Genomic DNA, 57671 nt, shown 5'->3' with positions numbered 1-57671 from the left:
GATTTCAAGTGGGTTATTTGCCCTTGGCAACCATGACCAGAGCCGGACGCAGGACGCGGTCGGCGATCATGTAGCCCTTCTGCAGGACGGTGACCACGGTGTTGGCTTCCTGCTCGGAATCAACCATGCCGATAGCCTGGTGCTTGTGCGGGTCGAATTTTTCGCCGACCGGGTTGACCTCGTTCAGGGCGTTCTTCTCGAAGGCGGAGACCAGTTGCTTGAGTGTCAGCTCGACGCCGGACTTGAAACTCTCGACGGTCTGTTCCTGCACGGCCAGCGCGGCCTCCAGGCTGTCCTTGACGGCCAGCAGCTCGCCGGCAAACTTTTCGACGGCAAACTTGTGGGCCTTGGAAATGTCTTCCTGGGCGCGGCGGCGGATGTTTTCGCCTTCGGCCTTGGCGCGCAGCCAGGCGTCGTAGTGTTCGGCGGCCTTCAGTTCGAGTGCCTTGAACTGTTCCTCGATACTCGGAATGACATCGATGTTGTCAGCCGGGGCGGCTTCAGCGGCAGCTGCCGGTGCGGAGGCTGGCTCGTTGCCCAGCATGGTTTCCTGGGTGTTTTCGGGGTTGGACATACGGGGTTCTCCAAAAAATCTTTTCGCTATCTGGAGACGTTTTCCCTGCTTTCAAGTCCCCGGCGCTAAATTTCTTTACAGTTGAAACTGCTTCTGGGCCGATGCGACCGTGCTACGATGATTCCCTGTGTTTTTCGCAGATATCGAGAATGGAAACAATCGGCAAGTACCGCGTGATACGGGAGTTGGGCAAGGGGGCGACCGCAACGGTTTATCTCTGCGACGATCCCGATCTCGGTCGCCAGGTTGCCGTCAAGGTGATTCAGTTCGGGAAGGATGCCGGCGCCATGTCGCGCCGGATGCGCAAGCTCTTCCAGAACGAGGGCATGGTTTCGAAGCGTCTGAACCATCCCAATATCGTTCAGGTCCACGAGGCGGTGGTCCAGTCGGACTACGCCTACCTGGCGATGGAGTACGTCGACGGCTTTTCGCTCGAAGAGCACACCCGGATCGACAAACTGCTGCCCATGCACCGGGTCATCGGCATCATTTTCAAATGCTGCATGGCGCTCGATGCCGCCTACCGCCAGGGCATTATCCATCGCGACATCAAGCCGGCCAATATCATGGTTGCCGCTGGCGACGAGGCCAAGATTGCCGACTTCGGCCTAGCGCTCAACATGAACAAGGATCTCGACCGGGATTCGACCTTCATCATGGGGGTGGGGTCGCCGGCCTATATGTCGCCAGAGCAGATCAAGAGTTATCCGCTAAACCAGAAGACCGACCTGTACTCGCTTGGCGTCCTGCTCTTCCAGTTGCTGACCGGGCGTCTGCCCTTTCGTGCCAATAACCAGGCGACGTTGATCTATCGCATCATCAACACCGAGGCGCCATCCGTGACTTCCTTGCGCCCTGACCTGCCGGAGGGGCTGAACGCCATTCTAAAGCGGGCGCTGGAAAAGGATCTCTACAATCGCTACCGGAACGGCGCCGAAATGGCCAAGGATCTGTCGGCGGTTCGCTACCAGTTGGTGGACGAGGATTCGACGGTCGAAGACACCCGACACTTCGAAACGCTCCGCAAGCTGGAGTTCTTCACGGAATTCGAGAACATCGAAATCTGGGAGGTGTTGCGCGTCGGTGTCTGGCGCGAAGTCTCGCCGAACGTTGCGTTGATTCGCGAAGGGGATCGCAGCAAATTTTTCGGCGTCATCGTGTCGGGGTCGGTCGAGATATCGATCGAAGGCAAGGCGCTGTGTCGCCTGGGGACGAGCGAGCCAATCGGCGAGGTGGCTTTCCTGCACCCGTCCAGCGATTTGCGCTGCGCCACGGCGGTTACCCTGGAGCCGACACTGTTCCTGGAAATCAATGCCGCCGCGCTGGCGCTCTCTTCAGAGGAGTTGCTGGAGCGCGTACGCAATGCCCTGCTCGGCCGGATGATCAAGCGCATGCGCGAAGTCAACCGGATCGCAGCGGCCAAGGGGCTGCCGGCGGTGCAGAGTCTATCGGCATCGCAGACCGGTGGGGCGTCAAAGTCGGGGGGCGGGCTCGATCTCGAGCTGGCGCCGATGTAGGGCGGCTTGCTGGTCGGTGGCCAGCCGTTGCGCTTAAGCAAGGACTGGCCAGCGGTGGCAAATCAGACCTTGAAGCGTCCGACCAGCGCGGCCAGGCTGTCGGCCAGCCGCTTGAGGTCGTGGGCCGCTCCGGCTGTCTGTTCAACCGTTCCCGAATTTTCGCGCGCCATTTCGGCGATCGATTCGATGCTGTTTTCAACGTCTCCGGAGAAGCGGCGTTGCTGCTCGGTAGCCGACGCAATGGTGTCCAGGCCGTGACCGACTTCGGCAACCGATCCGTTGGTTGCCTGCAGCACGTTCGAAACCGAGGCCACGGCTGACTGGCTTGTTTCGAGGTGATCAAGCCCTTCTTCGATGCTGCGGCGGACCGAGACCGACTGGGCGCTCAGATTGGCGGTGATGGCATCGATTTCGCTGGCCGAGCGGGAGGATTTTTCGGCCAGCTTGCGGACTTCGTCGGCGACCACGGCAAATCCACGCCCCTGCTCGCCGGCACGTGCCGCTTCGATGGCGGCATTGAGGGCCAGCAGATTGGTCTGTTCGGCAATATCCTTGACTTCGCGGGTCATCATCGTGATCGATTCGGTGTTACGGACGAAGTCGTTGACCGATTCGGCCATTTCCTTGACCGCACGCTCGACGACGTTCATTTCGCCGAGCAGGGTCTGCAGGTTGCGGCTGCCTTCGTTGGCACGTGCCAGGCTTTCCTGCGACTGGTGCTGGACGTGCTCGGCACTCTGCGCGATCGAGGAAATGCTCGAAACCAGTTGCTCCACGGCGGTGGCTGCCAGATCGGATTTTTGATTCTGCTGGTGGGAGCTCTGGGTCACGCGGTCGGCACTTTCAGAGAGCGCGGTAACGCGGGCCGAAACCTGGCTGGCGGCATCGCGGACCTGGCGGACGAGCTGGTTGAAGTTGTCCATCATTTCGTTGAAAACCTGGGCCGACTGGCCGACTTCATCCTTGCCCTTGACGGGTAGCCGGCGGGTCAGGTCGCCTTCGCCACGGGCAATGTCACTGAGCCCCTTGCGCAGTTCGTCAAGCGGTGCGGTCACGAAGTGGTGGGTGATCAAGTAGATGAGAACGAGCAGCACACCCAAGGCTGCCAGTGCAACGCCGGCAATTTTTAGCCGAAACGCGGCAACCTCGGATTCCACGGAATCCAGCGAAACTTTCATGCTGACGATGCCGAGTACCGTGCCTTCTGCAGTTTGATGGCAGACGAGGCAGTCCTTGCCGAGATAGCTCTTGGATGCCTTGGTGGGATTGATCACGTGGAGATAGGAGCTTCCGCTTTCCTTCTCGACCGAGATGTAGGGCGTGCCCGAGGACATCACCTGCTGTTCCTTGGCATCCAGCTGGCGGCTGCTCTTGGTGTCGGGGCCGTACAGCTTGGCCACCGCTTCGCTGCGGGCGACGTGTAAATCCTTGATGATCGATAGCTGTTTGATCTGGTCCAGAAAGACTTCTCGTTGTCCAACCGTTCCAGTGATCATCATGCCGGTCAGGCCGGCCATTGTCATTTCGTGGATGCTCTGCGAGAAATCCTGTGCCTGACGGATGGCGGTTTCGCGGTTGACCTGAGTGGTCCACACGATGGCCCCTGCCCAGATAATGGCCAGAACGACCCATATCGCGGCGGTGAGCCGTATCCAGATTTTCAAGTCGGCGATGCGCGGCATTGTTGTTCTCCCCTGTGACGCTCAAGGGATGTCGGAGCGTCAGATCAATGTCCCGGATTGTGCCAGTTGCGCCGCTTTCCGGCAAAACTATTCCGGAATTGCAAACTTCGTGGCGTTCAAGTAAGGCGACGATTCATGACGGGGGAGAGATGGCGCGACGTGCAGTACCGATTCACGTGGTAGCCGTCGATAACAATGTCAATGCAGCGTTATCGACGGCTGAATCGGGTGGTCAGGGCTTGCGTAGATGCGGTTGCAGCCAGCGCTTCAGGTTGGAGAGGTCGAGCGCCCCGCTCTGCCGAGCGACTTCGCGACCTTGAATGAAAACCGCTAGCGTCGGAATGCTGCGAATGTTGAAGCGGGCAGCAAGCTGTTGTTCGATTTCGGTATTGACCTTGACCAGCCGGGCGTGGGGTTCGAGATCAATGGCGGCTTGGTGGAAGGTCGGGGCCATCATCCGGCAAGGGCCGCACCATGGTGCCCAGAAGTCGACCACCACGGGCAGGTCGCTGCGTGAAATATGCCGGTCGAAATCGGCCTGCCCCAGTTCCAGTGGTTCGCCCGTGAATAAGGCCTGTTTGCACTGGCCGCAGTTGGGGGCATCGTCCAGCCGGATGTGGGGAATACGATTCACTGCTGCGCAGTGCGGGCAGACGACGTGCAGGCTTTCGGACATCTCGAGCTCCATGGATCAGATTATTCTGATGTATGGGCAAGTGCCGGCAATTCAAGTCAGGCGGGTTGTTCAGCTACGGGCACCGCACCGGATGGCCCGGCTGGCGCTGTTTTCCAGTTGTCGGGGATCGATGGCTGACGTGCTGGGCCAGCCGGCAAGATGTTGCTCGGTGAGATCGGCCAGTGCCTTGATCCAGGCATCATCTTCGTTGAGAGCCGGGATGTAGTGGTAGACCTTGCCGCCAGCCTTGAGAAAGTCGTCGCGCCCTTCCTGGGCGATCTCCTCGAGCGTTTCGAGGCAGTCGGCGACAAAGCCGGGGCAGATCACATCCACCCGATGTATGCCCTGGGCGCCCCATTCGTGCAACGTGGGAGCGGTGTAGGGCTGCAGCCATTCCGCCTTGCCGAAACGCGACTGGAAGCAGATTTGAAATTGCTCGGGCTTCAGGTTCAGGCGTTCGGCGAGTAGACGCCCGGTCTTCTGGCATTCGCAATAGTAGGGGTCGCCAAGGTTGAGGCTGCGTTTGGGCAGGCCGTGGAAGCTGATGAGCAGGCGGTCGTTGGCGCCGAGTGAGCCATTGGCCTGCCAGTGCTTACGAACCGTTTGTTCCAGTGCGGCGAGGTAGCCTTCCTGGTCATGGAAATTGCGAACGAAGCGCATTTCGGGCTGGTTGCGTGTCCGCAGCAGCCACGCCGAGCAGGCGTCGACAACGGTCGCAGTGGTACTGGCGGCGTATTGCGGATACAGCGGAACGATCAGGATGCGGCTGGCGCCCTCGGCTTTCAGACGGGTGAGCGTCTCGGGTATCGATGGCGAGCCGTAGCGCATCGCCCAGGTCACGGTGACGCGGTGGCCGCGCTGGCCGAGCAGTCCGTTGAGCAGCTTGGCCTGGCGCTCGGTATGCACGCGCAGCGGCGACCCCTCGGGCATCCAGACGGTGGCGTACTTGGCGGCCGATTTATTTGGGCGCACATTGAGGATAATCCCGTTCAGGATCAGCCACCACAGCGGCTTGGGAATCTCCACGACGCGCGGGTCGGAAAGGAATTGCTTGAGGTAGCGGCGCAGCGCCGGTGCGGTCGGTGCATCGGGCGTGCCGAGATTGACAAGGACGACGGCGGTACTTGCCGGCGTGCCGTGGCGGTGCGGCGGCTCGGGAAGAAAACGGGGCATCAATGATCCGATTTGGTGGAGAGGGCGCTGGAGAGCAGGCGGGCGGTGATGTCGACGATGGGGATGACGCGTTCGTAAGCCATCCGCGTCGGGCCGATGACGCCAACCGAACCGACCACCTGGCCGTCTACGGCGTAAGGGGCGGTAACGACGCTGCATTCGTCGAGCGGAGCGATCCCCGATTCACCGCCAATGAAGATCTGCACGCCCTCGGCGCGGTTCGAGACGTCGAGCAGACGCATCAGGCTGGAGCGCTGCTCGAACAGGTCGAACAGTTCGCGCAGCCGTTTCATGTTCGACGACAGTTCCTCGACGTCGAGCAGGTTCTTTTCGCCGGAGATGACGTAGGGCGTGGCACTTTCGGTCATTGCCGCGTCGCCGGCTTCGAGGGCGAGTGTCATCAGCGGTTTGATGTCGTCGCGCAGCTGGCGGATCTCGGCCGACAGGCGCAGGCGCATCTGCTCGAAATCGAGCCCGGCGAAATTCTGCGTCAGGTAGTTGGCGGCGCTGACCAGTTCGGCAGGCGTATAAGCCTTGTCGGTCGAGATAATCCGGTTCTGCACGTCGCCGTCGGCGGTGACTATGATCAGCAGGATGCGGCGTTCGGACAGGCTGAGGAATTCGATCTGCCGGATACGGCTGGTTGGCCGGCGCGGTGCGATAACGACGCCGGCGAAGTGCGTCAGGCCCGACAGCAGCTGAGAGGCGCTGGCGATGATCTGGCTGGACGGGCGGCCGTGCAGTGCTTCCTCCATCCGGCCCAACTGGCTTGCTTCCAGAGTCTGAACGGTGAGCAGGCTGTCGACGAACAGGCGATAGCCGCGCGCCGTCGGGATGCGGCCGGCCGAGGTGTGCGGGCTGGCGACGAAGCCTGCCTCTTCGAGATCGGCCATCACGTTGCGGATGGTCGCCGGCGACAGGTCGAGGCCGGAAAACTTCGATAGCGCGCGCGAACCGACCGGCTGCCCGTCGGCGATGTAGTGTTCGACCAGCGTCTTCAGCAGGGTACGGGCGCGTTCATCAAGCATGTCCGGATTGTACAAAAAACCGGAGGCCGCGCTACAGGGCATTTTTATGCAAGAATTCAGCCCCATGAACCGAGGCTTTACATCCTACCGCTCCCCCCGGACCATTGCGCTGGTCGGCAAATACCATAGCCAGGAAATTGCCGAATCACTGCGCCGGCTGGCCGAGTATCTCTACGAGCGCGGCGCCTCGGTCTTCATTGAGCGGGAAACCGCCGAGAATATCGGCAAGAAGGTCGATCTGTCGCGCTGGGTGACCTGCGGCTTCAACGACATCGGCGCCCACGCCGATCTGGCCATCGTGCTCGGTGGCGACGGCACCATGCTCAACGCGGCACGCCGCCTGGCCCGCTACTGCGTGCCGCTGGTCGGCGTCAATCAGGGCCGCCTCGGCTTCATGACCGACATTGCCCGCGACGACATGCTGACCTGCATGGACGATCTGCTCGACGGTCGTTTCGCCCCGGAAAACCGCATGCTGCTGGCGGCCGAAGTGACGCGCGAGGGCAAGGAAATCGCATCGAACATGGCGCTCAACGATGTCGTGATCGACAAGGGTGCCATCGGCCGGATGATCGAATTCGAGTTGTTCATCGACGGCGAATTCATCTACAACCTGCGTTCGGATGGCCTGATCGTGTCCACGCCGACCGGGTCCACGGCGTATTCGCTATCGGCTGGCGGCCCCATCCTGAATCCGACGCTGACCGGCATCGCGCTGGTGCCGCTCTGTCCCCATGCGCTGACCAATCGCCCGATTATCGTCAACGACAACACCGATATCGAACTGCGCATTGCCAATGCCGACGATCCGCGCGTGCACTTCGATGGCCAGGTCACGCTCGACCTGCTGCCGGGCGACAGCGTTCGCCTGCGCCGCTCCGAACACACTATCTGCTTCCTGCATCCGCCGGGCTACAGCTATTTCGCCATGCTGCGCCAGAAACTGCAGTGGAGCGAACGGCCGAAAGGGCCCTGATGCTGCACCAACTGACTATCAAGGATTTCGTCATTGTCGACCGCCTGGAGCTCGAATTCGCCAGCGGTTTCGGCGCACTGACCGGCGAAACCGGTGCCGGCAAGTCGATCCTGATCGATGCCTTGGCGCTTGCTCTGGGCGAACGGGCCGATGCGGGCGTTGTGCGTTCCGGTTGCGACAAGGCCGAGGTGGCAGCGTCCTTCGATGTCGCCGCCTTGCCCGATGTCGCCGCCTGGCTGGCGGCCAACGATCTCGACGCCGACAGCGAGCTGATGCTGCGCCGCGTCGTCGATGCCGGCGGTCGGTCGCGGGCCTACATCAACGGCTCGCCGGCCACGGTCCAGCAATTGCGCGAAGTCGGCGAATGGCTGGTCGATATCCACGGCCAGCATGCACACCAGTCGTTGTTGCGGGCCGATGCCCAGCGCACTTTGCTCGATGCCCATGCCGGGCTGGGTGCGACGGCGCGTGAGGTGGCTGCGGCCTGGAAAGCCTGGCGGGACGCCGAGCAGGCTCTGCGTAGCGCCTGCGATGGCGTCGAAGCCCTGCAGCGCGAACGCGAGCAATTGCAGTGGCAGATCGGTGAGTTGGATGCGTTGGATTTTGGTGATGATGAATGGGCAGGGCTGGATATCGAACACCGTCGCCTAGGCCATGCCGCCAGTCTGATCGAAGGGGCGCAGTACGCGCTGGCCGTGCTGGCCGAGGACGATGCGGCGTGCGAGCGGCAGATCGACGGTGTCGCCGACCGCCTGGCAGGCCTCGCCGAGTACGATCCGGCGCTGGCCGAAGTGGCCGAGCTGCTCGGTTCGGTGCAGGCCGAGCTATCCGAAGCAGTCTCCACCTTGCGTCGCTATGCCGACCGTGTCGATCTCGATCCGGCCCGGCTGGCCGAGGTCGAGCGACGCATGGATGCCGTGATGGCCAATGCCCGCAAATTCCGCGTCCAGCCGACGGAACTGCCCGGCCTGCTGGCTGGCTGGCGCCAGCGCTTGGCCGAGCTCGACGAATCGGCCGATCTGGCCGCCTTGGAAGGTAAGGTGGCGGCGGCGCGGCAGGCGTATGTCGCGGTCGCCGGCAAGCTGTCGGCCGGGCGCAAGAAGGCGGCGGTCGACATGGGCCGGGCGGTGAGCGAAGTCATGCGCCAGCTGGCCTTGTCCTCCGGTCGCTTCGAAGTGGCCTTGCCGGCCGTCGAGGGCGGTGCGGTTCATGGCTTGGAGCAGGTCGAATTCCGCATTGGCGGCCTGGCCGGCAACGAAGCCAAGCCGTTGGCCAAGGTCGCCTCGGGTGGCGAATTGTCACGGATCAGCCTGGCTTTTCAGGTGCTGACCTCGCGTTCGGCCAGCGTGCCGACCTTGATTTTCGACGAAGTCGATGTCGGCATCGGCGGCGGCGTGGCGGAAATCGTCGGTCGCCTGCTGCGCGAACTGGGCGGCGAGCGCCAGGTGTTGTGCATCACCCATCTGCCGCAGGTCGCGGCGCAGGCCAACTGGCAGTGGCAGGTGAGCAAGGCGACGCGCAACGGTGCCACCTTGAGCGCCATCCGGCCGCTCGACGACGACGGCCGCGTTAAAGAAATCGCCCGTATGCTCGGCGGAGTCGAAATCACTGATATTACGCTGCAGCATGCCCGAGAGCTGCTGAGTGCCAAGGTTCCAGCCTAGTCCTGCTGTGCAGGATTGCCTGGTTCAGATCAGGCCGAGCAGGCGCAGTGCGGCAAGCAGGGCCAGCAGCAGGAAAAACACGCCGCTGACGCGGTGTATCCAGTGCAGTGGCAGTTGCTTCAGGAAGCGACGGCCGGCGTAGACGCCGAGTACGGATGTCGTGGTCAGGGCCAGCGTAGCACCTACCCAGGTGGCCGCCGGTGCAGCCGTGCTGCCCATGCCGGCGACGGCAATCTGCGTCTTGTCGCCAAACTCGGCGAGGAAAATCATCAGGAAGGTGGTGGCGACGATGCCGTGGCCGGGTTTTTCCTCGATTTCCTCATCGTCGTCCTCGTCCTCAAAACGTAAGGACTGCACGCCGAAAAAGGCGAATAGCACGGCGACTGCCAGGGTGACTACCCATTCCGGGAGCCAGGCAGCCACGGCTGCGCCGAACAGTACGGCCAGCAGGTTGAGGACGGCGAAGGCCGAGACGGCGCCGATCACCACCGGCAGCCCGCGATGACGCGCTGCCAGGGTCATGCAGACGAGCTGACTCTTGTCGCCGAACTCGGCGAGGGCAATCAGCAAATAAGTGGCGCCGGCAGACGAAAGCCAACTCGCCGCGTTGGCGGGCAAGAACTCAGACATGCGCCGGTCGTCAGGTGTTTTTGCTGCCGCAGTCGGCGCAACGACCGTAGATGTACAGGGCGTGATCCTGGATGGAGAAGCCGCGCTCTTCCGCTACCGTGTTTTGCCGTTTTTCGATTTCTGGGTCGAAAAATTCCTCGACCTTTCCGCATTCGACGCACACCAGGTGATCGTGATGCTTGCCGCGATTGACTTCGAATACTGCCTTGCCAGACTCGAAGAAGTGGCGTTCGAGCAAGCCTGCCTGCTCGAACTGTGTCAGCACGCGATAGACCGTCGCCAGGCCGATATCCATGTTTTCGGCAATCAGCATCCGGTAGACGTCTTCCGCCGTCATGTGCCGCATCGTGCTTTTTTCGAAAAGCTCAAGAATCTTCAGGCGGGGAAAAGTGGCTTTCAACCCCATGTTCTTGAGGCTTTGCGGATCGCTCATTGCGGATTTTCCAGAAATAGTTCAAACAAGGCAGGATGCCGATTTCGGGTATGATATACCGCTTCAAAGCCGATTCAAAAATCCGGAAACCCCGAATGCGCCGTTCCCGACTCATGCTCGTTGCTGCCTCCAGTGTGCTTATTTCAGCCTGTTCCTGGAAACCTGGCTTCATCAATGAATACAAGATCGATATCCAGCAAGGCAACGTCCTGACCCAGGAGATGGTCGCCCAGTTGAAACCCGGTCAAACCCGTGATCAAGTACGTTTCGTTCTGGGGACGCCGATGGTTGCCGATATCTTCCATCAGCAACGTTGGGACTATGTCTACAGCTACCGCAATGGCCGGACTGGGACGGTAGAGGGGCGTAAATTCACGGTGTTTTTCGATGCCGATGGGCGCCTGGAGCGTGTCGGTGGTGATGTCGCCGTTGCCGATGTCGCCGAGCTGACCACGCCGCAGAGCAAGAGCCGTCTGGTCGACCTTGGGTCGCTGTCGGGCGAGGCCGCAGACAAGCCGCTGCCGCCGCGCGAAGAGCCGAGCTTTTTCCGGCGCTTTCTGAACATGTTTGGATTTTAAAAATGAGCGCAACACGTATTGGCATCGTTGGTGCCGGCGGCCGCATGGGCCGCATGCTGATCGAAGCGACCTTGAAGGGCGAGGGCGTCGCACTGGGGGCTGCTTTCGATATGCCGGGCAGTCAGACGATTGGGCGGAATGCCGGCGAGCTGGTTGGCCTGGCCTCGGATGTTGTCGTTACCGATGATGTGGCGGCAGGTCTCAATGATATCGATGTCCTGATCGACTTCACCCGCCCGCAAGGCACGCTGGTGCACCTTGAACTCTGCCGCAAGGCCGGTGTTGGCATGGTGATCGGCACTACCGGCTTCGAGGCGGATGGCAAGGCGCTCATTGCCGAGGCGGCCAGGGATATTCCGGTGGTCTTCGCGCCGAACATGGCGGTTGGTGTCAATGTGGTCTTCAAGTTGCTCGATATGGCCGCACGCATCATGAACGAAGGCTACGACATCGAAGTGGTGGAGGCGCACCACCGCATGAAGATCGATGCGCCGTCCGGTACTGCGTTGCGCATGGGTGAGGTGGTTGCTGCCGCTCTGGGGCGTAGCCTTGATGAGTGTGCGGTTTACGGCCGTGAAGGCGTGACCGGTGAGCGCGACCCGTCCACGATCGGTTTTGCAACCGTGCGTGGCGGCGATATCGTTGGCGATCACACAGTGATGTTCTGCGGGATCGGCGAGCGCGTCGAAATTACCCACAAGGCAGGTAGTCGCATGCCTTATGCGCAGGGTAGTCTGCGCGCCGCTCGCTTCATGGCGGGCCGCAAGAGTGGCTTGTTCGACATGCAGGACGTTCTCGGCTTGCGTTAGCGACCATGAAGTCCAGGCTGCTCGCGAAACAGCTGCAGGAGGTCTTCGGTGGAGAAGGTGAGCCGCGCTTCCGTCAGCTGTTGGAGCAGGCCCGTCAGGCAAATCAGTCGGAACTGGCTGACGGCGCTGACAAATTGCTGGGTGTTGTCGATTCGGCCTATAGGGCCTATGCCGGACAGAATCTGAGTGGCTGGTATGCCCGCTTGTCCGGTGATGCACTGACCGACTGGAATCTGGCAACTGGTCATATCGAATCCGGCAAGCAGTGGAAGCAGATGCTCGGCTATGCCGAGGGTGATCTCGATGACTCCATCGTTCAGTGGCAGCGCATGGTTCACCCTGAGGACTTGCGTGTACTGCAGGCTCGAATCGATGCGCACCTCAAGAGTCAGGAAGTCGCCTTTCAGGCCGAATGCCGCTTGAAGGCGAGGGATGGTCAGTGGCGTTGGTTCCTGTTGCGCGGTGCGGTTGCCGTGCGTGATTCGGAGGGGCGGCCCGCACGAGTGTTGATGCTGCAGCGCGATATCAGCGAAATAAAAGCTGCCGAGGCGGCGTTGATTTCAGCAAAGGAGGCTGCTGAGGCCGCCAACCGGGCGCGCGGAGCCTTTCTGGCCAACATGAGCCACGAGATTCGCACGCCGATGAACGGTATCATCGGCATGACCGAGCTGGCCCTGGATACCGATCTTGACGCCGAGCAGCGGCATTATTTGAAAACCGTCAAGTCCTCTGCCGAGGCACTTTTGACCATCGTGAACGACATCCTTGATTTTTCGAAGATCGAGGCCGGCAAGATGGAATTCGAAGCCTTGGCCTTCTCGGTTCAGGATGTGGTGCTGGAGGCCGTCAGGGTACTCGCGGTCAGTGCGCATAAGAAGGGTCTGGAGCTGATTGCGGATGTCCGGCCCGATGTGCCTGCACGCATTGTGGGGGATCCGACGCGTTTGCGTCAGGTTGTGATCAACCTGGTTGGAAATGCGATCAAGTTCACCGAGGTGGGCGAGGTCGTGATCAGGGTTGAGGTCGATCAGCAGAAAGATCATTCCGTATTCTTGCGATTCTCTGTGCGTGATACCGGTATGGGGGTTCCGACGGACAAGCAGCAGGCCATTTTTGAGGCCTTTTCCCAAGCGGATGTGTCGACGACCCGTCGTTTTGGCGGTGCCGGCCTCGGGCTTGCCATCTGCGCCCGCCTTGTACAGCTGATGGATGGCAAGATCTGGCTGGAAAGCGGTCCGGGACGGGGGTCGGTGTTCTGCTTTACCGGGCGCTTTGGCATCGAGACGCCGATAGGCGCCCCCTTGGTCGATCCTCGCTATGCCGGGCGTCGTGCGCTAGTGATTGACGACAATGAGGCCAGTGGGCGTTATCTGGTTGAGTTGATCGAGCGTCTCGGTGTTCAGGCCTCCTGGTTGGCGGATGGTGCGGCGGCGGTGGCGGCGGTGGAGCGTAGTCGGGCGGTCGATTTTCCCTATGACTACATCGTGCTCGATGCCAATATGGACCCTCCGGCCGGCTTTACCTTGGCTGAGGCATGGGGCAGATCGGGGCGTAAGGAAAAGCTGGTTATCGTGTTGACGACGGAAAACCAGCGTCACGATTTGGCGCGATCGAGGGAGTTGGGGGTCTCTGCGCACCTTGTGAAACCGGTCGGTTGCGCTGATATGGTTGATGCCTTGGCGCTGGCTGAAGGTAAGGACAATCTCGAGCTCGACGCCTTCATGTTGTCGCATGTGAACTTCGCCAGGCTTGCTGACGAGGAAAAGGAGGGCTTGAGCGTTTTGCTGGTCGAGGACAATCCAGTCAATCAGGAGCTGGCCAAGCGTTTGCTGGAGCGCCTGTCGCACCGGGTATCGATCGCCAATAATGGAGCGGAAGCTCTGGATCAGTTCGATAGCGGGCATTTCGACGTGATCCTGATGGACATGCAGATGCCGGTGATGGGCGGGCTGGAGGCGACCGAAGCGATACGCTCCCGGGAAATGCGGCGGAGTTGGGTGGTCTCTCATGAGTTCAGGCCGGTCTATATCATTGCCATGACGGCCAATGTCATGGCATCGGATCGCGAGCGATGTCTCGAGGCGGGGATGAACGACTATGTTGCTAAACCCTTGCGTCCGGAAGAGTTGAGTGCGGCGCTCGAGCGAGCTGCGAAAGGGGGAGGGGAGCAGCCTGAAGAGTTGATCGAGGCGCTGCTCGGTACCTCGGTGCAACTCGATTTGGGGGCGGCGTTGCAGGATATCGGCGAGCCAGAATTGTTCGCGACCATGGCCGGCATGTTCCTGGGGGAGTGGGATGTGCATCTGGGGCGCCTGAGGGCCGCAATCGACGCGACGGATGCCCAGGAGACGCGGATGCACGCCCATACCCTGAAGAGCTTACTGGCCATGTTCCATGCCGAGCATGCCCGGCGGCGGGCGATGGAAATCGAACAGGCCGCACTTGTTTCGGCGCCTGTCGATTGGGAGGCTTGTCGCCGACTTTACGGGGTGCTGGTTGGTGAAATGGATCTCATCAAGCCAACCTTTGTGCGTTATGTTGAGACGCGTGCAATCCCTTGAATTTGCCTGAAAAGGTACATTTCGGCTAGAATATAAAGGTTAAAAAGCACAAGCGGGGAGGCGCAAGCCTTCCCGCTTGGCACATGAATAAGCAGAAAATATTTGGAGAGCCGACGTGTCACTGCTGCCCTCATTCACTCCCGCCATTCTCGCTCTCGCCGACGGAACGGTTTTCAAGGGCCAATCCATCGGCGCCGACGGCGTAACCAGTGGCGAAGTGGTGTTCAATACCGCCATGTCCGGCTATCAGGAAATTCTTACCGATCCGTCCTATTGCCGCCAGATCGTCACCCTGACCTATCCGCATATCGGCAATACCGGCTGCAACGCGGAGGATTTCGAGTCCGATGCCAACTATGCTGCCGGCCTGGTCATTCGTGACCTGCCGCTGGTCGCGTCCAACTGGCGTACCCAGGACGACTTGTCGTCCTATCTGAAAAAGCACGGTATCGTCGCCATCGCCGGTATCGATACGCGCAAACTGACCCGCATCCTTCGTGAAAAGGGCGCCCAGGCCGGTTGCATTCTGGCGGGCGAAGTCGACGAATCCAAGGCACTGGCCATGGCGCGCGCCTTCCCGGGCTTGAATGGCATGGATCTGGCCAAGGTGGTGTCGGCAAAGGAGTCCTACGCCTGGACGGAAGCTGAATGGACCCTCAAGGGGTATACGCAACGCGGCGAGGAGCGTTTTCACGTCGTCGCCTATGATTTCGGCGTCAAGAAGAACATCCTGCGCATGCTGGCCGAGCGTGGTGTCAAGCTGACTGTCGTTCCGGCCCAGACGCCGGCCGCCGATGTGCTGGCCATGAAGCCGGACGGCGTTTTCCTGTCCAACGGCCCGGGTGACCCGGAGCCGTGCGATTACGCGATCGCAGCCATTCGTGAATTCCTGGAGCGTGGTGTGCCGACCTTCGGCATTTGTCTCGGCCATCAGTTGCTGGCCCTGGCCTCCGGCGCCAAGACGCTGAAAATGAAGTTCGGTCACCATGGCGCCAATCATCCGGTCAAGGACATGGATACCGGCCAGGTGTTGATCACCAGCCAGAACCACGGTTTTGCCGTCGATGCCGATACCCTGCCGGCCAATCTGCGCGCCACGCACGTCTCGCTGTTTGATGGCTCCTTGCAAGGTATCGCTCGCACCGACGTGCCGGCCTTCTCCTTCCAGGGGCACCCGGAAGCCAGTCCGGGACCGCACGACGTTGCCTACCTGTTTGACCGCTTCCTCGACACCATGACGCGTGGCGTTGCCGCGCTGCAGCCGGCGCAATAAGGCGAGAGTAAAGAAATGCCGAAACGTACAGACATAAAGAGTGTTTTGATTATTGGCGCAGGCCCGATCATCATCGGCCAGGCCTGTGAATTCGACTATTCCGGCGCCCAGGCCTGTAAGGCACTGCGCGAAGAGGGTTACAAGGTCATCTTGGTTAACTCCAACCCGGCGACCATCATGACCGACCCGGAAATGGCTGATGTGACCTACATCGAGCCGATCACCTGGCAGGTTGTCGCCAAGATCATCGAGAAGGAGCGCCCGGACGCGCTGCTGCCGACCATGGGCGGCCAGACCGCGCTGAACTGCGCGCTCGACCTCGACCGCGAAGGTGTGCTCGCCAAGTTCGGCGTCGAACTGATCGGCGCTTCCAAGGAAGCCATCGACAAGGCCGAAGACCGCCAGAAGTTCAAGGACGCGATGACCAAGATCGGTCTCGGTTCCGCCAAGTCGGCCACCGCGCACAGCATGGAAGAGGCCTACCAGGTGCAGGCCTCCATCGGTTTCCCGACCATCATCCGCCCGTCCTTTACGCTGGGTGGCACGGGCGGCGGCATCGCCTACAACATGGAAGAGTTCGAGACCATCTGCAAGCGCGGTCTCGAAGCCTCGCCGACCAATGAGCTGCTGATCGAAGAGTCGCTGCTTGGCTGGAAGGAATACGAGATGGAAGTGGTCCGTGACAAGGCGGACAACTGCATCATCATCTGCTCGATCGAAAACCTGGATCCGATGGGCGTGCACACCGGCGACTCGATCACCGTCGCCCCTGCACAGACGCTGACCGACAAGGAATACCAGATCCTGCGTAACGCCTCGATCGCCGTGCTGCGCGAGATCGGTGTCGATACCGGCGGCTCCAACGTCCAGTTCTCGATCAATCCGAAGGACGGTCGGATGATCGTCATCGAAATGAACCCGCGCGTTTCGCGGTCGTCGGCGCTGGCCTCCAAGGCCACAGGCTTCCCGATCGCCAAGATCGCTGCCAAGCTGTCGGTCGGTTACACGCTGGATGAATTGTCCAATGACATCACCGGCGGCAAGACCCCAGCCTCGTTCGAGCCATCGATCGACTACGTGGTTACCAAGGTGCCGCGCTTTGCCTTCGAGAAATTCCCGCAGGCTGATTCGACCCTGACCACCCAGATGAAGTCGGTGGGTGAAGTGATGGCCATTGGTCGTACCTTCCAGGAGTCGTTGCAGAAAGCCCTGCGCGGGCTGGAGGTTGGTGTTGACGGCTTCAACCTGAAGTCGGTCGATCCTGAAACCATCGACGAACAACTGGCCCGCCCGTCACCCGACCGCCTGTGGTACGTCGCCGATGCCTTCGGTGTCGGCATGACCGTCGACAAGGTTTTCGAACTGACCAAGATCGACCCGTGGTTCCTGGTCCAGATCAAGGAAATCGTCGATCTGGAACTGCAGATCGAAAAGCGCGAACTGGCCTCGTTCTCGGCTGAAGAACTGCGCTACCTGAAGCGTAAGGGCTTCGCCGACCGCCGTCTGGCCCATCTGACCAAGACCAGCGAAGCCGCTGTTCGCGAGCGTCGCCACGAACTGAAGGTGCGTCCGGTCTACAAGCGCGTCGACACCTGCGCTGCCGAATTCGCCACCGGCACGGCCTATATGTACTCGACCTACGAGGACGAGTGCGAGGCCCAGCCGACCGACAAGAAGAAGATCATGGTGTTGGGCGGCGGTCCGAACCGCATCGGCCAGGGTATCGAGTTCGACTACTGCTGCGTGCATGCCGCCATGGCCATGCGCGAAGATGGTTACGAGACCATCATGGTCAACTGCAACCCGGAAACCGTGTCCACCGACTACGACACGTCCGATCGCCTGTATTTCGAGCCGCTGACCCTGGAAGACGTGCTGGAAATCTGCTCCATCGAGAAGCCGGTCGGCGTCATCGTCCAGTATGGCGGCCAGACCCCGCTCAAGCTGGCGCTGGCTTTGGAAGCCAACGGCGTGCCGATCATCGGCACGACCCCGGAGTCGATTGACATCGCCGAAGACCGCGAACGCTTCCAGAAGCTGTTGCACGACCTCGGCCTGAAGCAGCCGCCGAACCGCACTGCGCGTACCGAGGAAGATGCGCTGCGTCTGGCTCAGGAAATCGGTTATCCGCTGGTTGTCCGCCCGTCCTACGTGCTGGGTGGCCGCGCCATGGAAATCGTCCATGAGCAGAAGGATCTCGAACGCTACATGCGCGAAGCGGTCAAGGTTTCCAACGATTCGCCGGTGCTCCTCGACCGCTTCCTGAACGATGCCGTCGAGTGTGACGTCGATGCCCTGTCCGATGGCGAGGAAGTCATCATCGGCGGTGTCATGGAGCACATCGAACAGGCTGGCGTGCACTCCGGCGACTCGGCTTGCTCGCTGCCGCCGTACTCGCTGTCCGCCGCCGTGCAGGACGAACTGCGCCGCCAGACCAAGCTGATGGCCAAGGCCCTCAACGTCTGCGGCCTGATGAACGTGCAGTTTGCCATCAAGGACAACGACGTCTACGTGCTGGAAGTCAATCCGCGCGCCTCGCGTACGGTGCCCTACGTGTCGAAGGCGACAGGCCTGCAACTGGCCAAGATCGCTGCCCGCTGCATGTCGGGCAAAAGCCTGAAGGCACAAGGTTTGACCAAGGAAGTCATCCCGCCGTATTTCTCGGTCAAGGAAGCTGTCTTCCCCTTCGTCAAATTCCCGGGCGTCGATACCATCCTCGGTCCGGAAATGAAGTCGACCGGCGAGGTCATGGGGGTTGGCGTCACCTTCGCCGAGGCGTTCGTCAAGTCGCAACTGGCGGCCGGCGTTAAGCTGCCGGCTTCGGGCAAGGTCTTCCTGTCGGTCAAGGACAGCGACAAAGCCAAGGCCATCGAAATCGCGCGCCATTTGCACGAAGCCGGATTCCAGTTGTCGGCGACGCGCGGCACGGCGCACGCCATCGAGGCTGCCGGCTTGCCCGTGCAGACGGTGAACAAGGTGACCGAAGGCCGTCCGCACGTGGTCGACATGATCAAGAACGACGAGATTTCGCTGATCATCAACACGGTCGAGGAGAAGCGCGGGGCGATCAACGATTCGCGTTCGATCCGCACTTCCGGCCTGCAGGCACGGGTAACCATGTACACGACGATCTGGGGTGCGGAGGCCGCTGCCGAGGGTATCCGTCATCTGGGTGAACTGGTGGTGTACCCGATTCAGTCGCTGCACTCGCAGCTTCACTAAAACCAACCTAAACCGCCGGGTAGCCCCGTTTCGGGCGCCGGCGGTTTTGCTTTTGCTGGAAGACAAGATGAGCAAGGTACCGTTGACTGTGACCGGCGCTGAGAAACTGCGCGAAGAATTGCACCGCCTCAAAACCATCGAGCGACCGAATGTCGTGGCGGCGATCGCCGAGGCGCGCTCACATGGCGACCTCTCCGAAAATGCCGAATACGATGCTGCCAAGGAGCGCCAGGGCTTCATCGAAGGGCGCATCCAGGAGGTTGAGGGCAAATTGTCGAATGCTCAGATCATCGACCCGAAACTGCTTGATGCCGATGGTCGTTGCGTTTTTGGCGCAACCGTCGAAATGGAAGACCAGGATAGTGGCGAGAGTGTCACCTATCAGATCGTTGGTGAGGACGAGGCCGATATCAAGAACGGCAAAATTTCGGTCAATTCGCCAGTGGCGCGTGCGTTGATCGGCAAGTACGCCGGCGATATTGCCCAAGTCCAGGCGCCGGGCGGCATGCGCGAATACGAACTGATTGACGTCCGCTACGAATAAGCGCGATGCGCCGCCTTGCCGAAGCCCTGTACCTGATCACTATTGCGCTGTGGGTCGGCGGGTTGTGGGCCATCGGTTACATCGTGGCGCCGGTTCTTTTTTCCAGTCTGGGCGACCGGCAACTGGCCGGCATGGTAGCCGGCAAACTGTTCGCCCTGATCGGCTGGGTAGGCCTCGGCTGCGCGGCCTACCTGATCGGTTTTGCAGTGACCCGTTCAGGAGGCAGGTTTTTCCGGAGCCCGATCTTCTGGCTGGTTTTGTTGATGGGCTTGCTGACCGCGGCCAGCCAGTTCGGTATCCAGCCGCTGATGGCCCAGCTGAAGGCCGATGCCTTGCCGCGGGAAGTGATGGAAAGCGTGCTGCGTGATCGTTTTGCCGCGTGGCACGGCATATCCAGCATTCTCTATCTAGTGCAGAGTCTGCTGGGCCTGTGGCTGGTAGTGTGGAGTGGGCGCGGGCTGAAGTAATCAGCCCTGGTGGCTGCGTTTGGTACGACGGGGGGCAGCGGGCGAGTGGGCAGGCGCGTTCTTCTTGGCTTCGGCGGCAGCCTTTTCCGGGCTGTGACGATAAACGACGAGCAGCTTGCCGATGTGCTGGACGGGGGCGGCTGCGAGTTGGGCGCAGATCTGTTCGTAATAGGCGATACGGTCTTCACGGCTGTCGCCATAGACGCGAATCTTGATCAATTCGTGGGCCTTGAGGCAGTTGTCGATTTCCTTGAGGACAGCATCGCTCAGGCCGTTCTCGGCGATCGATACGACGGGATTCAGGGCGTGTGCCTGGGCGCGCAGTTCGCGGCGCTGGGCAGAAGTTAGTTGTTGCATAGTAAACCTTTCAAAAACGGCATTTTACCGAATGAAGAGAACCAGAACCAGCAAGGCGTGGATGATGGAGCATGTCAATGATCCGTATGTCCAACTCGCCAAGAAAGAAGGCTGGCGCTCGCGCGCTGCTTTCAAGCTGATGGAAATTGACGACAAGGACAAGTTGCTCAAGCGCGGCGAGGTCGTGGTCGACCTCGGGGCGACGCCGGGAGGCTGGTCGCAGGTCGCGGTCAAGCGTGTCGGCGACCAGGGCTTGGTTTTTGCTCTCGATCTACTGGAAATGGAGCCGATCCACGGCGTTCACTTCATCCAGGGCGATTTTCGCGAGGACGATGTGCTCTTGCAGCTTGAAGAAAAACTGGGCGATCGTCGGGTGGGGCTTGTAATGTCGGACATGGCACCCAATATGTCCGGTGTGCCCTTGGTCGATCAGGCGCGCGTCATGCATTTGGCCGAGTTGGGGCTGGAGTTCTGTCGGGCTCATTTGAAACCGGATGGCGCTTTTCTGGTCAAAGTTTTCCAAGGGTCTGACTACGAGGCGTTTTTGCGCTCGATGCGCGAAACGTTCAAGACTGTCGTGGTACGGAAACCGGATGCTTCGCGCGATCGCAGCGCCGAGCTTTATTTGCTTGGTCGCACATTACGCTGAGAGTTTTGTTTAGAATGCTATTTTTGTCGCTCGACGCTGTAGAAGGAGAGCAAGCTTGAACAACATGTTCAAAAACCTCGCAATCTGGCTGGTCATCGGCTTGGTGCTGATGACAGTTTTCAACCAGTTCAACAACCGTCAGGTTGCGACCGGTGCAGTCGAATATTCCCAATTCATCGAAGAGGTGAAGGCGGGGCGTATTTCCAAGGTGGTGATGGAAGGCCGTACGCTGAAAGCGACTACCTCGGAAGGGAAGCGCATTACCTCCTATGCGCCGCCCGATCTGTGGCTGGTTTCCGACCTCCTGAAAAATGGCGTCAAAATTGAGGCGCGGCCGGAGGAAGAGCCGTCTTTCCTGATGAACATTTTCGTCAGCTGGTTCCCGATGTTGCTGCTGATTGGCGTCTGGGTCTTCTTCATGCGCCAGATGCAGGGGGGTGGCAAGGGCGGGGCGTTTTCCTTCGGCAAGTCGAAGGCGCGGATGACCGACGAAGCCCAGAACACCATTACTTTCGTTGACGTCGCTGGTTGCGACGAGGCCAAAGAGGAAGTCCAGGAAATCGTCGATTTTCTGCGTGATCCTTCCAAGTTCCAGAAGCTCGGCGGCCGTATTCCCAAGGGGGTGCTGATGGTTGGCAACCCGGGTACCGGCAAAACCCTGCTCGCCAAGGCGATTGCCGGCGAGGCCAAGGTGCCGTTCTTCAGCATTTCCGGTTCCGACTTTGTCGAAATGTTCGTCGGCGTCGGTGCCGCCCGCGTCCGCGACATGTTCGAGAACGCCAAGAAGCACGCGCCGTGCATCATCTTCATCGATGAGATTGATGCCGTCGGCCGCCATCGCGGTGCCGGTCTTGGTGGTGGCAACGATGAGCGCGAACAGACGCTGAACCAGTTGCTGGTCGAGATGGACGGCTTCGAAGGGCATTCGGGCATCATCGTCATCGCCGCTACCAACCGTCCGGACATCCTCGATCCGGCGCTGTTGCGTCCGGGCCGTTTCGACCGCCAGGTCGTCGTACCGCTGCCGGATATCCGCGGTCGCGAGGAAATCCTCAAGGTGCACATGCGCAAGGTGCCGATTGCCGGCGACGTCAAGGCCGATGTCATCGCCCGCGGCACGCCGGGTTTTTCCGGTGCCGACCTGGCCAACCTGGTCAATGAGGCTGCCCTGTTTGCTGCTCGCCGCAACAAGCGCTTGGTCGACATGGACGACTTCGAGATGGCCAAGGACAAGATCATGATGGGCGCCGAGCGTCGCAGCATGGTCATGACCGAGGAAGAGAAGATGAACACGGCCTATCACGAGTCGGGGCACGCCGTGGTCGCCAAGCTGGTGCCCAAGTCCGACCCGGTGCACAAGGTCACCATCATCCCGCGCGGCCGTGCGCTGGGTTTGACCATGCAGTTGCCGGAGCAGGATCGTTACGCCTACGACCGCGAGTACCTGATGAGCCGTATCGCCGTGCTGTTCGGCGGCCGGATCGCCGAAGAGTTGTTCATGAATCAGATGACCACCGGCGCTTCGAATGACTTTGAACGGGCCACCGCAATGGCTCGCGACATGGTTACCCGCTACGGCATGTCTGATCTTGGCGTGATGGTTTATGGCGAGAATGACGGCGAAGTCTTCCTCGGCCGTTCAGTAACCCAGCACAAGAACGTTTCCGAAGCCACCATGCAGAAGGTTGATGCAGAAATTCGCCGCATCATCGACCAGCAATATGCTCTGGCGCGCCAGTTGTTGGAAGACAATCGCGACAAGGTTGAGGCCATGACCAAGGCGCTGCTCGAATGGGAAACCATCGATGCCGAGCAGATCGACGACATCATGGACGGTAAGCCACCGCGTCCGCCGAAGCCGTCGCAAGGCTCGTCGCGTCCGGCGGCTTCAAACGATACGACGGGTGGTGCGGAACCAAGCGCAGCGGCGCCGGCCTGAACCAAAATGCCATAAATCCGGCCGGGATCATTTCCCGGCCTTTTTGTTTTTGCCATGTCGATACTTCAGTGTGCTTCCTACCGCTTGTCGCTTGAGCGACCCCTTGTGATGGGGATCGTCAACCTGACACCTGATTCTTTTTCCGGAGATGGTCTGGTTGGCGACGTCGATCACGCCATTCAACATGCTCGCCAACAGCTTGAAGCTGGGGCTGACATCCTGGATATCGGAGCCGAGTCATCGCGGCCCGGGGCCGTGCCCACCCCGGAGGATGAAGAGTTACGCCGATTGTTACCGGTGCTTCGCGAAATCACAACCTGGGGGGTCCCGGTTTCCGTCGATACCTACAAACCTGCTGTCATGCGTATGGCTCTGGAGGCTGGCGCGTCGATGATCAACGATATTGCCGGCATGACGCGCCCGGGGGCGCTTGCCGCGGTGGCTGAAAGTGATTGTGCGGTATGCGTGATGCACATGCAGGGTGAGCCGGGTACCATGCAGCAGACACCAAACTATGGCGATGTGGTCGGCGAAGTGCGCTCTTTTCTTGATGATTGCGTGATGCGTTGTCGTGGGGCCGGGATCGCACGCGAGCGTCTGCTCCTTGACCCCGGGTTCGGTTTCGGAAAGACGCTGCAGCACAACCTTGCTCTGTTCCGGGCGCTGGGAGGCGGGGCGTTGGGTGATTTGCCATTGCTGGTGGGGGTGTCGCGAAAATCGATGCTCGGTGCCATTACCGGCCATCCGGTCGAGCAGCGCTTGGCATCCAGTGTGGCGGCGGCACTCATGGCGGCGCAAAAGGGTGCGAAAATATTGCGTGTGCATGATGTGGCTGCGACCAGGGATGCCTTGGCGGTGTGGGCTGCAATAGAACAGGGAGATGTTTCGTGAGCAGAAAATATTTTGGAACCGATGGTGTGCGTGGTCGCGTGGGGCAATCGCCGATTACGCCGGATTTCGTTATGCGTCTGGGCTATGCGGCAGGAAAGGTCTTGCTGGGGCGCTGCGAAATGCCGTCTGGTGAGCGCCCGGCGGTTCTCATCGGCAAGGATACTCGGCTGTCTGGTTATATGTTGGAGTCGGCGCTTGAGGCTGGATTTTCTGCAGCTGGTGTCGAGGTTTGCTTGGTGGGCCCCATTCCTACGCCGGCAGTGGCCTATCTGACACGCGCTTTGCGCCTTCAGGCGGGAATTGTAATCTCTGCCTCACACAATCCCTATTACGACAATGGCATAAAATTTTTCTCGGCGCAGGGTACGAAATTGCCGGACGAGGTCGAGCGCGCGATCGAACAAGGGATCGATGAGCCCATGGTCTGCGTGCCTCCGGCGGAATTGGGGCGGGTAAAGCGCATCGAGGATGCGCGCGGCCGCTACATTGAGTTCTGTAAGAGCACTTTTCCGAATGATCTAGATCTGCGCGGCCTGAAGATCGTCGTCGATTGCGCGCATGGTGCTGCCTACCATATTGCACCCAGTGTATTTCACGAACTGGGTGCTGAAGTAGTGACGATCGGTGTTCAGCCCAATGGCCTGAATATCAACGATGCGGTTGGCGCTACGGCGCCAAAGGCGTTGTGCGAGGCGGTATTGGCCAACCGTGCCGATCTCGGTGTGGCCCTTGATGGCGATGCGGATCGTCTGCAGATGGTTGATGCGGAGGGCAATTTATACGATGGTGACCAGTTGCTATACGCCATTGTATGCAGTCGTGCCAGGAATTCGGCGGTAAAGGGTGTTGTCGGGACCTTGATGACCAACCTGGCTTTCGAGCATGCTTTGGGTAAGCAGGGTATTCCATTTGCTCGGGCTGCAGTGGGTGATCGTTATGTCGTTGAGATGCTCAATGAAAAGGGGTGGTTGTACGGTGGCGAGAACTCGGGACACATCCTGGCGCTGGATCGCCATACGACTGGAGATGGTGTCGTGGCGGCCTTGCAAGTGCTGGCCGCCTTGCGCGAATCTGGTGGCGATTTGAAGTCTCTGCTGGGTGGGTTGGTGTTGTACCCGCAGAAACTGATCAATGTGCCCGTGACGCGCGGGTTTTCCTGGAGAGATCATCCGGCAATCATCGCCGCGCTGGGCGATACCGAAAAGCGCTTGGCGGGCAGTGGTCGTGTGTTGCTGCGCGCTTCCGGTACTGAGCCCTTGCTGCGTGTGATGGTCGAAGGCGAGGATGCAGCCGAAGTGTGCGATGCGGCGGAAAAGCTGGCTGCTGTGGTTCGTGAGGCTGCTCAGTAGTCGTGCGGCGATTCCCAGTTTTTATTGACCAAAAAATCGCCAAGTCGCTATAATCCAAAAGTTTTTCGCCAACCAAATCACTGCAGCTATGCGCAAAAAACTTGTCGCCGGTAACTGGAAAATGCACGGCAGCCTCCAGAACAATGCGGCATTGCTTGAGCGGGTCAAGGCTGGGGTGGTCGACTTGGCGTGCGAAGTTGCGGTGTGCCCGCCGTACCCGTACCTGGCTCAGGCACAATCTTTGTTGGCAGGTAGCGCGGTTTCCTGGGGGGCGCAGTCGCTCAGTGAGCATCCTGCGGGTGCCTACACTGCCGAGGTGTCGGCTGCCATGTTGCTGGATTTTGGCTGTCGCTATGTGCTGGTGGGGCATTCCGAGCGTCGCACGCTGTTTGGCGAGACGGATGAGGTGGTTGCGGCGAAATTTGCCGCAGCGCAACAGGCGTCTCTGATTCCGGTTCTGTGTGTGGGTGAAACGCTGGCGGAGCGCGAGGCGGGATTGACGGCTTCTGTGGTCTCCCGGCAGTTGTCGGCGGTGCTTGATGTGCGGGGTGTTGCGGCTCTGGCGTCGGCGGTTGTCGCTTATGAGCCAGTGTGGGCGATTGGGACGGGGGTTACTGCTACGCCTGGGCAGGCCCAGGCGGTGCATGCGGCGATTCGTCGTCAAGTGGCGGCGCTCGATGCATCGGTGGCGAATGGGTTGCGTATCTTGTACGGTGGTAGCGTGAAGCCGCAAAGCGCGGCTGAATTGTTTGGGCAGGCGGATGTCGATGGTGGTTTGATCGGCGGCGCTGCCTTGGTTGCAGATGATTTCCTGGCAATTTGCCGGGCGGCAAATTGATAGGCTGATACATGAACTGGTTATTTTCTCTCGTCCTGGCGGTCCATATTTTGGTGGCTATTGCAATTATCGGTCTAGTGCTCATGCAGCATGGCAAGGGTGCTGACATGGGCGCGGCTTTCGGTAGTGGTGCCTCCGGTAGTTTGTTTGGTGCCACCGGGTCGGCTAATTTTCTGAGCCGCGCGACCGGTATCCTGGCGGCTGTGTTTTTTGTGACGAGCCTTACGCTAGCCTATATTGGCTCCAGCAAGCCAAAAACGACTGGCAGTCTGATGCAAGAACCGGTACAATCGCAGTCTGTTTCGCGGCCGACTTCGGCGGCTGGTGAGGCACCTGCGGCTCCTGTTGATGCGGGTTCAAAGGCGAAAGAAATACCGAAGTAGCGCAAGGTGGCTTGCCTGGCACGAGGTCCTCGCTGGGTAGGTTGCAAAAAAATAGTGCCGACGTGGTGAAATTGGTAGACACGCTATCTTGAGGGGGTAGTGGCGCAAGCTGTGCGAGTTCGAGTCTCGCCGTCGGCACCAGAAACTGGGGCAGTGGCCTGTGGGTACGCTGTTTCGAACAAGAAACTGAATATTGGCGGCGGATCATGGAAAACTACTTTCCAATCCTGATGTTCGTTCTGGTGGGGGTGGCAATTGGCGTTCTGCCGGTTGCGATGGGTTTTATTCTTGCTCCCAGTCGTCCGGACCCGGAAAAGCTCTCTCCCTATGAGTGTGGCTTTGAGGCATTCGAAGATGCGCGCATGAAATTTGATGTGCGCTATTACCTGATTGCCATTCTCTTCATTTTGTTCGATCTTGAAGTTGCCTTCCTCTTCCCGTGGGCGACGATCTTCAAAGACATCGTGGCGACCGAATCAATCAAGATGTTCGGCTTCGTCGAAATGATGGTGTTCGTTGCCATTCTGGTCGTCGGCTATATCTATGCCTGGGCCAAGGGTGCGCTGGAATGGGAGTAGGGCTCGAATATGGCTATTGAAGGCGTTCTTCAGGAAGGCTTTGTCACCACGACGGCTGACAAGCTGATCAACTACATGCGCACCGGGTCTTTGTGGCCGATGACCTTTGGTCTGGCGTGTTGTGCGGTCGAGATGATTCATGCCGGTGTTTCCCGTTATGACCTTGACCGTTTTGGCGTGGTGTTTCGCCCGAGTCCGCGTCAGTCCGACGTGATGATCGTGGCTGGCACGCTGACCAACAAGATGGCGCCGGCCTTGCGCAAGGTGTACGACCAGATGGCTGAGCCGCGTTGGGTTATTTCCATGGGCTCCTGCGCTAATGGTGGTGGTTACTACCACTACTCCTATTCCGTGGTGCGTGGCTGCGACCGCATTGTTCCTGTTGATATCTATGTGCCGGGCTGTCCGCCGACCGCCGAGGCGCTGATTTACGGGATCATCCAGTTGCAGAACAAGATACGTCGTACCAATACCATTGCTCGTTAATTGCCAAGGCTGATCGAATATGTCTGCCAAGCTGGAAACGCTTAGTGAGAACCTGCAGAAGCATTTCGGCGACAAAGTAAAGTCTCTGAAGCTGGCGCTCGGTGAAGTAACCATTGAAGTCGGTGCTGCCGACTATCTCGGCGTGATGACTGCGCTGCGCGATGAGGCGGACTTCCGTTTCGAAGAGCTGATCGATCTTTGTGGTGTCGATTACTCGACCTACGGCGATGGTGCCTGGAACGGTCAGCGTTTCGCGGTTGTCGTTCATCTGTTGTCGGTGTCCCGGAATACCCGCTTGCGCGTTCGCGTCTTTGCTGATGACGAAGGCTTCCCCTCGGTTGATTCGGTGACGGGCCTTTGGTCGACAGCCAATTGGTTCGAGCGCGAAGCCTTCGATTTGTTTGGTATTGCCTTCGTCGGGCATGACGATCTGCGTCGCATCCTGACCGACTACGGTTTCATCGGTCATCCGTTCCGCAAGGATTTCCCGATCTCCGGTCATGTCGAAATGCGTTACGACCCGGATCAGGCTCGCGTGATCTACCAGCCGGTGACCATCGAACCTCGCGAAAACACCCCGCGCATCGTGCGCGAAGATACTTACGGGGATCCGGCACATGGCTGATATCCGCAATTTCACCCTGAACTTTGGTCCGCAGCACCCGGCAGCACACGGCGTGCTGCGCTTGGTGCTCGAACTTGACGGCGAAGTCGTCCAGCGCGCCGATCCGCATATCGGCTTGCTTCACCGAGCCACCGAAAAGCTGGCCGAAACACGTACATGGGTTCAGTCCGTTCCTTACATGGATCGCCTCGACTACGTGTCGATGATGTGTAACGAACATGCTTACTGTCTGGCGACTGAAAAGCTGCTCGGCATTGAGGTTCCGGAACGTGGCAAGTACATCCGCGTGATGTTCGACGAAGTTACCCGTATCCTCAACCACCTGTTGTGGATCGGCTGTCACGCGCTGGACGTCGGTGCAATGACCATGGCGCTGTACACCTTCCGCGAACGCGAAGATTTGATGGACGTCTACGAGGCGGTTTCCGGTGCCCGGATGCACGCTGCCTACTACCGTCCGGGTGGCGTCTATCGCGACCTGCCGGACCGCATGCCGCAATACCAGGAATCGACCTGGACCAACGCCAAGAAGGCGGCCGAAAAGAACGAAAACCGCAGCGGTTCGTTGTTAGACTTCCTAGAGGATTTCACCAATCGTTTCCCGACCTACCATGCGGAATACCACACCCTGCTGACCGATAACCGCATCTGGAAGCAGCGCCTGGTTAATGTCGGCGTGGTTAGCCCGGAGCGTGCCCTGCAGATGGGTTTCACTGGCGCGATGCTGCGCGGTTCCGGTATCGCTTGGGATTTGCGCAAGAAGCAGCCATATGCGGCTTACGACAAGGTTAATTTCGATGTGCCGGTGGGGGTGAATGGCGACAGCTATGACCGCTACCTGGTTCGTATGGAAGAAATGATCCAGTCGAACAACATCATCAAGCAGTGTATCGCTTGGCTGCGCAAGAATCCGGGGCCGGTGATCACCGACAACAACAAGGTGGCTCCGCCGCCGCGTGAAAACATGAAGACCAACATGGAAGAGCTGATTCACCATTTCAAGCTCTTCACAGAAGGAATTCATGTCCCGGCAGGCGAGGCCTATGCTGCCGTCGAGCATCCGAAGGGCGAGTTCGGTATCTACTTCGTCTCCGATGGTGCAAACAAGCCGTACCGTATGAAAATTCGCGCACCGGGCTTCGTCCATCTTTCCGGGTTGGATGAAATGTCTCGTGGCCACATGATTGCCGACGTCGTTACGATCATCGGCTCCCAAGATATCGTTTTTGGCGAGATTGACCGCTGATGTTTTCCGCTGAAACCCTCCAGAAATTTGCGCGCGAAGTCGCCAAGTACCCCGCTGATCAGAAGCAGTCGGCTACCATGTCCTGTCTGGCGCATGCCCAGGAAGAGAAAGGCTGGTTGCCTCCCGAGGCCATCGAAGCCGTTGCCGATTATCTCGGTATCGCTCCAATCGCCGCCTACGAGGTCGCTTCCTTCTACAACATGTACGACCTCAAGCCGGTTGGCAAGTACAAAATCACGGTCTGTACCAACCTGCCGTGCGCGCTGTCCGGCGGCTACCATGCCGGCGACTATCTGCAGACGAAGCTGGGCATCGGCTATGGCGAAACCACGGCCGACGGCAAATTCACGTTGAAGGAAGGTGAGTGCATGGGGGCTTGCGGCGATGCGCCGGTCTTCATCGTCAACAACCGCTCGATGTGCAGCCACATGCATCCGGAACAGATCGACAAGCTGCTTGAGGAGTGCAAATAATGGCTATGCTTGGTTCGATCAATGGCGTCCTGATGGAGGGCCTCGACGGCGACAATACCTGGCACCTCAAGGATTACGTCGCCCGCGGCGGCTATGCCCAGCTGAAGCGCATCCTGGAAACCAAGATGACGCAAGAAGACGTCATCAGCGAGGTCAAGAAGTCCGTGCTGCGCGGTCGCGGCGGTGCTGGTTTTCCGACCGGCTTGAAGTGGTCCTTCATGCCGCGTTCGTTCCCGGGCGACAAGTACGTCGTCTGCAACACCGACGAAGGTGAGCCGGGGACTTTCAAGGACCGCGACATCATGCGCTACAACCCGCATGCCGTCATCGAAGGCATGGCCATTGCCGCCTACGCGATGGGTGCCAATCGCGGTTACAACTACGTGCACGGCGAAGTCTGGCTAGAGTACAAGCGTTTCGAGGAAGCGCTCGACGAGGCCCGGGCCGCCGGCTTCATCGGCCAGAACATTCTCGGTTCCGGCTTCAATTTCGAACTGTTCGCCCATCACGGTTACGGCGCCTACATCTGCGGCGAGGAAACCGCGCTGCTCGAATCAATCGAGGGCAAGAAGGGACAGCCGCGCTTCAAGCCGCCGTTCCCGGCCTCTTTCGGCCTGTACGGCAAGCCGACGACGATCAACAATACCGAGACCTTCGCCTCCATTCCCTTCATCCTGAAGATGGGCGGCGAGGAGTTCCTCAATCTGGGTAAGCCCAACAACGGGGGTACCAAGCTGTTCTCGGTTTCCGGCCATGTCAATCGTCCGGGCAATTATGAAATTCCGCTCGGCACGCCGTTCGCGACCCTGCTCGAAATGTGCGGCGGGATGCGTGGTGGGCGCAAGCTGAAGGCGGTCATTCCCGGCGGTTCGTCGGCTCCGGTCATGCCGGGCGAAGTCATCATGGATTGCACCATGGACTACGACTCGATCAGCAAGGGCGGGTCGATGCTCGGTTCTGGCGCGGTCATCGTCATGGACGAGACAGTGTGCATGGTCAAGGCGCTGGAGCGTCTATCCTTCTTCTATCATGAAGAATCCTGCGGCCAATGCACCCCCTGCCGTGAAGGTACCGCCTGGATGTACAAGGTCGTGCATCGCATCGAGAACGGACTCGGCAAACCGGAGGACCTCGACCTGCTGAACAGCGTGCTCGGCAACATTGCCGGTCGCACTATCTGTGCGCTCGGCGACGCGGCTGCCTTCCCGGTGCAGAGCTTCATCAAGCATTTTGGCAAGGAATTCGAGTATCACATCGAAAACAAGACCTGTCTGGTTCCCAAGGATGTGCAATGGGCGGGCAGCGGTTTCCACAAGATTCCGGCCTGACCGGCCGCGGGTTAGTAACGAAAAAACTGGCTACAAGGTAGCGACATGCTAGAAATCGAGATCGACGGCAAAAAGGCGCAAGTGCCCGACGGCAGCACGGTGATGGATGCCGCGCAGCAGGTTGGCGTATACATTCCGCATTTCTGCTACCACAAGAAACTTTCGATCGCCGCCAACTGCCGGATGTGTCTGGTGCAGGTGGAGAAGGCGCCGAAGCCGTTGCCGGCCTGCGCAACGCCGGTGACCAACGGCATGAAGGTGTTCACGCACTCCGAACTGGCCGTCAAGGCGCAGAAGGGCGTGATGGAGTTCCTGCTCATCAACCACCCGCTGGATTGCCCGATCTGCGATCAGGGCGGCGAGTGCCAGCTGCAGGACATGTCCGTCGGCTACGGCCCGATGAAGAGCCGCTACACCGAAGAAAAGCACGTTGTCTTCCACAAGAGCGTCGGTCCGCTGATCTCGATGGAAGAAATGAGCCGCTGCATCCACTGCACCCGTTGCGTCCGCTTCGGCCAGGAAATCGGCGGCATCATGGAACTGGGCATGGCCAACCGCAACATGCACTCGGAAATCATGACCTTCGTCGGTCGTTCGGTGGATTCCGAACTATCCGGCAACATGATCGACCTGTGCCCGGTCGGCGCGCTGACTTCCAAGCCTTTCCGCTACACCGCCCGTTCCTGGGAACTGCAGCGCCGCAAGTCGGTTAGCGCGCAGGATTCCGTCGGCGCCAACCTGGTCGTCCAGGTCAAGCACGACAACGTGATGCGCGTTCTGCCGCGCGAGAACGAAGCGGTCAACGAATGCTGGATCTCCGACAAGGAGCGTTTCTCCTACCAGTCGCTGAGCTCCGATGAGCGCCTGACCAAGCCCATGGTCAAGCAGGGCGGCGAGTGGAAGGAAGTCGACTGGAACGTCGCGCTCGATTACGTCGCTCACGGTCTCAAGGATGTCGCCCGCGAACACGGTGGCGATGCCGTCGCCGCCCTGGCCGCGCAAAGCTCGACCATCGAAGAACTGTTCCTGCTCGGCAAGCTCATGAAGGGGCTGGGCAGCGGCAATATCGATTTCCGTCCGCGCCAGATCGATTTCTCTGCTGATGCCAAGCGCGTCGGTGCTCCGTGGCTCGGCATGCGCCTCGCCGAAATCAAGGATTTGGACAGTGCCCTGGTGGTCGGCTCCTTCCTGCGCAAGGATCACCCGCTGATCGCCCAGCGCCTGCGCCAAGCAGCCAAAAAGTTCACCAAAGTCAGTCTGCTCGACGTCGCCAGCGACGATCCGCTGATCAATTTGCACGCTCGTATCACCGTTGCTCCGGCTGCGCTCCCTACTGCGCTGGCCGCCGTGGTCAAGGCGGTTGCCGAGATCAAAGGCGCTGCTGTGCCGGCAGCGCTGGCAAACGTTGCTGTTTGCGATGTCAGCAAGAAAATCGCGCAAAGCTTGGTTGATGGCGACAAGCGCGCTGTCTTCCTGGGTAATGTGGCCACCCAGTCTGCCGATGCCACACAATTGCACGCCCTTGCCTTGGAACTCGGCAAGCTGACTGGAGCTACCGTCGGCTTCCTCGGTGAAGGTGCCAACACGGTCGGCGGGCACGTGTCTCGTGCGCTGCCGTCCGGTGCCAACGCGCGTCAGATGTTCGAGCAACCGCGCAAGGCTTACGTCCTGATGGGCATCGAGCCAGAATTCGATTGCGCCAACCCGCAGTTGGCGCTCGGTGCCCTCAAGCAGGCCAGCCTGGTTGTCTATATGTCGGCCTTCAAGCATGCTCCGGCCCTGGAGTACGCCGACGTGATGCTGCCGATGGCGCCCTTTACCGAAACCTCCGGTACCTTCGTCAATATCGAAGGTCGCGCCCAGAGCTTCAACGGGGTGGTGAAGGCCCGTGGCGATGCACGTCCGGCTTGGAAGATTCTGCGCGTGCTGGGCAACGTACTCAATCTGGAAGGCTTTACCTACGCGTCGAGCGAAGAAGTTCGCGATGAGGTGCTCGGTGGCAAGGCGGTTGAATTCGTTTCCGGTCTGAGCAACGAACTCAACGACGTCGCCATCGTAGCCCCCGCGTCTTCCGCGAACGGCTTGCAACGTATTGCCGACGTCCCGATCAACTTCACCGATCCGATGGCGCGCCGTGCTCCGGCGCTGCAGCAGACGGCAGATTCCGTTGTGCCAACCGCTCGCATGAATGAGCAAACGCTCAATCAGGTAGGTGTTGCCGACAAGGCGCAGGTCCGGGTCAAGCAGGGCTCGGGTGAAGCTGTTTTGATACCCAAGCTGGACAATAGCGTACCGGCCGGCTGTGTTCGCGTTGCAGCGGCCCATGTCAGTACCGCCATGCTTGGCGACATGTTCGGCTCGATTTCCGTGGAGCGTGCATAAATGGACGCACTGATGAATTTCGGACAAGGCCTTTTCGGCGGGGCTTGGCCTGCAGTCTGGACGCTGGTCAAAATTGTCCTGATCGTTGCCCCGATGATGCTCGGCGTGGCTTACCTGACCTACTTCGAACGCAAGGTCATCGGCTATATGCAGGTGCGTATCGGTCCCAACCGTGTCGGTCCCTGGGGTTTGATCCAGCCGATTGCTGACGGCCTGAAGCTGCTGCTGAAGGAAATCATTGTTCCGGCGACGGCCAACAAGGGTATCTTCATCATCGCCCCAATGCTGGCCATCGCGCCGGCACTGGCGGCCTGGGCGGTGGTTCCCTTTACCGACACCCTGGTTCTCGCCAACATCGACGCCAGCCTGCTCTACATCATGGCCATCACCTCGATGGGGGTGTACGGGATCATCCTGTCCGGCTGGGCCTCCAACTCCAAGTACGCCTTCCTCGGTGCCATGCGCTCGGCGGCGCAGATGGTTTCCTACGAAATCTCGATGGGTTTCTCGCTGATCTGCGTGCTGATGGTGTCCAACAGCCTGAACTTGGTCGATATCGTCAATGTCCAGGACCAAGGCCGGTTTGCCGGCTGGGGCCTGAGTTTCCTGTCCTGGAACTGGCTGCCGCTGTTCCCGATGTTCCTGGTCTACCTGATTTCCGGCGTGGCCGAAACCAACCGGGCCCCGTTCGACGTTTCGGAAGGCGAATCGGAAATCGTTGCCGGCTTCCACGTTGAATACTCCGGCATGGCCTTTGCCGTCTTCTTCCTGGCTGAATACGCCAACATGATCCTGGTTTCCGCGTTGACGTCGATCATGTTCCTCGGCGGCTGGCTGTCGCCGGTTGGATTCCTGCCGGACGGCATTCTCTGGCTGTTTGCCAAGATGTCGGCGATCCTCTTCCTCTTCCTGTGGTTCCGCGCAACTTTCCCGCGTTATCGCTACGACCAGTTGATGCGTTTGGGCTGGAAGGTGTTTCTGCCGATCTGTCTGATCTGGCTGGTTGTCGTCGGCGTCTGGATGATGTCGCCACTGAATATCTGGAAGTGAGGAGAGACTAATGGGTTCGATGAAGGAAATCTTCAACAGCCTCTTCCTCAAGGAATTGTTGAAGGGGATGTCGGTAACCGGCAAATATTTCTTTGCCCGCAAGATTACCGTTCAATATCCGGAGGAGAAGACGCCGCAGAGCTTCCGCTTCCGTGGTCTGCATGCGTTGCGCCGCTATGAGAACGGTGAAGAGCGTTGTATCGCCTGCAAATTGTGCGAGGCGATCTGTCCGGCCTTGGCAATCACCATCGAAGCCGAGCCGCGCGACGATGGTTCGCGCCGCACGACGCGCTACGACATTGATCTGACCAAGTGCATTTTCTGCGGTTTCTGCGAAGAAGCCTGCCCGGTCGACGCGATCGTCGAGACCCGCATTTTCGAGTATCACGGCGAGAAGCGCGGCGATCTGTATTACACCAAGCAGATGTTGCTGGCCAACGGCGACCGCTACGAAGATCAAATCGCGAAGGATCGCGAACTTGATGCTGCTTACCGATAACAGGTGCTAGCGATGGATTTTCAAACTGGAGTTTTCTACTTCCTGTCGGCGATTCTGATCTTTGCGAGCCTTCGCGTGATCACTGCCCGCAATCCGGTGCATGCGGCACTTCACCTGATCCTCGCCTTCTTCACCTGCGGCGGCATCTGGGCCTTGTTGCAGGCTGAGTTTCTGGCGATCGCCATCATCCTCGTGTATGTCGGCGCGGTCATGGTCCTGTTCCTGTTCGTCGTGATGATGCTGGACATCAATATTGACCGTATTCGGCAAGGCTTCTGGAACTATCTGCCGCTGGGCGCCTTGGTCGGTCTGCTGATGGTCATGGAGATGGGCCTGGTACTGGGCAGCAAGTATTTCCAGGTGCCGGCTGCCGAAACCATGGTGCCGGCCGGCGTGTCCAATACCAAAGCGATCGGCGCGCTGATGTTCAGCGACTACGTCTATCCCTTCGAACTGGCTTCGTTGATCCTGCTGGTCGGCATGATCGCTGCGATCGTCCTGACCTACCGCGGTCCGAAGAAGTCCAGGTACACCAACCCGAATCAGCAGGTCTTCGTCAAGGCGAAGGATCGCGTCCGCGTACTGCAGATGCCGGTTGAAAAAGACTGAACCCAGGGAAGATCATGCTCAATCTGACACTCTCGCATTTCCTGATTCTGGGCGCGATCCTGTTCGCGATCAGCGTCGTCGGGATATTCCTGAACCGCAAGAATCTTCTCGTTCTGCTGATGGCCATCGAATTGATGCTGCTGGCGGTGAACATGAACTTCGTGGCCTTCTCGCATTATTTGCAGGATATCTCCGGCCAGATTTTCGTCTTCTTCATCCTGACCGTTGCCGCCGCCGAATCGGCGATCGGTCTGGCCATCCTGATCGTGCTGTTCCGCAATCTCAAGAGCATCCACGTGGATGACCTGGGCAGCCTGAAGGGTTAAACATGGAAATGCAAAAACTCTATCTGCTCGTCCCGCTGGCACCGCTGATCGGCGCCATGATCGCCGGTCTGTTCTGCCGGGTCATTCCGCGCTGGGTGGCGCATACCGCGACCATCGCCGGTGTTGCCATCGCCTTCATCGCCTCGGTGATGATCTTCAAGGATGTCCAGGCTGGGCACACTTTCAATGGTCCGGTCTATACTTGGCTGACCAGCGGCGACTACAAGTTCGAGGTTGGTTTCCTGATCGACTCCCTGACCACCACCATGATGATCGTGGTCACCTTCGTGTCGTTGATGGTCCATATCTACACCATCGGCTACATGCAGGAAGATCCCGGTTATAACCGCTTCTTCAGCTACATCTCGTTGTTCACCTTCTCCATGCTGATGCTGGTGATGAGCAACAACTTCATGCAACTCTTCTTCGGTTGGGAAGCTGTGGGTCTGGTTTCCTACCTGCTGATCGGTTTCTGGTATACCCGTCCGACCGCTATTTTCGCCAATATGAAGGCCTTCCTGGTCAATCGCGTTGGCGACTTCGGTTTCATCCTCGGCATTGGCCTGATCCTGACCCATTTCGGCACGCTGGATTACGCTACCGTCTTTCAGAAGGCGCCGGAGCTCGCTACGACCACGATCAACCTCTTCGCCGACCGCGAGTGGGCTACCGTATCGCTGATGACGGTTACCTGTATCTGCCTGTTTATCGGCGCCATGGGCAAGTCGGCCCAGGTTCCGTTGCATGTCTGGCTGCCCGACTCCATGGAAGGCCCGACCCCGATTTCCGCGCTGATTCACGCGGCGACCATGGTCACAGCTGGTATCTTCATGGTTTCCCGGATGTCGCCGCTGTTCGAGCTGTCGACGACGGCCTTGTCCTTCGTCATCGTGATCGGCGCCATCACCGCCCTGTTCATGGGCTTCCTGGGGATCATCCAGAACGACATCAAGCGCGTCGTGGCCTACTCGACGCTGTCGCAGCTCGGCTACATGACGGTCGCGCTCGGTGCTTCCGCCTACTCGGTTGCCATCTTCCACCTGATGACCCATGCCTTCTTCAAGGCACTGCTGTTCCTCGCTGCTGGCTCGGTCATCATCGGCATGCACCATGACCAGGACATCCGCAACATGGGCGGCCTGCGCAAGTACATGCCGATCACCTGGATCACCTCGCTGATCGGTTCTCTGGCGCTGATCGGTACACCTTTCCTGTCCGGTTTCTATTCCAAGGATTCGATCATCGAGGCTGCCGCGGTTGCCTACCATGCCGGTCAGCCGGGTGCGGCTTTCGCCTACTACGCTGTTCTCGCCGGCGTGTTTGTCACCGCCTTTTATTCCTTCCGTATGTACTTCCTGGTCTTCCACGGCGAGGAGCGCTTCGGCAAGGCCGACGACGCGCATCATCACGAACACCATGGGGATCACGACGACGAGGAAGCAACGCACGATCACCATCACGGCTTGGCTCCGGGCCAGAAGCCGCACGAAACACCGTGGGTCGTCTGGCTGCCGCTGGTGCTCCTGGCGATTCCATCGCTGGCAATCGGTTACTTCGCGATCGAGCCAATGCTGTATGGCGATTTCTTCAAGGGCGTGATCTTTATCGATCACCATGCTCACCCGGCCATGGAGCATCTGGCTGAAGAGTTCCACGGTGCTGCCGCGATGGGCGTGCATTCGCTGACCACGCTGCCGTTCATTCTGGCCCTGTCCGGTGTCGTCGTGGCCTGGTTCTTCTACATGAAGCGTCCGGACATCCCTGCTGCCATCCAGCGCCGTTTCTCCGCGATCAACACGCTGTTCGAGAACAAGTACTACTTCGACAAGTTCAACGAAGTCGTTTTCGCCGGCGGTGCCCGTCTGCTTGGCAAGGCCTTGTGGAAAGGTGGCGATGTCGCGGTGATCGATGGCCTGATCGTCAACGGTTCGGCCAAGTTGGTCGGCTGGATTGCCACCGTGACCCGCCTGTTCCAGACCGGTTACGTTTATCACTACGCTTTCACCATGATCATCGGCGTCTTCGTGCTGATGACCCTGTGGATCAACCGCGCCTAGCGTGAATAGTTCGCAGAAGAGCAAGGAATAACATGTCGACTTACCCGCTGCTATCTCTCGCAATCTGGATTCCGATTGTTGCCGGCCTGGTGGTGCTGACCACCGGCGGCGACCGGAACGCTCCGCTGGCGCGGATGCTTGCCCTGATCGGTGCGGTCGTTGCCTTCCTGGTAACGATTCCGCTGTGGACGAATTTCGATGTCGCTAACGGCGGCATGCAGTTCGTCGAACTGAAGACGTGGATTCCGCGCTTCAACATCAACTATCACTTGGGTGTCGACGGCATCTCGATGCTGTTCGTTATCCTCAACGCCTTCATCACCATCATCGTGGTGGCGGCCGGCTGGGAAGTGATCGAGCAGAAGGTGGCCCAGTACAACGCCGCCTTCCTGATCATGTCGGGCCTGATGAACGGCATCTTCACCTCGCTCGATGGCGTGCTGTTCTACGTCTTCTTCGAAGCCTCGCTGATTCCGCTGTACCTGATCATCGGCGTTTGGGGCGGACCGAACCGTGTTTACGCCGCTTTCAAGTTCTTCCTCTATACCTTGTTCGGCTCCCTGCTGTTCCTGCTGGCGCTGATGTATCTCTTCATCCAGTCTGGCGGCAGTTTCTCGATCCTTGAGTGGCACAAGCTGCCGATCGCGCTGGGCCCGCAGATCTGGCTGTTCCTGGCTTTCCTGATCGCCTTTGCTGTCAAGGTTCCGATGTGGCCGGTGCACACCTGGTTGCCGGACGCCCACGTCGAAGCGCCGACCGGCGGTTCCATCGTGCTGGCTGCCATCGCGCTGAAGCTCGGTGCCTACGGTTTCCTGCGCTTCTCGCTGCCGATCGCCCCGGATGCCTCGCATGAATTGTCGACGCTGGTCATCGCGCTATCCCTGATCGCCGTTGTCTATATCGGTTTCGTTGCCCTGGTTCAGGCCGACATGAAGAAGCTGGTGGCTTACTCCTCGATCGCCCACATGGGTTTTGTGACGCTGGGTTTCTTCATGTTCAGCGCCATGGGTATCGAAGGTGCGCTGGTGCAGATGGTTTCCCACGGCTTCGTCTCCGGCGCCATGTTCTTCTGTATCGGCGTCATGTACGACCGCGTGCATAGCCGCCAGATCGCCGACTACGGCGGTGTTGTTAACAAGATGCCGAAATTCGCTGCACTGTTCATGCTGTTCACCATGGCCAATGCCGGTTTGCCGGCTACCTCGGGCTTCGTCGGTGAGTTCATGGTCATTCTCGGTGCCGTCAAGTTCAACTTCTGGGTAGCCTTCGCTGCCGCCTCGTCGATGGTCATCGGTGCCGCGTACTCGCTGTGGATGTACAAGCGCGTCATTTTCGGCGACGTCGCCAACCACCACGTCGAGGAACTGACCGACATTAATAAGCGCGAATTCGCCATCCTTGCCGTGCTGGCCGTCGCCACGCTGTGGATGGGTATCTATCCGCAACCTTTCACCGAAGTCATGCACGCCTCGGTCAACGACCTGCTGCATCACGTTGCCATCAGCAAGATTCAATAAACGGTAGCCGACATGTTCGACAATTTCGTTGTCCCCAATCTACTGCCCGCCGCACCGGAAATTTTTCTGGTGGTGATGGCGTTGGCTATCCTGATGATTGATCTGCTGGTCAAGGACAGCCGGCGTACCGTCACCTTCGCGCTGACCCAGCTGACCCTGATTGGTTGCGCTGCGATCCAGTTCGCGACGAGTACCGGCGAAATCACCTATACCTTCAGCAACATGTTCGTCGACGACCTGATGTCCGACCTGCTGAAGCTGTTCCTGTACATGACCGTGCTCATCGTAATGTGGTACTCGCGAGGTTACGTCATCGACCGCGAGGCGATGAACAAGGGCGAGTATTACGTGCTCGCCTTGTTCGCCACGCTCGGCATGATGGTCATGATTTCGGCCAACCATTTCCTGACCATCTACATCGGCTTGGAATTGCTCTCGCTGTCGTTGTACGCGATGGTGGCCATGAACCGCGAGTCCGTGGTGTCGACCGAAGCCGCCATGAAGTATTTCGTTCTGGGCGCTTTGGCCTCCGGTCTCCTGCTGTACGGTATGTCCATGATCTACGGCGCGACCGGCACGCTCGAAATCACGGGCATTGCCGAGCGTCTGTATGGCGGCGGCGTCAACAAGACCGTGATGGTTTTCGGTCTGGTCTTCCTGGTTGCCGGCCTGGCGTTCAAGCTTGGTGTCGTACCGTTCCACATGTGGATTCCGGACGTCTATCATGGCGCTCCGACCTCGGTTACCCTGTTCATCGGTTCCGCACCCAAGCTGGCTGCTTTCGCTATCGTCATGCGCCTGCTGGTCAATGGCCTGATCACGATGGCGCAGGATTGGCAGGCGATGCTGGTGATCCTGTCGGTGCTCTCGATGGCCATCGGTAACCTGGCGGCCATTGCCCAGACCAATTTCAAGCGCATGCTGGCTTATTCGGCGATTTCCCACATGGGCTTCATGCTGCTCGGCATCGTTACCGGCGTTGTTGGCGGCGATGCGCGCTATGCCCTGAATGCCTACAGCTCGGCGATGTTCTACGTCATCGCCTACGTGCTGATGTCGGCCGGCACCTTCGGCATGATCCTGTTGATGTCCCGCGCCGGTTTCGAGGCGGACGAACTGGAAGACCTGAAGGGCCTGAACAAGCGCAGCCCATGGTTTGCCGGCATCATGCTGATGTTGATGTTCTCGATGGCCGGTGTGCCGTTCTTCATCGGCTTCTTCGCCAAATTCTCGGTGCTGCAGGCGGTCGTCGCTGCCGGTTACATGTGGCTGGCCATTGTTGCTGTACTGTTCTCGCTGATCGGTGCCTTCTACTACCTGCGCGTCGTCAAGCTGATGTACTTCGATGCGCCGGCTGACGAAACCCCGCTAAGCGCTGGCATGGACATGCGCATCCTGGTCTCCGTCAACGGCCTGGCTGTGGCTTTCCTTGGCATTTTCCCGCAGGTGATCATGTCGCTCTGCGCCTATGCCCTTCTGCGCTCGCTCTGATCGACAAACCTAGTATTCAATTAAAACGCCCCGCCAGTCGGGGCGTTTTGTTTTGTGGAGCCATAAATGTCGCACGATACCCATCTGATCGAATCGGAAATTTCCAGCGAGTCTGTATTCGATGGCGTTTTGCTTAAGGTGAGGAAAGATCGCGTTTGCCTGCCTGACGGTCAGGAGTCGATACGGGAGTACATCGTTCATCCCGGGGCCGTCGTTATCCTCGCCTTTCTGCCTAATGGTAACCTGCTGTTTGAGCGCCAGTTTCGCTACCCGCTGCGTCGCGTCTTCCTCGAATTGCCGGCTGGAAAGATCGACCATGGTGAACCCATCATCGAGACGGCAAAGCGGGAGCTACTTGAGGAAACCGGTTATGCCGCCAGCGAGTGGGAGTATCTGGGCGTGATGCATCCGTGCATCGGCTACTCCGATGAGCGCATCGAGATCTTTGCAGCCCGCGACCTGCGCCGGGTGGGAGAGAAACAGCTTGATCACAACGAATTCCTGGAGGTGATCGAACTGTCGCCGACAGAGGCCAAACAGGCTGTTTGGGATGGCCGCATCACCGATGCGAAAACCATCACTGCTTTATTCTGGCTGGAAAAAACCTGATCGGACAGTTTGTCGGGTCTTGTCCGACTATAAGGCAGAAACAAAAACGCCCCGGGGAGACCGGGGCGTTTTGCTTGATGCTTCAGACGATCAGCCGCAGGTGCCGACCGCGCCGCAAGCGGTGCAGAAGTCGCAACCATCCTTGCGGATCATCGTGTGGTTGCCACACTCGCCGCACAGCTTGCCCTGGGTTGGCAGCACCTTGTTGCTGGTGGTGTCTTCCGGCGCTTCCAGGATGCCCATCTGCTGCAGCGGGAAACCGGCTTCGTCGAGGATGCCGAGCATGGCGTAGCGGTGGATGATGAGCTGGGCGATGTAGGCGACGGTCGACGGATAGGTCTGCTGCTTGCGCGAACCCGGGACGAAGGCCATGAAGTCGCCGAACGGCTCGGAGTAGTCGAGCAGCTTGCGCAGCTTCATGCCGATCCAGGCCGGGTCGAGGACGCGCATGTCGAGCGACAGCAGCTTGCACAGGCCGTCGAGGGCGCGCGGATAGTTGCCGGAGAGCCACATCGAGTACGGGCGCGAGGTGCCGTCGGGCAGGGTGATTTCCTTGAGGCCGAGGACGAAGTCTTCGCCGGTCGAGGAGTTGCTGACGTCGACAGTCCAGGACAGCGTGCCGTCGGTGCCGGTCTTCGGCTCCTTGGTGCTGAACAGGGCGTCCTTGACCGGCGTCGGGCCGTCGTGGCCAAAGGCGCCGAGCTGTTCGCCGCGCCACAGGATGACCTGGGCCATGGCGGCAACGACGGACGGCATGCGCTTGCGTTCGCCGTGCGGCGGCATCGGCATTTCGAAGGCATCTCCCGGCATCTTGGCCAGGGCTTCCAGCTTCAGTTGCAGCCAGCCGTGGTCGTTGGCGCGCATGTCCATGGACAGGGTCTTGGCGACGGCACCCAGGCCGCGCGGTTCGGCCGGGCCGTTGGCCCACACTTCGAACGGCCAGGCGCGGCCTTCCTGCTCGACGTGGCCGACGAACAGGGCGAACTTGCCGATCGGCGAGTCGACCATGTAGGTCCAGCACAGGTTGCCTTCCGGCAGGTTCGGGCGGCCCGGCCAGCGCAGGCTGGCGAGCACCGGGGCCGGCAGGTTCTTGATCGACAGGCGGCGGTTGGCGTCGGAAACGAAGTCCTGCGGAGCCTTGGCGTCGGCAGCTGCGGCAGCAGCTTCGGCGGTCGGTTCCGGAGTGACGGACAGGACGGAACCGAGCACGCTGTTCGGACGATAGGTGGCCAGACCCTTCAGGCCGGCCTTCCAGGCCTGCATGTAGAGATCCTGGAAGTCTTCGTACGGGTAGTCGGCCGGGACGTTGACCGTCTTCGAGATCGAGGTGTCGATGAACGGGGCGACGGCAGCAACCATGTCGCTGTGGGCCTTGGCCGAGATTTCCAGCGCCGTGACAAAGTAGTCGGGCAGATTGGAGACATCACCGCCGCGATGCTTGTACAGGCGCCAGGCGTAGTCCTCGACCGAGTATTCCTTGATCGTGCCGTCCTGCATGCGCTTCTTGCGGTTGTAGGTCCACGAGAACGGGGGCTCGATGCCGTTCGAGGCGTTGTCGGCGAAGGCCAGCGAAATGGTGCCGGTCGGGGCGATGGACAGCAGGTGCGAGTTGCGCAGGCCGTGCTTGCGGATTTCTGCCTTGACCTCGGCCGGCAGGCGCGAGGCGAAGTTGCCACCGGAAAGGTAAAGCTCGGCATTGAACAGCGGGAAGGCGCCGCGTTCCTTGGCCATTTCGACCGAGTACAGGTAGGCGGTGTCACGCATGAATTCGCTGATGCGGCTGGCCATGGCACGTGCTTCGGCCTTGTCGTAGCGCAAGCGGAGCATGGCCAGCATGTCGCCGAGGCCGGTGAAGCCGAGGCCGACGCGACGCTTGTTGGCGGCTTCCTGCTGCTGGCGCTCGAGCGGCCAGTGGGTGGCGTCGAGCACGTTGTCGAGCATGCGGGTGGAGACGCGGATGACTTCGGCGAAAGCGTCGAAATCGAACTCGGCCTGCTCGGAGAACGGGTTCTTGACGTACAGGGTCAGGTTGATCGAACCCAGACAGCAGCAGCCGTACGGCGGCAGCGGCTGTTCTGCGCAGGGGTTGGTCGCCTCGATCACTTCGCAATAATTGAGGTTGTTGTCCTTGTTCATGCGGTCAAGGAACAGGATGCCCGGCTCGGCGTGGTCGTAAGTGGACTTCATGACCTGATCCCACAGGTCACGGGCGCGCACCTTGCGGTAGACCCACATGCCGTCTTCGCGCTGGTAGGCACCAGCCGAGCGCATGTCGCCATTCGGTTCGGCGCGGTGCACCAACTCGACATCGGTGTCGGCATCGACGGCTTCCATGAAGCCGTCGGTGACGCCGATGGAGATGTTGAAATTGGTCAGGTCGCCGTGGTCCTTGGCGTGGATGAAGTCTTCGATGTCCGGATGATCGCAGCGCAGTACGCCCATCTGGGCACCGCGGCGGGCACCGGCGGATTCAACGGTTTCGCATGAGCGGTCGAAGACGCGCATGTAGGAGACCGGGCCGGAAGCGCGGGATTGGGTGCCCTTGACGCGGGCGCCCTGCGGACGAATGGACGAGAAGTCGTAGCCGACGCCACCACCGCGACGCATGGTTTCGGCGGCCTGGGCCAGCGCGGTGTAGATGCCGGGACGGCCATCGGTGTTTTCGACGATCGAATCGCCGACCGGCTGCACGAAGCAGTTGATCAACGTGGCCTGCAGGTCGGTACCGGCGGCGGAGTTGATGCGGCCAGCCGGGATGAAACCGTTTTCCTGGGCCCACAGGAAGCGTGCTTCCCAATGTGCGCGATCAGCTTCCTGCTCCATTTGGGCCAGGGCCCAGGCGACGCGCTTGCGCACGTCGTGAACATTGGTTTCCTTGCCCTTGGCGTATTTCTCGATCAGCACCTCGCCGGAAATTTCCTGTTCCGGCAGGGGGGCGAATTCGGGGGGCGCGGGAATATCGGTCAGTGAAAGCTGCTCTGCGACTTTGCTCATTGATGGCTCCTCTCGACAGTTTCGGTTCTAGTCTTTGAATGGAGCGAATCTACTATATCTAGTGGGTCGATACAATATCTTGACTACATACAGTAGTTCTGCCTGCGGTGGGTTGTGACGTCGTCATGACTGGAAAAAGCCCGAAAAAACAAAGCCCCGGGCCACTTTCGTGAGACCGGGGCGGGCGGAAAAAATTTCTTGTCAGAGGGCGAGCAGGGTCTGTGCGTGGTGCGCCATCATCCATTCCTCGTTGGTCGGAATGACCAGCACGTCGACGCTGCTGTTGCCGGCCGAGATGCGCAGTTCGTGGCGGGCATTGGCTTCCGGGTTGAGGCGGATGCCCAGCCACTCAGACTGCAGGCAGACGCGGCGGCGCACTTCGGCGGCGTGTTCGCCGATGCCGCCGGTGAATACCAAGGCATCGAGGCCACCAGCAGCGGCGGCGAGCGAGCCGAGTTCGCGGGCGATGCGATAGCAGAACAGGTTGACCGCTTCCCCGGCTTCCGGCTTGTCGCTGGCGAGCAGGGTGCGCATGTCCTGGCTGAGGCCGGAAACGCCGAGCAGGCCGGATTCCTTGTAGAGCATCTTGGTCATGTCCTTGACCGACAGATTCTTGGTCTCCATCAGGTGCAGGATGACGCCGGGGTCGAGATTGCCGCAGCGGGTGCCCATGACCAGACCGTCGATGGTCGAGAAGCCAAGGGTGGTGGCGACGCATTTGCGGTCGACCATCGCCGCCATGCTGGCGCCATTGCCAAGGTGGGCGACCACGATGCGGCCGGTGGCGCGGCCGGAATGCTGCGGTAGGGCGCGGGCGATGTACTCGTAGGACAGGCCGTGGAAACCGTAGCGTTTGATGCCTTCGGCCGTGATGTTGCGCGGCAGGCCGAAGGTCTGGGCGACTTCCGGCTGGCTGCGATGGAAGGCCGTGTCGAAGCAGGCGATCTGCGGCACGCTGGGCAGCAGGGCCTGCAGCGCGATAATCCCGGCAACGTTGTGCGGTTCGTGCAGCGGGGCAAGCGGGATGAAGCTCTGCAGATGGCTGAGCACGGTGTCGTCGATGACCGTTGGCTTGGAATAGCGCTCGCCGCCATGCACCACCCGGTGGCCGACGGCCACGATCTGCCAGTTGGCGTGGCTGGCGGTGAACCATTTGAGCAGGGCGTCGAAAGCCTGGGCATGGCTGACCTTGGCGCCTTCGAGCAATTGGTCGGCAATGCGCTCGCCGGCCCGGTTCTTGGCGACCATTTTGGTCGTTTCAGCGCCGATGCCGTCGATCTGGCCGGAGACTTCGGCTTCCGGGGATATCGGATGGTCGAGCGGGAAGAGGGCAAACTTGATGGAGGACGATCCAGCATTGATCGTCAGGATTCCTTGCTTCATTGTCAGGTGGTTCCGTTCTTGCGGTTGGCGTGGGCGATCAGTGCGGCGATGACGCACGATGCGGTTCGGGTTTCGGCGCTGTCAGCGCGGCTGGTCAGGACGATGGGCACCTTGGTGCCGAGCACGATGCCGGCAGTCAGGGCGTTGGCCAGGTATTCGAGTTGCTTGGCCACCATGTTGCCGGATTCGAGGTCGGGCACGACGAGGATTTCGGCATGGCCGGCGACTGCCGACTTGATGCCCTTGGTCTTGGCGGCGACGATGGAGACGGCGTTGTCGAAGGCGAGCGGGCCATCGAGCAGGCCGCCCTTGATTTGGCCGCGGTCAGCCATCTTGCACAGGGCGGCGGCATCGAGGGTGGACTGGATCTTCGGGTTGATCGTCTCGACCGCCGACAGGATGGCGACCTTGGGTTCGGGGATGCCGATGACGTGGGCGAGGTCGATGGCGTTGCGGATGATGTCGGCCTTTTCCTCCAGCGTCGGGGCGATGTTGATCGCCGCGTCGGTGATCAGCAGCGGGCGGTGGTAGGTCGGCACGTCCATCACGAAGACGTGGCTGATCCGGCGGCTGGTGCGCAGGCCGTTGGCGCGGGCGACGACTTCGCCCATCAGCTCGTCGGTGTGCAGGCTGCCCTTCATCAACGCCTCGGCGTCGCCGGTGCGCACCAGCGACACAGCCACGGCCGCCGAGTCATGGCTGTGCGCGGCATTGACGATGCGGATGCCGGACAGGTCTAGGTCGAATTCCTCGGCGACGGCGCGGATCTTGTTTTCAGGACCGACCAGGATGGGCTCGATGATGCCGGCCTGGAAAGCCATGACCGGGCCTTTCAGTGACTCGAGGTCGCACGGATGGGCGACGGCGGTGGGAATCGGTTCCAGGCCCTTCACGCGTTCCAGCAAGTGGGTATAGCGCTCGTGCTTGTCGTCGATGCGGATCTGGGGCATATGCACTTCTTCGAGGCGCGACACCTTTTCCAGCGGGGCGAGGATTTCGGCCGTGCCACGCACCACCTGCAGGCCTTCCTGGTTGGTGCACACGCAGTCGAAGATGACGTGCTTGTTGTGCTCGAACTTCTGCTTGGCGGTGACGGTGATGGTGATGCTGTCGCCGATGGTCACCGGACGGGCGAAATGCAGGCTCTGGTCGACGAGGATGGTGCCGGGGCCGGGGAACTGCGTGCCTAGTACCGTCGAGATCAGTGAGCCGCTCCACATGCCGTGGGCGATCACTTCGCGGAACATGCCGCTTTCCGAATACTTGGGATCGACGATGGAGGGGTTGACGTCGCCGGTCAGGATGGCGAAGAGCTTGACGTCTTCCGGCATCAGCGTGCGGGTCAGCGAGGCCGAGTCACCGATGTGGATTTCATCGAAAGTCTTGTTGGCCAGGTAACGGGGTTCGGTTTGTTGGTTCATGTGGGCTTGCTCCAGTGCTTCAAGCGATCTTCGGGTGTGGCGTGACGGAGGATGCCTATTTATCTTTTCGCGCGCTGCTCAGTTACGCTGCGCGCGACGGCGCTCGTGGCTGAGCAGAGGCAGCGGAATGTTGATCGAAAGCCCCTTGCGATGCGTCTCCAGCAGATCAATGACCCATTGGTTGGCCTCGTAGGTGAATTCCCGGGCATCCAACGGTGCACCGGTCAGCGCTTCGGCGAACAGGGCGACGGCGGCCGAGCGGCTGACCCCGTATTCGCAATGCACCATCAGCGAAATTTCGAACGGCGCGGCGTGCAACTCCTCGATGAAGGTGCAGATTTGCGCCGCCATCCGGTGATCGAACAGGCCGGGCAGGGCCGGCATGTATTCGTCGGCCGGAATGGCATCGAAAAAGGACAGGCGGAGTACGTGGCGGAACAGCGGGTCGAGTTTCGCCTCCGGCGTCGTCGGATCGGTGATCGAGATCACTGCCATGTAGGGCGAGCCGCGCAATTGCTCGGCCAGCTTGCGCGAGGTGTATTGAATTCGGCTGATGGTCATTGCGTTATTCCATGAAGACCGGATCGGAGAAGACGAGGGTACCGTCCTTGCGCATCATCAGGTTGTCCGCCTTGATCAGGTCGGGCAGCGCACCGTATTCGTTGGAAAACACTTCGAGCGCCTTCAGCGATTCATGCACCGCGTCGCTCCAGCCCATGGGGGTGACGTTCAGGTGATGCAGCGCGATCCGCCCCATGTCCTGGGCCAGGTTGCGCCACATCATGCAGGCGTCGAAATAGGAGGTGGACAGCTTGGTCGCGACTTCGGCCGCCTCGCCGTGGCCGGGCAGCGGGTAGAGACGCTCGACTTCGACGATATGGAAAGGAAAGCCGCGGCTGGATCGCCCGAATGTGCCATGGTCGGCATACACCACGGGGAAATGGCGGCCGGTGGGGCGGTCCTCGGCCGTGTAATAGGCATAGTCGGTAGGCGAGGAGAGCACTTTGTAGACGCGTTCCTGGCCGTCGACGGTATCCGCTTCGAGGACGATGGTGCTCTCGCCGCGTCCGATCTCACGGCGGCCGCGCAACAGCGGGTGATCCGGTACGGGGTCGGGGAGCAGTCCTTCGATATCAGCCATGATGGTCTCCGCGCTTGCTTCGCATGACGGGTGTCAGCCGCGCCATCGGGAAAAACCGGCCCCCGGGCGATGCCGCTCGAGGGCCGTGATACATGAGCGATCAGGCGACGATATGGGCGCCGGCGTCGACGTAGATGGTCTGGCCCGTCATGCCGGAAGAACCGGCAGTGCACAGGAAGGCAGTCAGGGCGCCGACTTCGTCGATGGTCACGGTACGGCCGAGCGGTGCCTTTTCGGCATCGTTCTCGAGCAGCGTGTTGAAGTTGGCGATGCCGGAGGCGGCACGGGTCATGATCGGGCCGGGCGATACGGCGAAGACGCGGATGCCCTTGGGGCCGAGGTCGTAGGCCATGTAGCGGACGGCGGACTCGAGCGCGGCCTTGATGATGCCCATGACGCCGTAGTTGCGCACGACGCGCTCGGCGCCGAGGTAGGACATGGTGATCAGCGAACCGCCGTGGGCCATCAGCGGCTCCAGGGCCTTGGCCATGCGCAGGAAACTGTGGCAGGAAACGTTCATTGCGGCGTCGAACCCTTCCTCGGTGGCGTCGATGACGCGGCCGTGCAGGTCGTCGGCATTGCAGAAGGCCATCGAGTGGATGGCGAAATCAAGTTCGCCGAAGGTTTCCCCGCACTGCGCGATGACACCTTCGAGACAGCCCGGTTCGGCCACATCCAGCTTGAGGAAAAGCTTGGCGCCGAGGGCTTCGGCCAGCGGCTGGGTGTAGCGGGCGGTCTTGTCGTTCTGGTAGGTGACGGCGATCTCACCACCCAGTTCGACGATGGCCTTGGCAACCGCATAGGCGATCGACTTGTCGTTGGCGATGCCGGTGATCAGGCCCTTCTTGCCGGCCAAGGGGAGGGCTGGATTCGTGGTGTTCATGCTGTTTCATCCTTCCAATACGGTTTTGGGGGGGGCTAGTGCGCCGCATCAATCTTTTCCTGAATCGTTGATTTGGCGAGCTAAATTTGATGCTGTATTGCAGCAATATTCTTGCACAGCCGGATTACGATTTGTTGAATATCGGGGCTTTGTTATTTGATCTGGAACAATAAATCATCATCTAGGGGTGCTAGTCTGTTCATGTCATGAGCTGTTCCCGGGAGGTTGTCGTGGCACTCAACACAATGCATGCCGAAGCGGTTGCTGGGGTGGTGGATCGGGTGGTTTCCCGTTACCGGCGCGACCCTTCCAACATGGTGCAGATCCTGCGGGAGATTCAGGAAAGCTGCGACTGGATTTCGCCGGAAGCCATCGACCGCCTGCAATCGACCCTCGGCGTTCCGCGCACCAAAATTGAAGGGGTTGCCGGCTTCTATTCCTTTTTCTACACCGAGCCGCGCGGAAAATATCGGGTGTTGTTTTCCGACAACATTACCGACCGCATGCTCGGCAACCGGGCGCTGATGGAGCGCCTGTGCAACAACCTCTGGGTCGAGCGTGGCAAGGTGTCCGAGGATGGCCTGGTCAGCGTCGGCAAAACGGCCTGCACCGGCATGTGCGACCAGGGGCCGGCGCTGCTGGTCAACAATACCGCCATCGCCGGACTGACCGCCGAGCGTATCGACGAAATCGCCGAACTGATCCGCAACAAACTACCCTTGTCCGAATGGCCGGCGGCGTTCTTCAAGGTGGTGGACAACATCCGGCGCGCCGACATCCTGCTCAATGCCGACTTCAAGCCCGGCGAGGCGCTGCTGGCCGGTCGGGCGCGGGCGCCGGACGAAGGGCTGATGGCCTCCAACATGCGCTCCTGGCGCGAGGGGCTGCCCAGCGGCATGGGCGGGCCGATCGCTGTGCTCGACGAAATCAAGCGTGCCGGCTTGCGCGGTCGCGGCGGCGCCGGCTTTACCACTGGCCTGAAATGGGAGGCCTGCCGCAACGCGCAGCTCAAGTCGGGCTACCAGCGCATCGTCGTCTGCAATGCCGACGAAGGCGAGCCGGGCACCTTCAAGGACCGCGTACTGCTGTCGAAGTACGCTGATCTGGTTTTCGAAGGCATGGCCGTGGCGGCTTATGCGGTGGGGGCGACCAAGGGCTTTGTCTACCTGCGTGGGGAATACCGTTACCTGCTCGATCACCTGAATGCGGTGCTGATCCGGCGTCGCCGCGAAAACCTGCTCGGCGAAAATATCCTCGGCATTCCGGGGGCGGATTTCGACATCGAGATTCACGTGGGTGCCGGCGCCTATGTCTGCGGCGAAGAGTCGGCGCTGATCGAGTCGCTCGAAGGCAAGCGCGGCACGCCGCGCAACCGGCCGCCATTCCCGGTGACCAACGGCTATCAGGACCAGCCGACCATCGTCAATAACGTCGAAACTTTTGCCGCGGCGGCGATCATCGCGCTCAAGGGCGGCGACTGGTACGCCGGCATCGGCACCAAGCACTCAGCCGGGACCAAGCTGCTTTCGGTATCCGGCGACTGTGAGCGGCCGGGCATCTACGAATATCCGTTCGGGGTCAGCATCCGCCAGGTGCTGGCCGATTGTGGCGCGCAGGATACGCAGGCCGTGCAGGTCAGCGGGCCATCCGGTATTTGCGTGGCGGAGCCCGAGTTCGACCGCATCATCGGCTTCGAGGACATCCCGACCGCCGGCGCCTTCACCATTTTCAACAAGTCCCGCGACATGTTCGAGGTGGCGCGCAATTACGTGCATTTCTTCCAGCACGAGAGCTGCGGTTTCTGCACCCCCTGCCGGGTCGGCACCTCGCTGCTCAAGAACCTGATGGACAAGCTGCACTACGGTGCCGGCTCGCCCTACGACTTCAGCGAAATCGAGAAGCTCAACCAGTTGTTGCAGTCGATGAGCCATTGCGGGCTGGGGCATACCGCCTGCAACCCGGTACTCGATACCATCGCCAAGTTCCGTCCGGCCTACGAGAAGCGCATGAACCAGCAGGATTTCACGCCGGCCTTCGATCTCGACCGCGCGCTGTCGGCGGCACGGCAAATGACCGGACGCGATGACGCCGCCGCCCATCTGGCCAACGCCCATGGAGGTGAAGCATGAGCCTGACCTTTACGCTCGACGGCAAGACCATCCCCTTCGAGAGCGGGCAGACCATCATCCAGGCCGCCGGCGAGGCCGGGGTGTTCATCCCGCACCTCTGCTACCACCCGGAATTCAAGCCGCACGGTTCGTGCAAGCTGTGCACGGTCAAGGTCAATGGCCGCCACACCGCCTCCTGCACCATGCGCGCCATGCCCGGGATGGTGGTCGAGAGCGATACCGAGGAGATCAATGCCGAACGCCGGGCGCTGACGCAGATGCTGTTCGTCGAGGGCAATCACTTCTGCCCGTCGTGCGAAAAGAGCGGCAACTGCCAGCTGCAGGCGACGGCCTACCACCTCGGCATGATGAGCCCGCATTACGACCACTTCTTCCCGAATCGCCCGGTCGACGCCACGCACCCCGACGTGCTGCTCGATTTCAACCGCTGCATCCTTTGTTCGCTGTGCGTACGGGCCAGTCGCGATGTCGATGGGAAGAACGTTTTCGCATTGTCCGGACGTGGCATCAAGACGCATCTGATCGTCAATGCCAAATCAGGCAAGTTGGGCGATACCAACTTCACGCTGGCCGACAAGGCGGCACAGGTCTGTCCGGTCGGCGTCATCCTGAAGAAACGGCAGGGCTTTGCCGTGCCCATCGGCGAACGCAAGTACGACAAAGCACCGATTTCGGAAGCCGTGACGGAGGGCAAGTGACATGAGCGAAAAAAAGAAGCTCAAGGTCGCCACGACCTCGCTGGCCGGCTGTTTCGGCTGCCACATGTCCTTCCTCGACATCGATGAACGGCTGTTCACGCTGCTCGAACATATCGAGTTCGACCGCTCGCCGCTGACCGACATCAAGACCTGCAGCCCGGACTGCGACATCGGCATCATCGAGGGCAGCCTATGCAATGCCGAGAATGTGCATGTGCTGCGCGAGTTCCGCCAGAACTGCAGGATCCTGATCGCCATGGGCGCCTGCGCCATCAACGGCGGCCTGCCGGCGCAGCGCAACCACTTGCCGCTGACGACCATTCTCGAAGAGGTCTATCACACCAGCCCCGGGCTGGCCAACGGCATGATCCCCAACGATCCGGAACTGCCGCTGCCGCTCAACCAGGTGCACCCGATCCACGAGGTCGTGAAGGTCGATTACTTCATTCCCGGCTGCCCGCCCTCCGGCGATGCGATCTGGAAGGTGCTGACCGATCTGCTGGCTGGCCGGGAGCCATCCCTGCAACACGGCCTGATGCATTACGACTGAGGTGGCGCAATGACCTACCAACTCGAAACCGCCCAACACCCCGAAACCTTGCGCCGTGTCGCCATCGACCCCGTGTCGCGGGTCGAAGGGCACGGCAAGGTCACCATCCTGCTCGACGACCAGAACAAGGTGCACCAAGTACGCCTGCACATCGTCGAATTCCGGGGCTTCGAGAAGTTCATTCAGGGCCGGCCGTACTGGGAAGTACCGGTCATGGTCCAGCGCCTGTGCGGCATCTGCCCGGTATCGCATCATCTGGCCGCCTCCAAGGCGCTTGATGTCATCGTCGGGGCGAAGAAACTCACCCCCGCCGCCGAAAAACTGCGCCGCCTGATGCACTACGGCCAGATGCTGCAGTCGCATGCGCTGCACTTCTTCCACCTCTGTTCGCCGGACCTGCTGTTCGGTTTCGATAGCGACGTGACCCAGCGCAACATCGTCGGCGTCGCCATGGCGCATCCGGAAACCGCCAAGCGCGGCGTGCTGCTGCGCAAGTTCGGGCAGGAGGTGATCCGCGTCACCGCCGGCAAGCGGGTGCATGGCACCGGCGCCGTGCCGGGTGGCGTGAACAAGTCGCTGACCATTGCCGAACGCGACGAACTGCTCAAGGACATCTACCACATCGTCCAGTGGTCGCGCGAAGCGGTGAAGCTGATCCAGAAGGTGCATACCCAGGACCCCGGGCTATACAACAGCTTCGGCATCTTCCGCTCCAACTTCATGTCGCTGGTCGGTCACAACGGCGACCTCGACTTCTACCACGGCACGCTGCGTGCCCGCGACGACAACGGCAAGCAGATCTTCGACCACCTCGACTACCAGAACTACGATCAGGTCATCGAGGAGGAAGTGCGGCCGTGGAGCTACATGAAGTTCCCGTTCATCCGTTCCATCGGCAAGGAGCACGGCTGGTACAAGGTCGGCCCGCTGGCTCGGGTACAGAACTGCAACCAGATTTCCACCCCGTTCGCCGAACATGAGCGCAAGGAATTCGTCGACTACGCCGGCGGTACGCCCATGCATGCACCGCTGGCCTACCACTGGACGCGGATGATCGAGATGCTGCATGCCGCCGAGGTCATCAAGGAATTGCTGCATGACGACGACCTGCTGTCGAGCGACCTGATGGTCGAGGGCGAGCGCCAGATGGAGGGCGTCGGCGTCATCGAGGCGCCGCGCGGCACGCTGTTCCACCATTACCAGGTCGACGAGAACGACGTGATCACCATGGCCAATCTGATCGTGTCGACGACCAACAACAACCAGGCGATGAACGAGGCGATCCGCCACGTCGCCCGCCGCTACCTGCACGGCCGCGAAATCACCGAAGGCCTGCTCAATCACATCGAAGTCGCCATCCGCGCCTTCGACCCCTGCCTTTCCTGCGCCACGCATGCGCTGGGCAAGATGCCGCTCGAAGTCGAATTGGTCGATGCGGAGGGCGGATTGGTTCACAGCCTGAGTCGTTCATGAAGGCGCCCGTCGTCATCTTTGCCGTTGGCAACCCCAGCCGCGGCGACGACGCCATCGGCCCGGAACTGCTCGGCCGACTGGCAGCCTGGCTGGAAAAAGAAGGGCTGACCGAGGGTGTCGAATTGATCGAAGACTTCCAGCTCAACATCGAGCACGCCCTTGATCTGGAGGGCAGGGAACTCGCCCTGTTCATCGACGCCGGCGAAAACACCCCGGCCCCCTACGTCTTCGAGCGCATCTTCCCCGCCACCATCCCCACCCACTCCACTCACGCCCTGCCGCCGCAAGCCGTCCTGCAGGTCTATCGCCAGACGGAGGGCCGGGAGCCACCACCGTCGTTCGTGCTGTGTGTGCGTGGCGAACGCTTCGATCTGGGCGAAGGGCTGACGCCGGAGGCGCAGGGCGGGGTGATCAAAGTACTCGAATTGCTGGAAGGGCTAGTCAAGCAGCCAAGGTTGGCTACTTGGTGTGGCTATGTGAACACAATACCTGCTTAGGTTCGTTGGGTACGGGAGGCGGCAGTTGCTGGGCCAAAGCTGGCCTTGGGCCTCTAGTTAGGATCGGGCGGTCATGTTTCAGTTTGCGGTCTGACGTTCAGCAGCACTGAGACATCAACGCCAACGCTCGTTGCTAACGAATTCCTGCTCCCGATTCTGAGCTGATTTGCATATCTCTGGGTACGCTGCAGCCGTTAGTGGAACAGCCGTGCAAGCTAGCGGGTGACGGATTTCTCTTTCGGAATAGCGGCTGTTTTATGGTATTCGCAATGCATCGGTTGCTCGCGAATAAAGGCTAATAGATCTGAGCCAAAATGCGAATATTGTAATTTTCAAGCAAATATATACTATTTCAGAAAATTGCTACCAAGCCGATCAATGCGCTCATGGCCGTGCAGGAGCGTGGCGGGGAAAGGAAAGTAAGATGGGCCTCACAAAGCAAAAATTTGTTCGCGGGGTACTGCTTTCTATTTTTGCCATATTTGTGGTAATGCTTGCAAGTGTAATTCTTTCTTATTTAGGCTATCTGCATATTGGTTCCCTCGCCTATACGCCCACGCAAATTGGCATATTGGCCTTGGTTACGGTGATTCCAATCGTAATTCTCGTAACTTATGGAAGGGAGAGCGGCTCCGTAGCAGGCGGAGCAATATTGGCTTTGAATTTTGTCTTCCCGCTCTTCATGGTGGACGAAATGTTTCGTTATTCGATGCCTCAAGTGATATGGATGCCCTTCGCACTGGCTCTCGCCATTTGCAGTATCCGCTGGGCCATCCTGACATTCGCCACCACACTCCTCGTGCTTTTTGTTTATTTTCCAGTCAGCGATACACAATATCCCTTGACGACTGCGGCAGTCACGGCAGTTATCTTCACTGTATTGACACTTGGAAAACTACTGCAAGAAGGTCTTACAGAAAACGCATTGGCTGCAGAACAGATTGCCAAGAGTTCGGAAGCAGCCTTACGTGAAAGCGAGGAGCGCTATCGGACAGTGTTCCACCATACGATCGACGCCATCAGCATTTCCCGAATAGCTGATGGCACATACCTCGAAGCGAACGATGCGTTCTTCAAAATGACGGGATACGATCCGGCCGAAATCATCGGAGTGCGGGATGGCGTAAAAGCTGTATGGGAGGATTTGGCGCAATTTGACGAAATGCAAATGCTGCTTGCCACACGTGGAGAAGCAAAGACTTTCGAAGCCCAGCTCAAACGAAAGAATGGTGAGCTGTTCTGGGGCTTGGTCTCTTCCAACATAATAGATATCAGCGGCGTTCCCTGCCGAATCGCAGTGACCAGCGATATTACCGAACGCAAAAAGAATGACGAACGCATTCGTCAGCTAGCATATTTCGATTCACTGACAAAGCTCCCGAATCGAGCGCAGCTCATGGGTTTGATGCAACAGGCGATGGCGCGCCAACAGCAAAATGGAACCCTAGGTGCCATACTGCTCATAGATTTGGATGACTTCAAGGCACTTAATGACACTCGTGGTCACAATTTGGGAGATTTGTTTCTTCAAAAGGTTGCCGAACGACTACTTTGCGCGGTTAGTCTGAAATGTTCAGTAGCACGCATTGGCGGGGACGAGTTTGTCATCATACTGACCGATCATTGGGAATGATGAACAAGATGCGATAACAAAAACGAAAGCCATTGCAGAGGAAGTTTTGACGGCACTGAATCAGGAATTTCAGTTGGCCTCCGACACTTATCGCACGACAGCCAGCATTGGTGCTTGTCTGTTCAACGGCTCCCAGATTGGTGCAGAACTCCTATTGAAGCAGACCGAACTGGCCATGTATTGGGCCAAACGAGCAGGTACAAATCTGGTCCAGATTTTTGATCCCGCCATGGAGGTGGCGATTATCCAGCGTACCGCCCTGAAAAACGACTTACACGAGGCTGTTAGCGGGAGAAAGTTTGAGTTGTATTACCAAGCTCAGATCGAAGGAACGCAACTGGTGGGTGCCGAAGCTTTGTTACGTTGGTCGCATCCGTCAAAAGGGTGGATATCTCCTGGCGAATTTATCCCCTTGGCCGAGGAAACCGGCTTGATAGTGCCGCTCGGACTATGGGTCCTAGAGAGCGCTTGTACTCAACTTGCAGCCTGGAGCCGAATTCCTGAGCTCCAGCAGCTGACAATTGCTGTTAACGTAAGCGTGCAACAGTTCAATCAACCGGACTTCGTCAAGCAAGTAGGAGATGTCCTACGAAAAACTGGCGTAAATCCAAAATGCCTCAAGTTGGAACTCACAGAAAGTCTGCTCGCCTCTGATGTTGATGCAATTATCAATAAAATGAATACGTTGAGAGCGGAAGGTATTCGATTCTCACTTGATGATTTTGGTACCGGTTATTCGTCTCTGTCATACTTAAAACGTCTTCCAATTAATCAATTAAAAATCGACCAAGCCTTTGTTCGTGATTTGTTAGTCAACGCAGAGGACAGCATTATTGCCAAGGCCATCATTGAATTGAGCCAAAACATGGGCTTCGAGGTGATTGCTGAAGGAGTCGAAACGTCTGCGCACCAAGCATTTCTCGCCGAAATGGGATGCAACATTTATCAGGGATATCTTTTCGGACGTCCTTTGCCGATACACGAATTCGAGCAATCGCCAGCCTTCCTCAGTTTGCGTGTTCAATAGAAGCTGAATCGCCTCGGGTTTCGTAGAGGCTCCGAGGTTGAAGTACGGGGGAGTTCGGCTTGCGCAATCGACTCAATAGCCGACTACAGTGAGGGGTAATCCTTGCGTGTATTTTGCACCAGCCATACGGCACGCTCCCTGACTTTCCGGGAATACTTGTCCGTTTTGCTGTTGGCTTCATTCTCTCTGGTAATGGAACTTTCTCAATTCCCGAGGCGATTCATTGGTCGCCAGCCATGGGAGAGTTGACCTACGGCAACACCCGTTCACATTGCCGGCCTATAATCGAATCGACTAATGACCGTGTGGTCAGTAACCGATTGGGTGGTTTATGAGTCTCGCACGTTCCCGGC

At 59.6% G+C, this 57671-nt stretch carries 52 protein-coding genes and 1 tRNA gene; 39 read left to right on the top strand and 14 right to left on the bottom strand.

All coding sequences use genetic code 11. The features are described from left to right. Positions 1-13: 13 nt before the first annotated feature. Entirely contained in the window at positions 14-574 is a 561-nt protein-coding gene (gene grpE, locus AB6Q56_RS11635; protein WP_434513341.1) for a nucleotide exchange factor GrpE, read from the bottom strand. 149 nt (positions 575-723) lie between these two features. Here grpE and AB6Q56_RS11630 point away from each other — a divergent pair, with 149 nt between their 5' ends. Then, complete coding sequence (locus tag AB6Q56_RS11630) at positions 724-2091, top strand: protein kinase domain-containing protein (protein ID WP_434513340.1); 1368 nt, start codon at positions 724-726, stop codon at positions 2089-2091. A gap of 62 nt (positions 2092-2153) precedes the next feature. Here the strand turns inward: AB6Q56_RS11630 and AB6Q56_RS11625 are convergent, their stop codons facing one another. The 4 genes from AB6Q56_RS11625 to hrcA form a co-directional block, all read right to left on the bottom strand. Further along, the gene (locus tag AB6Q56_RS11625; RefSeq protein ID WP_434513339.1) at positions 2154-3773 is read right to left on the bottom strand and encodes a methyl-accepting chemotaxis protein; all 1620 of its coding nucleotides are present in this window, start codon (positions 3771-3773) and stop codon (positions 2154-2156) included. Positions 3774-4005: 232 nt separating this feature from the next. Continuing rightward, positions 4006-4449, bottom strand: coding sequence for a thioredoxin TrxC (gene trxC / locus AB6Q56_RS11620; protein WP_434513338.1), 444 nt, complete (start codon positions 4447-4449; stop codon positions 4006-4008). A 69-nt stretch (positions 4450-4518) separates the two neighbouring features. Continuing rightward, positions 4519-5622 carry a ferrochelatase gene (gene hemH, locus AB6Q56_RS11615; protein ID WP_434513337.1) on the bottom strand — a complete coding sequence of 368 codons (1104 nt, stop codon included), beginning with the start codon at positions 5620-5622 and terminating at the stop codon, positions 4519-4521. After that, positions 5622-6650 (bottom strand): heat-inducible transcriptional repressor HrcA, encoded by a 1029-nt coding sequence (gene hrcA, locus AB6Q56_RS11610; protein WP_434513336.1) that lies wholly within the window; start codon positions 6648-6650, stop codon positions 5622-5624. The genes hemH and hrcA overlap by 1 nt, the downstream gene beginning before the upstream one ends. Before the next feature lie 46 nt (positions 6651-6696). Between hrcA and AB6Q56_RS11605 the strand changes: the two genes are divergently transcribed. After that, a complete protein-coding gene (locus AB6Q56_RS11605) occupies positions 6697-7626 on the top strand; it encodes an NAD kinase (RefSeq protein ID WP_434513335.1) in 930 nt (309 codons plus the stop codon). Next, positions 7626-9290, top strand: coding sequence for a DNA repair protein RecN (gene recN / locus AB6Q56_RS11600; RefSeq protein WP_434513334.1), 1665 nt, complete (start codon positions 7626-7628; stop codon positions 9288-9290). The genes AB6Q56_RS11605 and recN overlap by 1 nt, the downstream gene beginning before the upstream one ends. 24 nt (positions 9291-9314) lie before the next feature. Here recN and AB6Q56_RS11595 read toward each other — a convergent pair whose 3' ends face one another. Both AB6Q56_RS11595 and fur read right to left on the bottom strand, forming a co-directional pair. Beyond that, entirely contained in the window at positions 9315-9920 is a 606-nt protein-coding gene (locus tag AB6Q56_RS11595) for a TMEM165/GDT1 family protein (protein ID WP_434513333.1), read from the bottom strand. A gap of 10 nt (positions 9921-9930) precedes the next feature. Next, positions 9931-10353 (bottom strand): ferric iron uptake transcriptional regulator, encoded by a 423-nt coding sequence (gene fur, locus AB6Q56_RS11590; protein ID WP_434513332.1) that lies wholly within the window; start codon positions 10351-10353, stop codon positions 9931-9933. Positions 10354-10448: 95 nt separating this feature from the next. Here fur and AB6Q56_RS11585 point away from each other — a divergent pair, with 95 nt between their 5' ends. The 7 genes from AB6Q56_RS11585 to AB6Q56_RS11555 all read left to right on the top strand — a co-directional run bounded on the left by AB6Q56_RS11585 (position 10449) and on the right by AB6Q56_RS11555 (position 19807). Continuing rightward, a complete protein-coding gene (locus AB6Q56_RS11585; RefSeq protein ID WP_434513331.1) occupies positions 10449-10931 on the top strand; it encodes an outer membrane protein assembly factor BamE in 483 nt (160 codons plus the stop codon). Between the two features lie 2 nt (positions 10932-10933). Further along, complete coding sequence (gene dapB, locus AB6Q56_RS11580; RefSeq protein ID WP_434513330.1) at positions 10934-11740, top strand: 4-hydroxy-tetrahydrodipicolinate reductase; 807 nt, start codon at positions 10934-10936, stop codon at positions 11738-11740. Positions 11741-11745: 5 nt separating this feature from the next. Next, on the top strand, positions 11746-14301 hold the full coding sequence (locus AB6Q56_RS11575; RefSeq protein ID WP_434513329.1) for a response regulator: 2556 nt from the start codon (positions 11746-11748) through the stop codon (positions 14299-14301). Between the two features lie 124 nt (positions 14302-14425). Then, positions 14426-15574, top strand: a complete 1149-nt coding sequence (gene carA, locus AB6Q56_RS11570; RefSeq protein ID WP_434517153.1) for a glutamine-hydrolyzing carbamoyl-phosphate synthase small subunit — start codon at positions 14426-14428, stop codon at positions 15572-15574. A gap of 15 nt (positions 15575-15589) precedes the next feature. Continuing rightward, positions 15590-18796: a carbamoyl-phosphate synthase large subunit gene (gene carB, locus AB6Q56_RS11565; protein WP_434513328.1), complete on the top strand. Its 3207-nt coding sequence runs from the start codon at positions 15590-15592 to the stop codon at positions 18794-18796. Between the two features lie 67 nt (positions 18797-18863). After that, positions 18864-19340, top strand: a complete 477-nt coding sequence (greA, locus tag AB6Q56_RS11560) for a transcription elongation factor GreA (protein ID WP_434513327.1) — start codon at positions 18864-18866, stop codon at positions 19338-19340. 5 nt (positions 19341-19345) lie between these two features. Then, entirely contained in the window at positions 19346-19807 is a 462-nt protein-coding gene (locus tag AB6Q56_RS11555) for a DUF4149 domain-containing protein (protein ID WP_434513326.1), read from the top strand. Here the strand turns inward: AB6Q56_RS11555 and yhbY are convergent, their stop codons facing one another. Next, positions 19808-20164, bottom strand: coding sequence for a ribosome assembly RNA-binding protein YhbY (gene yhbY, locus AB6Q56_RS11550; RefSeq protein ID WP_434513325.1), 357 nt, complete (start codon positions 20162-20164; stop codon positions 19808-19810). A 31-nt stretch (positions 20165-20195) separates the two neighbouring features. Between yhbY and rlmE the strand changes: the two genes are divergently transcribed. The 22 genes from rlmE (at position 20196) to AB6Q56_RS11440 (ending at position 41489) form a co-directional block, all read left to right on the top strand. Then, on the top strand, positions 20196-20813 hold the full coding sequence (rlmE, locus tag AB6Q56_RS11545) for a 23S rRNA (uridine(2552)-2'-O)-methyltransferase RlmE (RefSeq protein WP_434513324.1): 618 nt from the start codon (positions 20196-20198) through the stop codon (positions 20811-20813). 55 nt (positions 20814-20868) lie between these two features. After that, on the top strand, positions 20869-22752 hold the full coding sequence (gene ftsH / locus AB6Q56_RS11540; RefSeq protein WP_434513323.1) for an ATP-dependent zinc metalloprotease FtsH: 1884 nt from the start codon (positions 20869-20871) through the stop codon (positions 22750-22752). Positions 22753-22806: 54 nt separating this feature from the next. Next, positions 22807-23643, top strand: coding sequence for a dihydropteroate synthase (gene folP, locus AB6Q56_RS11535; RefSeq protein WP_434513322.1), 837 nt, complete (start codon positions 22807-22809; stop codon positions 23641-23643). Further along, positions 23640-24992 carry a phosphoglucosamine mutase gene (glmM, locus tag AB6Q56_RS11530; protein WP_434513321.1) on the top strand — a complete coding sequence of 451 codons (1353 nt, stop codon included), beginning with the start codon at positions 23640-23642 and terminating at the stop codon, positions 24990-24992. Before folP ends, glmM begins: the two co-directional genes overlap by 4 nt. 88 nt (positions 24993-25080) lie before the next feature. Then, entirely contained in the window at positions 25081-25830 is a 750-nt protein-coding gene (gene tpiA, locus AB6Q56_RS11525) for a triose-phosphate isomerase (RefSeq protein ID WP_434513320.1), read from the top strand. A gap of 11 nt (positions 25831-25841) precedes the next feature. Continuing rightward, positions 25842-26213: a preprotein translocase subunit SecG gene (secG, locus tag AB6Q56_RS11520; RefSeq protein WP_434513319.1), complete on the top strand. Its 372-nt coding sequence runs from the start codon at positions 25842-25844 to the stop codon at positions 26211-26213. 56 nt (positions 26214-26269) lie between these two features. Then, a tRNA-Leu gene (locus tag AB6Q56_RS11515) sits at positions 26270-26354 on the top strand. A 62-nt stretch (positions 26355-26416) separates the two neighbouring features. Next, on the top strand, positions 26417-26791 hold the full coding sequence (locus AB6Q56_RS11510) for an NADH-quinone oxidoreductase subunit A (RefSeq protein WP_366090147.1): 375 nt from the start codon (positions 26417-26419) through the stop codon (positions 26789-26791). A gap of 9 nt (positions 26792-26800) precedes the next feature. Then, the gene (locus tag AB6Q56_RS11505) at positions 26801-27277 is read left to right on the top strand and encodes a NuoB/complex I 20 kDa subunit family protein (protein WP_011286715.1); all 477 of its coding nucleotides are present in this window, start codon (positions 26801-26803) and stop codon (positions 27275-27277) included. A 19-nt stretch (positions 27278-27296) separates the two neighbouring features. Then, positions 27297-27902 carry an NADH-quinone oxidoreductase subunit C gene (locus tag AB6Q56_RS11500; protein WP_434513318.1) on the top strand — a complete coding sequence of 202 codons (606 nt, stop codon included), beginning with the start codon at positions 27297-27299 and terminating at the stop codon, positions 27900-27902. After that, complete coding sequence (locus AB6Q56_RS11495) at positions 27895-29148, top strand: NADH-quinone oxidoreductase subunit D (protein ID WP_434513317.1); 1254 nt, start codon at positions 27895-27897, stop codon at positions 29146-29148. The genes AB6Q56_RS11500 and AB6Q56_RS11495 overlap by 8 nt, the downstream gene beginning before the upstream one ends. Then, on the top strand, positions 29148-29621 hold the full coding sequence (gene nuoE, locus AB6Q56_RS11490) for an NADH-quinone oxidoreductase subunit NuoE (protein WP_434513316.1): 474 nt from the start codon (positions 29148-29150) through the stop codon (positions 29619-29621). Before AB6Q56_RS11495 ends, nuoE begins: the two co-directional genes overlap by 1 nt. Beyond that, complete coding sequence (gene nuoF / locus AB6Q56_RS11485; RefSeq protein ID WP_434513315.1) at positions 29621-30949, top strand: NADH-quinone oxidoreductase subunit NuoF; 1329 nt, start codon at positions 29621-29623, stop codon at positions 30947-30949. The genes nuoE and nuoF overlap by 1 nt, the downstream gene beginning before the upstream one ends. A 45-nt stretch (positions 30950-30994) precedes the next feature. Next, a complete protein-coding gene (nuoG, locus tag AB6Q56_RS11480; RefSeq protein ID WP_434513314.1) occupies positions 30995-33331 on the top strand; it encodes an NADH-quinone oxidoreductase subunit NuoG in 2337 nt (778 codons plus the stop codon). Then, the gene (gene nuoH / locus AB6Q56_RS11475; protein WP_434513313.1) at positions 33332-34381 is read left to right on the top strand and encodes an NADH-quinone oxidoreductase subunit NuoH; all 1050 of its coding nucleotides are present in this window, start codon (positions 33332-33334) and stop codon (positions 34379-34381) included. Between the two features lie 10 nt (positions 34382-34391). Then, the gene (gene nuoI / locus AB6Q56_RS11470) at positions 34392-34880 is read left to right on the top strand and encodes an NADH-quinone oxidoreductase subunit NuoI (RefSeq protein WP_295003153.1); all 489 of its coding nucleotides are present in this window, start codon (positions 34392-34394) and stop codon (positions 34878-34880) included. Between the two features lie 12 nt (positions 34881-34892). Beyond that, the gene (locus tag AB6Q56_RS11465; RefSeq protein ID WP_434513312.1) at positions 34893-35489 is read left to right on the top strand and encodes an NADH-quinone oxidoreductase subunit J; all 597 of its coding nucleotides are present in this window, start codon (positions 34893-34895) and stop codon (positions 35487-35489) included. A 14-nt stretch (positions 35490-35503) separates the two neighbouring features. After that, the gene (gene nuoK, locus AB6Q56_RS11460; protein WP_150427520.1) at positions 35504-35815 is read left to right on the top strand and encodes an NADH-quinone oxidoreductase subunit NuoK; all 312 of its coding nucleotides are present in this window, start codon (positions 35504-35506) and stop codon (positions 35813-35815) included. 2 nt (positions 35816-35817) lie between these two features. After that, a complete protein-coding gene (gene nuoL, locus AB6Q56_RS11455; RefSeq protein ID WP_434513311.1) occupies positions 35818-37872 on the top strand; it encodes an NADH-quinone oxidoreductase subunit L in 2055 nt (684 codons plus the stop codon). Between the two features lie 32 nt (positions 37873-37904). After that, positions 37905-39389, top strand: coding sequence for an NADH-quinone oxidoreductase subunit M (locus AB6Q56_RS11450; RefSeq protein WP_434513310.1), 1485 nt, complete (start codon positions 37905-37907; stop codon positions 39387-39389). A 12-nt stretch (positions 39390-39401) separates the two neighbouring features. Beyond that, positions 39402-40880, top strand: coding sequence for an NADH-quinone oxidoreductase subunit NuoN (gene nuoN, locus AB6Q56_RS11445; RefSeq protein ID WP_434513309.1), 1479 nt, complete (start codon positions 39402-39404; stop codon positions 40878-40880). A gap of 66 nt (positions 40881-40946) precedes the next feature. After that, positions 40947-41489: an NUDIX domain-containing protein gene (locus AB6Q56_RS11440; protein ID WP_434513308.1), complete on the top strand. Its 543-nt coding sequence runs from the start codon at positions 40947-40949 to the stop codon at positions 41487-41489. 90 nt (positions 41490-41579) lie between these two features. On the opposite strand, the gene AB6Q56_RS11435 is transcribed toward AB6Q56_RS11440, so the two are convergent. The 6 genes from AB6Q56_RS11435 to fabI form a co-directional block, all read right to left on the bottom strand. After that, positions 41580-44483 (bottom strand): adenosylcobalamin-dependent ribonucleoside-diphosphate reductase, encoded by a 2904-nt coding sequence (locus tag AB6Q56_RS11435; protein WP_434513307.1) that lies wholly within the window; start codon positions 44481-44483, stop codon positions 41580-41582. Positions 44484-44684: 201 nt separating this feature from the next. Next, a complete protein-coding gene (locus AB6Q56_RS11430; RefSeq protein ID WP_434513306.1) occupies positions 44685-45866 on the bottom strand; it encodes an acetate/propionate family kinase in 1182 nt (393 codons plus the stop codon). A gap of 2 nt (positions 45867-45868) precedes the next feature. Next, positions 45869-47287 (bottom strand): bifunctional enoyl-CoA hydratase/phosphate acetyltransferase, encoded by a 1419-nt coding sequence (locus tag AB6Q56_RS11425; protein ID WP_434513305.1) that lies wholly within the window; start codon positions 47285-47287, stop codon positions 45869-45871. 78 nt (positions 47288-47365) lie between these two features. Then, complete coding sequence (locus AB6Q56_RS11420; protein WP_434513304.1) at positions 47366-47848, bottom strand: hypothetical protein; 483 nt, start codon at positions 47846-47848, stop codon at positions 47366-47368. Positions 47849-47852: 4 nt separating this feature from the next. Then, on the bottom strand, positions 47853-48428 hold the full coding sequence (locus AB6Q56_RS11415) for a hypothetical protein (RefSeq protein WP_150427530.1): 576 nt from the start codon (positions 48426-48428) through the stop codon (positions 47853-47855). Between the two features lie 100 nt (positions 48429-48528). After that, on the bottom strand, positions 48529-49311 hold the full coding sequence (gene fabI, locus AB6Q56_RS11410; RefSeq protein ID WP_434513303.1) for an enoyl-ACP reductase FabI: 783 nt from the start codon (positions 49309-49311) through the stop codon (positions 48529-48531). A gap of 245 nt (positions 49312-49556) precedes the next feature. Here fabI and AB6Q56_RS11405 point away from each other — a divergent pair, with 245 nt between their 5' ends. The 7 genes from AB6Q56_RS11405 to AB6Q56_RS11375 all read left to right on the top strand — a co-directional run bounded on the left by AB6Q56_RS11405 (position 49557) and on the right by AB6Q56_RS11375 (position 57318). After that, positions 49557-51440 carry an NAD(P)H-dependent oxidoreductase subunit E gene (locus AB6Q56_RS11405; protein WP_434517152.1) on the top strand — a complete coding sequence of 628 codons (1884 nt, stop codon included), beginning with the start codon at positions 49557-49559 and terminating at the stop codon, positions 51438-51440. After that, a complete protein-coding gene (locus AB6Q56_RS11400; protein WP_434513302.1) occupies positions 51437-52138 on the top strand; it encodes a 2Fe-2S iron-sulfur cluster-binding protein in 702 nt (233 codons plus the stop codon). The genes AB6Q56_RS11405 and AB6Q56_RS11400 overlap by 4 nt, the downstream gene beginning before the upstream one ends. Before the next feature lies 1 nt (position 52139). Beyond that, positions 52140-52688: an NADP oxidoreductase gene (locus tag AB6Q56_RS11395; RefSeq protein WP_434513301.1), complete on the top strand. Its 549-nt coding sequence runs from the start codon at positions 52140-52142 to the stop codon at positions 52686-52688. Positions 52689-52697: 9 nt separating this feature from the next. Further along, positions 52698-54161: a Ni/Fe hydrogenase subunit alpha gene (locus AB6Q56_RS11390; RefSeq protein ID WP_434513300.1), complete on the top strand. Its 1464-nt coding sequence runs from the start codon at positions 52698-52700 to the stop codon at positions 54159-54161. Then, entirely contained in the window at positions 54158-54658 is a 501-nt protein-coding gene (locus tag AB6Q56_RS11385; protein WP_434513299.1) for a hydrogenase maturation protease, read from the top strand. Before AB6Q56_RS11390 ends, AB6Q56_RS11385 begins: the two co-directional genes overlap by 4 nt. A 424-nt stretch (positions 54659-55082) precedes the next feature. Then, positions 55083-56291, top strand: a complete 1209-nt coding sequence (locus tag AB6Q56_RS11380; protein ID WP_434513298.1) for a diguanylate cyclase domain-containing protein — start codon at positions 55083-55085, stop codon at positions 56289-56291. A gap of 46 nt (positions 56292-56337) precedes the next feature. After that, the gene (locus AB6Q56_RS11375) at positions 56338-57318 is read left to right on the top strand and encodes a putative bifunctional diguanylate cyclase/phosphodiesterase (RefSeq protein WP_434513297.1); all 981 of its coding nucleotides are present in this window, start codon (positions 56338-56340) and stop codon (positions 57316-57318) included. The last annotated feature ends 353 nt before the right edge of the window (positions 57319-57671 follow it).

Origin of the sequence: Dechloromonas sp. ARDL1, assembly GCF_051122455.1 — a bacterium.
Lineage (GTDB): Bacteria > Pseudomonadota > Gammaproteobacteria > Burkholderiales > Rhodocyclaceae > Azonexus.
Note: the sequence above shows the minus strand (reverse complement) of the source record. Positions and strands in the feature narration are given on the sequence as shown.

Bases quoted from the DNA above. Each gene is read 5' to 3' on its own strand.
- fabI (WP_434513303.1), bottom strand. From the start codon at position 49,311: ATGAACACCACGAATCCAGCCCTCCCCTTGGCCGGCAAGAAGGGCCTG.
- AB6Q56_RS11420 (WP_434513304.1), bottom strand. From the start codon at position 47,848: ATGACCATCAGCCGAATTCAATACACCTCGCGCAAGCTGGCCGAGCAA.
- AB6Q56_RS11625 (WP_434513339.1), bottom strand. From the start codon at position 3,773: ATGCCGCGCATCGCCGACTTGAAAATCTGGATACGGCTCACCGCCGCG.
- AB6Q56_RS11395 (WP_434513301.1), top strand. From the start codon at position 52,140: ATGAGCGAAAAAAAGAAGCTCAAGGTCGCCACGACCTCGCTGGCCGGC.
- AB6Q56_RS11495 (WP_434513317.1), top strand. From the start codon at position 27,895: ATGGCTGATATCCGCAATTTCACCCTGAACTTTGGTCCGCAGCACCCG.
- hrcA (WP_434513336.1), bottom strand. From the start codon at position 6,650: ATGCTTGATGAACGCGCCCGTACCCTGCTGAAGACGCTGGTCGAACAC.
- AB6Q56_RS11465 (WP_434513312.1), top strand. From the start codon at position 34,893: ATGGATTTTCAAACTGGAGTTTTCTACTTCCTGTCGGCGATTCTGATC.
- rlmE (WP_434513324.1), top strand. From the start codon at position 20,196: ATGAAGAGAACCAGAACCAGCAAGGCGTGGATGATGGAGCATGTCAAT.
- yhbY (WP_434513325.1), bottom strand. From the start codon at position 20,164: ATGCAACAACTAACTTCTGCCCAGCGCCGCGAACTGCGCGCCCAGGCA.
- AB6Q56_RS11425 (WP_434513305.1), bottom strand. From the start codon at position 47,287: ATGAACCAACAAACCGAACCCCGTTACCTGGCCAACAAGACTTTCGAT.
- AB6Q56_RS11435 (WP_434513307.1), bottom strand. From the start codon at position 44,483: ATGAGCAAAGTCGCAGAGCAGCTTTCACTGACCGATATTCCCGCGCCC.
- nuoG (WP_434513314.1), top strand. From the start codon at position 30,995: ATGCTAGAAATCGAGATCGACGGCAAAAAGGCGCAAGTGCCCGACGGC.
- trxC (WP_434513338.1), bottom strand. From the start codon at position 4,449: ATGTCCGAAAGCCTGCACGTCGTCTGCCCGCACTGCGCAGCAGTGAAT.
- secG (WP_434513319.1), top strand. From the start codon at position 25,842: ATGAACTGGTTATTTTCTCTCGTCCTGGCGGTCCATATTTTGGTGGCT.
- nuoK (WP_150427520.1), top strand. From the start codon at position 35,504: ATGCTCAATCTGACACTCTCGCATTTCCTGATTCTGGGCGCGATCCTG.
- AB6Q56_RS11450 (WP_434513310.1), top strand. From the start codon at position 37,905: ATGTCGACTTACCCGCTGCTATCTCTCGCAATCTGGATTCCGATTGTT.
- AB6Q56_RS11505 (WP_011286715.1), top strand. From the start codon at position 26,801: ATGGCTATTGAAGGCGTTCTTCAGGAAGGCTTTGTCACCACGACGGCT.
- AB6Q56_RS11390 (WP_434513300.1), top strand. From the start codon at position 52,698: ATGACCTACCAACTCGAAACCGCCCAACACCCCGAAACCTTGCGCCGT.
- AB6Q56_RS11430 (WP_434513306.1), bottom strand. From the start codon at position 45,866: ATGAAGCAAGGAATCCTGACGATCAATGCTGGATCGTCCTCCATCAAG.
- hemH (WP_434513337.1), bottom strand. From the start codon at position 5,622: ATGCCCCGTTTTCTTCCCGAGCCGCCGCACCGCCACGGCACGCCGGCA.
- AB6Q56_RS11595 (WP_434513333.1), bottom strand. From the start codon at position 9,920: ATGTCTGAGTTCTTGCCCGCCAACGCGGCGAGTTGGCTTTCGTCTGCC.
- AB6Q56_RS11500 (WP_434513318.1), top strand. From the start codon at position 27,297: ATGTCTGCCAAGCTGGAAACGCTTAGTGAGAACCTGCAGAAGCATTTC.
- nuoN (WP_434513309.1), top strand. From the start codon at position 39,402: ATGTTCGACAATTTCGTTGTCCCCAATCTACTGCCCGCCGCACCGGAA.
- AB6Q56_RS11380 (WP_434513298.1), top strand. From the start codon at position 55,083: ATGGGCCTCACAAAGCAAAAATTTGTTCGCGGGGTACTGCTTTCTATT.
- recN (WP_434513334.1), top strand. From the start codon at position 7,626: ATGCTGCACCAACTGACTATCAAGGATTTCGTCATTGTCGACCGCCTG.
- AB6Q56_RS11630 (WP_434513340.1), top strand. From the start codon at position 724: ATGGAAACAATCGGCAAGTACCGCGTGATACGGGAGTTGGGCAAGGGG.
- nuoH (WP_434513313.1), top strand. From the start codon at position 33,332: ATGGACGCACTGATGAATTTCGGACAAGGCCTTTTCGGCGGGGCTTGG.
- fur (WP_434513332.1), bottom strand. From the start codon at position 10,353: ATGAGCGATCCGCAAAGCCTCAAGAACATGGGGTTGAAAGCCACTTTT.
- tpiA (WP_434513320.1), top strand. From the start codon at position 25,081: ATGCGCAAAAAACTTGTCGCCGGTAACTGGAAAATGCACGGCAGCCTC.
- nuoI (WP_295003153.1), top strand. From the start codon at position 34,392: ATGGGTTCGATGAAGGAAATCTTCAACAGCCTCTTCCTCAAGGAATTG.
- folP (WP_434513322.1), top strand. From the start codon at position 22,807: ATGTCGATACTTCAGTGTGCTTCCTACCGCTTGTCGCTTGAGCGACCC.
- AB6Q56_RS11575 (WP_434513329.1), top strand. From the start codon at position 11,746: ATGAAGTCCAGGCTGCTCGCGAAACAGCTGCAGGAGGTCTTCGGTGGA.
- AB6Q56_RS11605 (WP_434513335.1), top strand. From the start codon at position 6,697: ATGCAAGAATTCAGCCCCATGAACCGAGGCTTTACATCCTACCGCTCC.
- nuoL (WP_434513311.1), top strand. From the start codon at position 35,818: ATGGAAATGCAAAAACTCTATCTGCTCGTCCCGCTGGCACCGCTGATC.
- dapB (WP_434513330.1), top strand. From the start codon at position 10,934: ATGAGCGCAACACGTATTGGCATCGTTGGTGCCGGCGGCCGCATGGGC.
- AB6Q56_RS11585 (WP_434513331.1), top strand. From the start codon at position 10,449: ATGCGCCGTTCCCGACTCATGCTCGTTGCTGCCTCCAGTGTGCTTATT.
- grpE (WP_434513341.1), bottom strand. From the start codon at position 574: ATGTCCAACCCCGAAAACACCCAGGAAACCATGCTGGGCAACGAGCCA.
- AB6Q56_RS11400 (WP_434513302.1), top strand. From the start codon at position 51,437: ATGAGCCTGACCTTTACGCTCGACGGCAAGACCATCCCCTTCGAGAGC.
- AB6Q56_RS11415 (WP_150427530.1), bottom strand. From the start codon at position 48,428: ATGGCTGATATCGAAGGACTGCTCCCCGACCCCGTACCGGATCACCCG.
- nuoE (WP_434513316.1), top strand. From the start codon at position 29,148: ATGTTTTCCGCTGAAACCCTCCAGAAATTTGCGCGCGAAGTCGCCAAG.
- AB6Q56_RS11440 (WP_434513308.1), top strand. From the start codon at position 40,947: ATGTCGCACGATACCCATCTGATCGAATCGGAAATTTCCAGCGAGTCT.
- greA (WP_434513327.1), top strand. From the start codon at position 18,864: ATGAGCAAGGTACCGTTGACTGTGACCGGCGCTGAGAAACTGCGCGAA.
- AB6Q56_RS11555 (WP_434513326.1), top strand. From the start codon at position 19,346: ATGCGCCGCCTTGCCGAAGCCCTGTACCTGATCACTATTGCGCTGTGG.
- nuoF (WP_434513315.1), top strand. From the start codon at position 29,621: ATGGCTATGCTTGGTTCGATCAATGGCGTCCTGATGGAGGGCCTCGAC.
- AB6Q56_RS11405 (WP_434517152.1), top strand. From the start codon at position 49,557: ATGCATGCCGAAGCGGTTGCTGGGGTGGTGGATCGGGTGGTTTCCCGT.
- carB (WP_434513328.1), top strand. From the start codon at position 15,590: ATGCCGAAACGTACAGACATAAAGAGTGTTTTGATTATTGGCGCAGGC.
- AB6Q56_RS11385 (WP_434513299.1), top strand. From the start codon at position 54,158: ATGAAGGCGCCCGTCGTCATCTTTGCCGTTGGCAACCCCAGCCGCGGC.